The sequence below is a fragment of the Sphingobacterium sp. HSC-15S19 genome (assembly GCF_050433745.1).
Lineage (GTDB): Bacteria > Bacteroidota > Bacteroidia > Sphingobacteriales > Sphingobacteriaceae > Sphingobacterium > Sphingobacterium siyangense.
Map to the genome: position 1 here is coordinate 1 of NZ_JBNPWQ010000032.1, position 57,032 is coordinate 57,032.

Below are 57,032 nucleotides of genomic sequence, written 5' to 3' on the forward strand. Positions count from 1 at the left end.
ATGCCAGCCTTACGGCTGACCAAACTCGAAGAGGAAAATCGCAAAACCCAATGCGCAAGGGGACTGTATTATAGTTAATTTATAGAGGAAAGGTACCCATTTTGGTAAGGGCAATCTTAATGCCATTCAGATAGGGTGCTACACCAGTTCCAGCTTCATGTTTGATGATTAATTTTTCATCTTCCATACCAAAGATTGTTTCTACACCTAATACATAACCCGGCAGTCTTATCGCATGCACTTGAATACCATTGATATCACCACCACGAGTCTCTTTGTTTCCGAGGGTATCCTTTATGGGTACTTCAACCTTCGGCGTTTTAATTTTGGAAAGACTATAGGCTAATTCTGCGACTGTGCCGCTTGGTGAGTCCACCTTTCTTTGGGATGCATAATCTATAATTTCAAATTGATCAATATATTGAGCAGCAGTCTCCGCAAATTTTTTCAACAAAACAGTGGTGATCGAAAAATTACCGGCGGCGAGTACGGATACCGCGCTTTCTTTCGCATGCTCTTCAATTTCCTCATAATCCTGATTTGAGAGCCCTGAAGTCCCAATAAGGACATGCCTACTTTTATCTATCGCATTCAGGATGTTCTTCTTGGCAATAAGTGGACTGGTAAAGTCAATTAAAATATCAAAATCAATATCCCCCATTGCATTTTCTATTGTATCAAATAGGGGAATCGGAGACGTTTTTATCTTTAGAATCTCAGCGAGATTTTCTCCTGCATAAGAGCGTGAAAGCCCGCCAACCAATTTATAGTTTGTATCGTCGATTATATTTTTACTCAATTCTTTACCGACCCAGCCTGTTGCTCCTGCAATAAACACCTTTTTCATCATTGTTTTTTTAACTATTAATAACTGTAAATAAGCTGTTTTTGTTTCGATAATCACCTAAATGAGGTAATACTTACTTTTATTTTACACAAACAAGAAGGATCTTTAATTTGTTGTTATGAGTAAAGTGTGTTCAATTTTTTAACTATTTGTCCATGATTATGACCGAAAAACAACTTCTACAAATGCTTATCCGAGTTCAGGATGAGTTATGCATTACCATTTCCATCAATACCCATCGCACACATCCTGATAACTTAAGCGACCGAATAAAGATTAAAAATTTTATCGGAGAAGCGATTGATAGACTAACGGATAAGTATGATAAGAGGGTCGTTGCTGGCCTTATCAAACAATTGGAACAGATAGCGCATGAACTCGATATTAATTATAATCTCGAAAGTCTGCATATCTTCGTTTCAGATACGGTCGCAGAAGTTTTCAAGTCATCATGGGAGACCAACCAAGAAGGTGTCCATATTAGCAATACATTTGCTGTACGCCCTTTGGTTAAGGAGATTGGCCGTCAGACCAGTTATCTTGTGATGTTGCTTTCGCAAAGCGGTGTTCATCTTTTTCGTGCTTTGAACGGTCGTATTGTTGAGGATATCAGTAGTGAAGAGTTTCCAATTGCCGAAAATCAATTTTACAATACATTTCCCGATAAAAGTAGCGATGCTAAACATCTTGATGACCTCTTAAGGGAATATCTTAATCGGGTAGACAAAGCGCTTCTGCGTTATATTGGGGACACAAAGAGTGTAACACTCGTGTTTTGCACGGAGAATAATTATAGTAAGCTCTTACAGGTTGCGGATAGACCTTCTATCTATTATGGATACTTACCAATAGATTACAATAACATTGAAACACATCAGTTAGAGAGCCGTGCCTGGAATTTTATGAAACAGGAACTGGTACGAAAAAATGAAGACTACTTCAAAGAGCTGGAAGAAGCTGTGGGCAAAGGTTTAGTGATCACTGATCTGCAAGAAATTTATCGTGCATGTCAAGATGGCCGTGGGGATATCCTGGTCGTTCAAGAGAGCTTCCATCAAGCCGTAAAGATTCTTTCAGATCAGGATATAGCTATCGTAGACAATCCTATCGGATTGGATACGGTCGACGATATTAGCAGCCTATTGGCCCTATTGATCGATGAAAGGGGCGGACAAACCATATACGTTCCCCAGATACCGAATGAGGAATTGCAACCTATTGCCCTTAAGATTAGGTACTAGCCTAGATTAAGTGTACAATGGTAATTAAGATGGTTATTATTCATTGCTGGGTTAATTGTCAATCGAACTACGTCGCTCGTTCATTTTCATCGTACTGAATCGCGATTTCGACGAAAAAGAAGACAAGACAATCATTCCCGCTCGGAGACTAATAAACTAGTATTTATATTTGAAGAGTAAATCGGTAATGAAACTTACAATACATGGTAGCAGAGACGATCGAATGAGGCGCTCGAAGAACATGTGAACCTTGATTAATTTTTATGGAAAATTAATTTTAAATGCATCGTTTAGATAAGTGGTCCGATAGTACATTCTTTATCCCGAAAAAAAATATACCTATTTTATAAAGTAATCGATCAATTTGATTGTGCAAAAGCCTCTCGATTTTCCAAAAATCAGAGGCTTTGTTTTTAGTCTCAGGTCAACGGTAATCTTTAAAATAATAAGGCCAATTCTGTGGAAAAGGCCTTGTTATTTAAATTGTTCAATCTAGGTGAGTTTTAATCATTTCCATGATCCTCTGTCGCAAATGAAAATTTAACTGATTTTTGCGGATAAGCCTCCATACTCTTACGGCTTGTATTTTTGATAATGGTTTTGATACTAACGCGATCGCCCAATTTATAGTAAGTTTCTACGGTCTGATAATCCAGTAGGTAGGGACCACAAAAGTAGTTCCCATTATCATCTTTTTCGATGATTCCCTGATAAAGCCCTGTTCTTGTCTCTTTTGGCATGTTAATTTAATTTGAAGAACAAAGGTAGCAAGAGTATTTGGAGAAAATGATATTAAAGATGAAATTAGGGACATTTTATTAAAATCTGAAAAGACAGCTCCCTTAGGCCGTTCTATATATAGCGGATTGAATGCTAAGATGATTTGATTGTTGAGACGACCAGAAGTTAGGATGGAATAATTTGATAAGGTTCCGATGATATAAAGAAAACGATGGAGCAAGAGGAGGTCAATTGATCCCGTCTTGTTCCATCGTTTTCTTTATATGATTAAAAACGATCGTTTATTTGCTTTTTACACAACGTATACCGACTTGATTATTTTGATGTATGTCTACGATTGAAACACCAGTCGCTGTTAATATTAATGCTGGCTTAGCGTTACCTTGAACTGTTGAACTTGCCCAATAAACACCTAAAGCACCTGTAGGAATGTTGTTATTTCCCGAAGAAGAACGAACAAAATCGTTGTCTGGTAGGAACATATAATTGTCTTTATTTGTGGTTGGTACAGTAGATGTCCCGAGGAACCAACCTGTTTGACCATTATAACTACCTCTAGCGATACCCATATTGATCAATGACTGATATTCCGTTTGTGTAGCTGTTCGCCACCCAGTGCCTAAAGCGCCTTCACAGTATGTTGCAGATCCATTTCCTCCATAAACACTTCCCTTTATATATTGAGCGGATGCAATTGTGATGGGTGCGGTGCCCATCAAGTTAGCCGAACTCCAATAGTAATTTGAGTTTGGTACGTCGATTGCCCCCTTGGGCACCAAGCGAAGCTTTAAACTATATTTTACACCTTTTTGTAAGCTTAAATTCGATAAATCTATTGTTCCTGAGCGGACGCCATTTTGTGTGGAGTTTAGGGATACTGTTCCAAAATTTACTTTACCAACCGTCGTTCCTTCTGTAATAATCAGCGCTGCATTGCTCGTCCATGCGAGACCTGTACCACTAAAAGTGACATTACGTGCCGTCGATGAACCACCTTGGGTGAAAAGCCCGTCAGCCAATTTAACCGAAGCCGTTCCATAATTAGGGGAGATTGTACTACTAGTCATGGCGGTGATATTGCCAACTACATTGGCGGAAGTACTTTCTAGCGTAGCCTGTACCTGTGTAAATAGGTGACTTAAGATAAGATCTACGGCCAGTGTTTGGTTAGCGATTACAGTAACCGGTAACTTTTTCCATAAGATGTCGGTATCTGCGCCAGTTACGTTAAATGTAATGTTCGCCAACGCTTGATTAAAATTGATCGAAGGAAAAGTTTGACCATTTGCAACGGCGATAGCAACGAACGTGTAAGACCCTGCAGGAAGCGATAGATTCCAATTTGTACCGCTAGTCGAATAAGTTAATACCCCTGTATCTTTAACATAATTTCCCGTTGCATTGTAAACTGCAATAGCATATTTTGCTCCGCTACCTAGTGAGACGGGGGCTGTTGCCATTTTAAGCCCTGTTGATGCACGCAATACGTTGGATGAAGTAGCGGGCTCCGGTGTCAAAGTGGCCAGTACCGAAAGTTCACTATTAAGTGGAACAATGACCTCCTGGGTGTTCGAGAGTGTGTTATTTAAACTTTTGTTGTTCGATAATTTTAATTGGGGCTCCGTATCTTCATCAGCAAAGGAGGTTCCACTCATTTTTACGCTCACATTCCCTTCTGTCTCGACAGCCGTGTTGCTTTCATTTTTGCTACATGACGTGGAAAATATAATGAGGAGGATGAGCAATTGAATAAATTGATTTTTCATTTTTCTTTTTTTTGGTTAATTGATCGTCAATGGGGAGACTACCACCATCCGTCACTTTTGCTTTGAGTCTGTGATTCCTCGTTGTCCCAGGTCTGCTTTACATCTCCGGAAGTGTGCGCATTTGAACCTGCCGCAATACCATTTTCTAATAAAACGACAGTCATTTGAATCTGAGGTACCTGGTAGGGCAGTTTGCCAGTTGCAGATTTAAAAAGTTTCTTGTTCATAACAATGTATTTTATAAGTTGAAATATTTTATAGTTCTTTCGCTAGCCTAATGGCTTATTTCGTGGGCTAGTGAATTAGTCTAAGATGATATGGCATGCTTAAATTCTGTTGTAAAAGACGCGCTTTATTGCCTTACTTGGTAACTTCTAAGCGGTATATAGCATGTTTATGCTATATTTCAAGTTGGATATAACAGGAATATGCGAGGTTTGTAGCTGAATACCTACACACTTGTAAAACAGATTATTATGATTGTTTTAAATAATTATATTTGTCTTACTAGGTTAATTAAACCAGCCATATTTATGAAGACCACTAGCCATGCTGTTATCTTAGATGACCAGAAAATAGTTGCTTTTTCCTTCGCACTCTTGTTGAAGCGTGAATGTGGAATTGAATTGGTCCAATCTTTTAGCCAAGGATCTGAATTCCTTCAGTTTTTACGTGCTTTTGGAAAGCAGGAACTGTTTATTTTTTTGGATTACTATCTTCCAAATGAAAATGGACTTTCGTTGTTGACCGAGATCAGGCGTATAAATGGAGACGCAAAGGTTATTTTTTTGACGGGAGCAACAGCTCCTGCCGTGATATCGAGTATTCTTCAATACCGTCCAGAAGCTGTGTTAAGTAAATCTTGTGAATTAAGTGAAGTATTTGCCTGCTTTGAGGCCATAAAGAAAAAAGAACTATATATATGTAGTGAATTTGAGCGTATTTTATCTACATATGATAAAAAAATTAAAACATTTACACCGAGAGAGATCGAAGTATTACAATACTTTTCGGAGGGCTATAGCGTCGCTGAAACCGCTTCAAGAACCTTTTTGAGTCCACATACAGTTGTTACACATCGTAGGAAAATGATGGCAAAAGCTGAGTGTCAAACCATAGGACAAATGCTTAAATATGCCCGTGAGCATAATCTAATTTAAAACTATAGTGATGGGGAAACAGCATAATGCATCCTTAGCGATTGCTATTGATAAAAGCGCACTAATATCGTGCGCTTGTTGGAATGGATGATACGAAGAGGGGAGGATTTTGCAATTAAAACCGGTAACCTATGGATAATGCGGTGCGGATACCGGCAAATGGTCTGCTAGTGCTGAGTGTTACACCATCAGCATTTAATTCTTTTTTGATCTTCATGAGATTACTGTCAAATTCCTCTAGTTGTCTCTTTACTTCGCGTTGCTCGTCCGTATTTAATGGGTTTTCCCCTCGAACGTACCATTGTTGAAGCCATAACTGGGACCGACAATGCGCCAGTCTAAATAGATATTTTGTCCAAGCTTCCATTGGTTAGCAACAGCCACACCTCCGTTAAAAGCATTTAAGACGCCCGATATGGGTACTTCGCTGTGATAATTTGATTCGTCGACGGTAATCTTTGTGGGTACACTGTAATTGACGTATTTGAAAAAGGGTGTGACATAGAGACCAAAGATTTAATTCGATAAGATTTGATTTTTCTTGCGCTTTTAATCCAGCGATCGTACATATCCCAAGTTTAAGCACCGCAAGGTAGCGCAATTTCATTGCAGTTTTTCCAAAATTCAGGTAGCAAAGACATTGGATTATATGATTTAAGAGAAATCTAAGACATCGATATTTTGACCTAAATCCGTAAAACTGGTAGATATTTCAGTAATATATATATTGGTGTTATCATCCCGTATAACGAAATTTGTGAAGGGCTTTGATTGGAAAAAATGATCAGGCCCAAAACTTTTAAACTTAATCACATGAAATCATTATTGTCTTTGCCCTTAACGCTAATCATACTTTTCTTATGCGGGGATATTGTTCGTGGACAAGATAAGGAGTCTATGGTACGTATTGCTGAAATTGAGGTTTATGTTGAATACCTCGAAGAATACAAGACCATTTTAAAAGAAGAGGCTGCTGCATCTGTCGCGCTCGAAGAAGGTGTTGTTGCGATTTTTCCAATGTTCAAAAAAGATAATCCGACACAGATACGTATCTTGGAAATCTATCGGGACAAGCAAGCTTACCTTGCCCATTTGAAAACAGCACACTTTTTAAAGTATAAGTCTACTACGCTCCATATGGTGAAATTATTGAAGCTCATTGATATGGACGTATTAGATCCAAATACAGCAAAACTTATGTTTACAAAAATGAAAGAATAGGTGCGGAGCTAAATGGGGATTTGACGATCAGTAACATGTAGGATTTAGCGCATATCGGGTTTTAAATTATGTACTGAGGGAGCGCACTCCCTCAGTACAATTAATAAATTAAAGTTTGTTGCCTTCTAAAGTGCTTATACTTTTAGCAGGTATTGTTAAAGAATAGACCCCTGAGCTATTCGGATTTACGGTGCCAACGTTCTCCCAATGGCCCGAACTGCTTGCGGTTGTTTGGTAATTATTCAATGCGCCGCTTGCAAAACCTGTAAGGTTGATATCCAATGGAACTGCTGCGGTTCCCGTGTTGGTGACAACTAAGACAAACTTACCTGTTTGTGGATCTTTGTAAGCCGAAATCAATAAGCCATTTCCATTTTGAACCCCTACATTGATTCGCATATAACCTGCTTTGATGAATCTGGAATAATGTCCCATCACATCGTACGTTTTTGGAAATTCCAATGAACCATCACTCTTTGTACAAATAAGCGCCTCATTATTTTGAAATGCCAGCATACCTAGCCAAAACACATAAGCATTGGCGTTACAATCCGCAAGAAGCTTGTGCATATTAACCGCCAGTTTCAAGCCTCCTTCAATACCATTGTCATAATTGCCGCCATCATCGGAAGCTTCTGTCACCCACATTGGTTTACCTCCAATACTAAAATTCCACATGGAAGGACTCTGGTTAAACCCACGTTGACCAGTGATGATGCCACTTATCTCTACATAGCCATGCCCGGCGAGGATGTCGACTTTGCTTCTGTCCATGCCCGAAAGGAAATTATCGGCAGTTCCCCAGGCCGCATTCTCAGAAGATATGATCTTGGTGGATTGAAGACCCGCACTGTTTAATTCGGGACGGAGGTTGTTGGTAATAAACTGCCCCAGATGTGAAGAGTCCCAATAAGAAGCATCCCAGTCTGAAAAGACATTTTCAGGCTCATTTGAAGGAGAAATAGCATTGATTGTAATCCCCTCGTTCTGAAACGATTTTACAAATCCCGTCAGATAGCGAGCAAAAGCTGTTGAAGAAGTATTAAAATTAAGTCCATTAAACCATTTCGCGGAAATACTGCTCGTATTGGTCTTCATGTATAATGGCGGAGTCCAAGTACTTGCCATAACGAAGGGAACTTCATAGCGTTCTTTCGCTTTCTTGATGATCCAGACCTGCCCAAGTTGTTCTTTTTCGTCTGCTGTCAAATTCTGATATGTTGCGCTATTGGGATCCACGTCAATCGAAACTCCTGCCGGTTTAATGGTGACGACCTTGGTCTGTTGGTTAAAAGGGTAGGTATGAAGTACCTTACCACGAAGGATATTCAATTTCAACCCACTGCCTCCCCATAAATAATCCAGGATACTATCTCTTTTTGCGGATTCAAAGAATGGAACAATCCGACCTCCGAATGCTCCAAATCCATCAATCTTTTGATAGGTTTGATCCCAATTCAATGTTGCAATTGTAGCTCCTGCTTGCGCGGATACTGCAGCTTTTTTGTTAAGTTGTGCCTCTTGACTCTCAAGAGTCAATGAATTTTTTTGGCAACTAAAAATAGAAAATGTGGAAACTACGGCCAAAACAGTATAAAGTCTGCTCCAGCGACTGGTTAATTTTAACATAACTTAGTTTTTAAGATTTGTGAATGAATCATTAATTTAATTGTGCCTGGTTTTCTAGGCGGTTCTCATCGTCGTTGTTTTGTTTGCCTCCTTTCTTTGGTTAAAAAAATAAACATTCACCGATTTCCACATTGGTTAGTTTCCGAAAATTAATAATATTTTGGGAGAATTTATTATTACTTCTATTATTTTAATTTTATTTTTTATTCATTTAAAAATTAATACATATTTTTTTAATGATGACTTAATTTTACCCCTTCTTTTCAGCCGAAGATGAAGATCAAGCTTGTCATTGATTATGCATTAAAAACTGATGTCTGATGGTATTTTCAAGTTTACCCACCATGTGTTGATCAACTGTATCGTTGACAATAATGATGATGCCATAATCGTCTGTAGGATACAGCACACATAAGGTATTGTAGCCTATTTTAGTATTCCCATCGTGATAGAAATAGCGGGCACCACGTTCATCACGATTGATCATCCAACCTAGCCCCATACCAAATCCATCGTCTTTTCCATAAGTCAGTTGATGTGTTAGAAGAAGGGCTTTATCGTTTAATTTGAGATTGGCTTCGATGTAGGTCAACATATCATTGATCGTTGAATTCATTGTAGGACCAAAGTAAAATCCCCTCAAATTGGCAAATGGAACAGGCTGTCCTTTATTATCATGGCCCTGCACAATGTCGTTTTTTTGCAACTCATTCAAGTAGGGGACTGTATGGTACATACCAAGATGTCCCTTCAGATATGCGCTGATAAGATGTTCATAGGAATTCTTATAGCTATTTTCCAACAGCGCAATAAGTACCATTACAGCCATGCTATTGTAACTGAATTTTGTACCTGGAATACTGTCCAACTTGACTTTCCTCAGGTCGTCAAATAGGTTGTCACGACTATAATTTCCAAGGTAGTCTACCTGTTCTGGAATAGCGAGCCCCTTTAAACTATCGACAACTTTTTTAGAAAGTAATCTGAAAGTCTTTGGAAGTGCTGAAGTATGATTTGCAAGATGCTTAACAAGGATTCCATGGCCGTTGTATTGCAAATTGGGAAAGTTTCCGGGCAAGTATTTACGGATATCATCATCGAGGTTGATTTTCTTCTCAATGACCGCTTGTGCAAGTAAAGCGGCTACAAACGTTTTCGCTACCGATCCAATGTTGTAATAGTTATTGGCGTTTGGTAACTTTTCTTTACTGTAGTAGTAGGTTGTTTTGGACCCTTTATTGTAGATTCAAATAGACACGCTAAACGTGTTGTTGTTGGAAAGATAATCGACAACACAACGGTTTACAATCGTATCAAGTTGAGTTTTTAGTTTATGGTCCTTTTTGATGGGTTCAAGATACTGTCCTTTTGATGGAAGGCTATTGATGAGCAACAAGGTGCTCAAAAGGATTGATAAGGGGTTGGATAGTAAATTCATAAACAGGTTTATCATTCTTGAAGTTTGAATTTATTGTCGTTAGTTGGAAAGGCCTTCAGGTTACCTACAAACCCGAGGCGGGGGGATCAGCTATTTATAATGGATCAGCAATTATAATAAAGTATTACTGAAAGCTACGAATTGTTAATTTAAATACGACAAAGTTGAGTTTAAAAGGGACGACACTTCTTAATGAGGTATTGTCCCTTTTATTGGATGTAAATTCAGAATAATTTATTGTAAATATGCTTGTTATGGTAGCGTTGTTAAATTTATTGAAGGCGCTGTGCCAGAACCTGGTTGTGTGAACTTCGTTCCGGGATTTACGACGGTATTGAAAAAACCGCCATTTTTCAGGAAGAAGCTATTTCCGGCTATTCCGCCAATTGCGTCTATACGCTGGTTGTTTGAATAGGTCGCATCGACTGTAAAGGTACTTTCCACAACTTTCAGCCAAGTTCCAGTAGCTGTACGAACCCATTGATTACTATATTCTGCAGAACGGCCAAGGAAGCCATTGTCGGCATTGAAATTTTCGAGGAAGCTATGAAAGCCCGTTAAATAGGTATTTGTTTTGGGACGTTTCCAGCTTGCAATGAGTATCCAATTATTGGTCGAAGGATCATTAAACCATGCCGTAAAATCAGTACTTCCATTGTTATCAGGTTCTCCCTTTAATAAAAATTTATAGGTAGTGGCGGCAGTCCAGTTATACTTGAGGTAGCTTTGTCCACCAGAACCTTCACCACCAAACTCACCTGTTGTCGTATTTGTCCCTTTTCTATTTAATGTGATGCGATCCTCTGCTGGTATTTGGGACGGGTTATCGGTGCTATATGGACTCCAAACAGAAAATAGTATTCTGCGCTCTGTCGCTGAATTGACCTGCATACCGAAATATCCTTGGCCGAACCCATTTGCCATAAAGTAAGAACCTATTTTATCTTCTCCGGCAGGCACTTTCACCTCGCTATAATAATAGGATACTTGCTGATTTGTTGGAATGGTATAACTCAAATGGCAGGATGGGCCCCGTCGCGACCAATAGTAAGTATTATCAACATTATTGTCACTATAAATCACAGTGCCATTTGTTGCCGAACTATCTAAAATCAAGTGTGATACATCTGCAAAATAACCACCTGACTTGGTCACACCTTGAAGATCCATTTTTATGTATCCCGCTGTATTTAGCGAATAGGTACCAACCGTGTAATCCTGTAATGTTCCACCCTTAAGTTTGATTTGTTTGCTTACACCGTTGATTGTTAACTTCACCGTACTACTATCGCCTGAAGGTAGCACTTTAGCCCTTATTTTAACACGTAAAGCGCCCGCTTGGGGGACCTTAGCATAGGTACTGATCACGCTATTGGCATTGGTCCAGTTTGCCAATCCATTGCTATTGATGACTTCTACTGCACCGGAAGGTGCCGAAGTAACAAAAGCATTGCCACCTAAGGGAACTTCGTATCCGCTTACACCAGGGGATGCGGCCCGTAGCGATAATTTCTCTTCTAAATTTGTTTGTACCTCGCTTTTTTGGCAAGAAAGAAAGCTTGCCAATACTGTACAGAGCAGTAGCGTAATTTTGGAATATCTCATAATTTAAATTTAATTGTTCACCCTAATTTTATAAATACAATTAAATTAAACGAAAACTATACAATGCAATCGTTTGTGTGAATTGCTTTTGTAACAAAAGAGATACTTTAAGTAATGGTCATTATCCATTTAATGAATTGTCGTTAGGTAAACATTGCAATGCGCAATAGTTTAAATCGTCCCCAATGGTTGGTTTCAAAGAAATGGGCCGTAAAAGGAATTCGTGAAAACGGATAATTAGGTCGTTGAGTTGAAGTAAAGTAGCATAAGCCAAACTATGCTTGATTTATAAATTATATTTTTATAAATTCATTATGGAAGATTAACCATTTATTTTTCGCTTAAGCGAGAGCAATCATTATTGTTATGAACTTGCCGTAATAACATATTGAAATTTATAAAAATTAAGCCAATGTCCGAAAATAATTTTGCTGAACTTTATAAAACTTGGCCCACAGATCAGTTGCTGTCTGTGGTAGATAATCCCGATCACTATGAGCCTTCGGCCCTTGAAGCTGCCGAGATTGAATTAAAAAGTCGACAGTTGACCACCGAGGAGTTGACAGCAGCAAGATATGTGCTTAACCAGCGAGAAGCGGAAAAAGAGACTAATATTGATACGATAAAAGCCAAAGACCAATGGACTATTACCGGTAGATTTGATACGCCCAGGGTACAAGTGGTCAAAAGAAGTATCGTGCGGATCTCATTTTTTACAGGTATCCTCATTGTGTTTAAAGGCTATAATCTTTTTCCTGCACTGTTATATCCGATCAAATATTTCAAAGAGCTACCGGATAACTACACATTATTGTCCTTTTTCAATGTAATGGTTTTAATAGTAGGTTTCCTTTTGTTTTGGTTGTTGAAAAGAACTGGATGGATACTGCTCACACTCTTTTTTGCAAGTTCCTCATCCATGGTTGTTTCTACCTTGATGTACATGCTCTTTCAAAGCAGAAGGGAGGCCAAAATTTTAGTGGAGTTCAATCCAATTCTACAGCCATATCCTTTGGAGATGTATATCTTACCAATTTTGCTCTATGGTTTTTTGACCTGGATTTTGTGCACAAAAAAAATACGTGAATGCTATTTCATTAGTAAAACAGCGATGTTTTGGACACTTGCAGTTGGTATATTGTTGATTCCATGCCTTTCTTTTTGGCTAATGCTTTAATGCCGATTAATTTTTACTTTTGAAGGCAAACCTGCTTTTATCGTTTTTTTGTAAGTTCGCGACTTCCAATTTTGTAGTCGTTATTTAACAAAGAACAGTTGCTGTAGGGACAATAGACTAATAAATAGTGTATGAAGATTATTGAAAGCATAAAAAAGACGAACTGGTTGCGTATCGCATTATTTTACGGATTGTTGATGTTGGGAACTTTTGCTATACGAAAGCTTCCTAATATTTTCCAGATGGCTATGAAAGATGTTTTTAGTTTTCCATTACCCTGGAATATGAATCACGGATTGATTATTCTGATTATCTCGGCATTTTTTTATGCTTTGTCAAAAGTCGTTTCCACCGTTACACTTTTTGGCCCTAATAAAACAAAGTCACTGTTGTTTCCATTCCTTTTATTCGCAGGATATGGTATTTATGGATTTAATAATAATTACGGTGTCGATGAGCACGTTTGGGCACTGTTGTTCTGCCTGTTTACATTGCTGTATGATATCATGGAGGAATTTACTTGGCGGGGCTATTTGAATGATAGTCTAGGTGAAATAAAATGGCCCATTAAAAGTGTGATAACGGGAATATTTTGGGCGATTTGGCATCTTTTAATTTTTGATAATTTTAGCCAATTTGGTGGTTTTGCCGGATTTGTGCTTTTGTGTATTGTCTTTTCATTTGTATTGACTTTCTCCACCGTAAGAACCAATTCAATTATAGCTCCAGCTACTTTACACGCACTTTTGGGGAAGACAAATTTAGTCACCCTGTTATTATTTATACTGTTTATTATTTTATTACTCTTTTGGAATAAGAAATTCAAGGGATCAACCAGCGATGCCGAACTCAAATCGTAGGAAATCGCTGGAGGACCATTGCTGCACTCAGCCGATCAATTTTGAGTATCTGACCATAAGGAACAGCGGGCACAAACCATAGCGATCTATAAACAAACTGCTGCTCCCTAGGTCATTTAGACTATTCGGCCAGTGTATCGGCATGTCGATGCATAAGCTTCCAGGTACCTTGCTCTTTTCTGAAGATTTCGGTGATTCTGAGATTGAAAATCACCACGGTATCTTGTCCTTTTATGTTGACGGACGAACGTTGTATACCCGTCCAATAGGCTAGCGTATCACTTGCATCTTGATGGATCACTTCAAATTTGTTTTGTGCACCCGGAAGGAAATTGGAAGCTCCTTTTTGGTTAAAATCATTGACCTGTAATACCCCAGAAATATATATTCCATTGGGCGGAAAAATTGTGGCAGGCTCATTTGAGACAGAAATATCTTTTAGGGAATCAAAATGACCCTCCACAAAATCTGTTGAGGCTTTTAAACGGATAGCCATAAATTTTTCGAAATCCAAGAGTGCATTATTGGATGTTTTCATATCTTTTATCTTTGTTTAATTGATACAAAGTTCCCAAAATGAAATTATTCTAGCCTGTGACAATCGTCACATAATGTCAGGTGTTTAATCTTCTCCGACGAATCCGGCTTAAGGTTTCTCGAGCTACTCCCAAAAAAGAAGCCAATTGAGAAAGTGGTACACGTTGTGAAATTTCTGGATATTTTTTTTCTAGATAACACAGACGTTCGGCAGCCGAATAGAGTTTAAATAGATTGGCAAACTCTTCCTGGCGTGAAGCAAACTGCCTGATACAAAACCGTCCCAACCGTTCTATTTCTATAACCTGTGCAGCAAGTTCAAATAGTGTCGACTTATCAAAAATAATGGTCCTTAAGTCCTCACAGGCAACGATGTTAAATTCGGATTTTTGCCCGCTGCCAAAACTTTGAATATTGGTAGCGATATCGTTTTCAAAGAAAAATCCTGTGTTTTTGACAGTTCCATCAATAACATAATAACTTCTACAATAGCCTTTGTCGATAAAAAAGAGCGAATTGCAAACTTTACCCTGTTCCAGCAGTAAATCATTTTTTTTGAAGTTACGCAATGTCAATGCTGGCTGCAGCAAGTGCCAGCTATCCGTCGAAAAGTCAACCAATGCGTGAATGTAATTGCGAAGATTGTCCATGGTTAAATGGTTTCATCGTCGTAGTGACGCATAATGTAATAAAAATAGTCTATCATCTTCAGGTAGTTTTCAATGCTGATGTATTCATTGGTACTATGCATACTCTGCTGTTCAGCGTGATTAATTTTAATGGGCATAAAGCGATAAATATGATCACTGAGATTTTGGTATTTGATAGCGTCGGTTCCGCCAACAGTCAGGTAAGGCGTAACAATAAGATCAGGGTATAGCCTGCGGATAGAAGCTTCCATCATCGTATAGGCTTTAACGTCTGTTGGTGAAACTTTGGATGCTTCTCGGGCATTGTCGACCTGTTCGATTTCAACATCAAACCCGCGTGTAGCCTGCTCGACATGATCCCGAACTTCCCGCAGGGTGTTTTCAGGCAGTAGCCTAAAATTGACAACAAATTCAACTTCAGGTGAAAGTACATTGGGGGCATCGCTGCCCTTCATCATCGTCAGTGCTGTAGTTGTTCGCACGAGGGCATTAGTCGAGTGGTTTTTCGTTAGTTGAGCCAGAAGTAAAGGTTCCATAAGCCAGCGATTAGCGATCGCAAAACGGGAGACAAAAGGCATGCTACCACCAACCTGTTGAAAGAAGTTTTGGATCATAGGGCTGATCTGTGCTTTCATCTGGTGATTTTCTAAGCGCTGCATAATGACTGCCGCTTTACCAATTGCACTCGTCGTTGGTGGCATCGAAGAGTGCCCACCAAGACCTTTGACCTTAATTTTCAGGGATAAAAATCCCTTCTCCGCGCAACCGATCAATGCTACATCGGAGCTGATTCCCTTGACCGAGCCCTTTTCCAGAATGAGTCCACCCTCGTCATAAACGGCTTCGAATTTAAGACCTTTTTCTTTGAAGTAGTCTGCTATTTTAGCTGCGCCGCGTACGCCACCAACTTCTTCATCAAAACCAAAAGCGAGGTAGATATCCCGCTTGGGCTGTACCTGTTCTCGAACCAACTGTTCCGTAGCTTCAAGTAAGGAGAAGAGCATGCCTTTCATATCTAAGCTTCCGCGGCCATAAATGCGGCCGTTGGCTACTGCCCCCGTAAAAGGTGCATAGTCCCATTCTTCGGCTATTTCACTAACCGGCGGTATTGCCTGGTCTCTAGGCTGAAATAGCGTTGAATCGTTATTTTTTATAGCAGCTGAACCGGGAGGAACCACATCCATATGAGAAAGAAAGGGTAGCGGAAGCAAGCTATTGTCGCTTCCCTTGAGTCGAATGACCAGCGCGTGGCCATTGACCGTATAGGTTTCCAGGGAGCGATAGATCAGTGGGAAATTGTGCCTGATGTAACTATTAAGTTCTTCAAAAGGAACATGATTAAATAATGTCGAGTCGCCAAAAGAGATTGTGGCTATTTTGATGCCGCCGGCAAATCGGGCAACAATGCTATCATTGACCGCTGGCTGCACAGGCGCTGCAGCAGATTTTTTGACACGCGTAAACGGGTAAGTCAGCGTTCTAATTAAAAGCCCAATGATAAATAGGATAAGTAAGACAAAAAGGATTAAGAGAATTTTCTTCATAACAGACCTCATATTAACATAAGAACTTACCTTATATACGCTGGGAAAAACCTGTCCAGCGTATATCCTGTTGTTTCTAGTAGAACACGAAAGCCCTTCGTTTGTTTCTTATTTCCCGTTAAATGTGCAATAGCTCAAATTCCTGTTGGACTGTTTCTTGCCCATTGACAATAATTGAAATTTTATGTTTCCCGGCATAGAATTTCCGGGTAGTAATCAATTTGAAAGATTGCTTTCGCTCGATACGGTTTATTTCAGTTCCCTGATAGATTCGTTCACTAATTTTAAATACCTTTCGAGATAGCTGACCATTTGACTTTTGATAATATAACCCATACTCCAAACGTAGTGATCGGGGGGCGCTGCTTCCATTCTTAATTTCAAAGGAAAAAATAAGGTGTTCACCTATTTTAACTGCCGGTGTATGGATACTGAGATTCCTAATATGAAAATCGCTACTATCCAGTCCATAAAAGCTTAGAATTGCTGGATGTCCTTGTTTGAGTAAGGTACGGCAGCCATGTTTGATGATGGCATCTGTATTTTTACTGATTCCATTCCACTGCTGGGCAATGGTCAGAACGAGATGGGGATGATCTTTGGCAATATCGTTGAGATTGTTGGCCACACTTCTTCTTACGCTCTCGGATGGGTCATTATGGAGGTTTTGGAGGATAGGCAGGATAGGGGAAGGGTCGTTTTTCAACGCTGGAATTGCCATCGCCCAGGGGAGTCGGGGCCTAGATCCTTCACTTGCAAGGCGTCGAACTTGAGGATGTGGGCTTTTGGACCATCTTTCCATTTCCGCGATCATACGAGATCCATAGTTGATAATAAATGGACGGACGGCAAATTCGCAGGTTATGAATCTCGTGACGATTTCAAATGACTGCACAGCTGTTTCAAAATCTCCGATACCGTAAGTTTCGATATAGTCCGGAAAAATAACATATTCAAGGCCTCCCCGATGCTTCGTTTCTAAGAGATGTTCCACCACTTGTGTTAGTAAGGCCGCTGCTTCGGGAAAGGATGCCGGCATAAATTCATGTAAGGCCACTGTGCTGTGTTTTGTACGCTGTTTCCATTCCATTTCATGAAAACTGCCTGAAAAAACGCGTTTGATAAACTGTTCTCTGTTAAAACTGTTGTCAACGCGGTGGAACTGATCGGCAATAAACTGATAAAATTCCGGTGTATATATATCTTTAATTAGGGCCATGAGTTGAAGAAATAGCTGTTAAATATCGATTAAGGAAGACAAGATACTAATTTTTGGACTTTAGTATCTTGTCATGTGAGCGGATTAGTTCGTGGCTTCTACGCCAAATTTTTTGATCGCCTCAGGGCTCAGCGGAGTGAAAAAGTTAAGCATGTTACCATCGGGATCACAAAAAAGCAATGAGCGATTACCCCAAGGCATTGTTGTCGGTTCCTGAATGATTTTTGAAGCACTATTTTTGATCCGAATATATTCATGATCTACATTTCCCACTAAAAATTCAATAATAATAGGGGCCATGTTACCAAAGATAATGGGGCTGTCGCTAAACATTTGCATCGTGCGAGTACCTCCTATAGCTAGGGTAATCGAACTGGTGGAAAGCTCGGCAAAATCTGGTGTAAACCATTGTGCGGTGAGCCCCAGGATTTCTTCATAGAATCTGACGGACTGCTGAATGTCATTTGCAATCAGTCGAATGGATGTTAGTTTCATGCTGATATAAATTTATTGATGACAAAGTTAAAAGGGCCATTGACAATAGTCTGTCAATAGCCCGATTGAAACTGTCCATAAATTTACTTATCCTTGCTAGATTAGTACGTCGTCAATAATTCCAAATTCTTTTGCTTCTGCAGCAACCATCCAGTGATCCCGGTCGCTGACATCATGTACGCGTTGATAGCTCTGTCCACTGTGTTTGGCAATAATATCGTACAGCTCTTTCTTAATTTTCAGCACTTGATTGGCTGTAATTTCGATGTCCGAAGCCTGTCCTTGAACACCGCCAAGTGGCTGATGGAGCATCACCCGTGCGTGTTCCAGTGCGCTACGTTTGCCGGAAGCACCGCCGCAGAGTAATATCGCACCAAAGGAGAGCGCCATACCTGTGCAGATCGTTGCAACATCCGGACTGATCAATTGCATTGTATCATAAATACCTAATCCGGCATACACTTCACCTCCGGGAGAGTTGATATACAGTTGTATATCTTTTTTGGGGTCAACAGATTGAAGGAATAGCAGCTGGGCTTGTACAATATTGGCGATGTTGGATTCTACAGGAGCACCCATAAAAATAATACGGTCAATCATCAATCTGGAAAATACGTCCATTTGTGATACACGCAATTCGCGTTCTTCGGTGATATATGGCGTCATGGCCAACGGAATGCGTGACTGCTCGATGCCTGAAATATAATGATCCACTAGATCTTTTTGGACATAACAATGCCCTACCGCAAATTTGCGGAACTCATTTTTGTCAATCGTCATGATGTTAGGAATTTAGGATTTGCTAAATAGCTTTATTATTTTTTTTCTAAAAGAGACATGTTCAGGATGTGTAAATAATGCCTGCGTCATGGCTTCAATTTCCATTTTCACTTGTTTGCGCCCGAATTGCCGAATAGCTGCATAAGCTTTTTGTTGCGCAATAACCTTGTGTGCCAACTCTTCGTCCAACACCAATTTCGCTTCAAAAAGCAGTGCATCTTCCGGCTTCGCTATTCCAAAGATATACGCTTCTATCTGTTGGATTTCATTCCATGAAGTCATCATAAACCAGGGATTTTTGTTTAACGGATTCTCTAACTTTCTCCAGGCATTTAAATTTCTGTACAGTGGCGCTCCTTGCTCCCGAATAGCCATATTCATCTGCAATTTCCTGCAGTGACATTTGATCATAATAGAAGCTTTTCAAGAGTTCTAAACATTTACGCCCAGCAGTCTCCAAAAAACGAAACAGCCTTGTGCTAGAAGGAGACTCTTCGGTTATCAAAGCAATATCCACTTGATCTAGGGGAAGGTTTGGACTGGATTGACCATACCGTTTTAACCATAGATTTTTGGCTGTTCCAACCAAATAGCCAATATCGTTGTTTAGTGGTGCTGCTGTTAAAAGAATCTTTTCATAATACACCAGCAAAGCGTCCTGAAATACATCTTTGGCTTCATCCAAATTACCACCCATGCGACTGATATACTTAGCCACGATGGGAAATGTACTTTTATACAAGTTCATAAAGAGCACCTGTCGGTCTATTGTTCGATTTGAATTGATCAATTGTTGCATAGCAATATCATTTATAGACATGTACCAATTTAGTGAAAAGTATCACCTTTTATTTGAAAAATTAGTTAAACAAAAATGCTTCCCTTTTTTGGGGAAGCATTCATTCGCTTATCAGAGTTAGCTTATTCCAGTTTATGTTTCTACTGCTCAAGGTTATTTTTTTAAATCCAGTTCCATCTGGATATTACATCGTTGATAAGGACTTGGATAGCCGCTAATCTTTTGGAACCCCAACTTGTAATAGAGATTGATTGCAGGTTTCAAAATGGTGTTGCTCTCGAGAAACAGTTTTGATGCCCCTAAGGTTTTTGCTTCTTCAATAATTGCTCTTCCCAAAAGATAGCCTATACTTTTGCCCTGCACTGTTGGGGATACCGCCATTTTTGCCAATTCATAGTCAAAATCGGGATGATTCATTTTAATAAGTGAGCATACACCTACAGGTTCATCGTTATAAAGAGCAACCATAATTTTACCCCCTTTTACCAAAATATATTCCTCGGGATTGTCAAGTGCTTTATGGTCAGTTTCTTCCATTTCAAAATAGGTGGAAATCCATTCCTCATTTAAAGACTTAAATGCCAGGCGGTATGTTGGATCATATGGAACAATGTTGACATCCTTACTTTCACGCATTTTCTTTTGTTCCTGGACGCGTTTCAGCAAGGATTTTTGTTCAAGTAGAAATTCCCATTCAGCTAAAGCTTCCCATAGATTGTGCGTGGCTTCCTGGATAACCCCATCTATGGCCCGATCGATATCGATGCATTGAATTTTCATTCTTTCCCAAAGCATTTTTCCTTTATCGGTCAATCCAACCATATTTCGCCGTTTATCCACAGAGCGAAGGTTATTCTCTACAAGACCCGCATTGATCATTTCTTTAACGATTTTAGTGACTGATGGCTGGGAGTGGCCAATCTCTGTTGCTATATCGGTAATTGTTTTTGAATCACCCTCAGACAAGATAAAGAAAACGGGAAACCACTTGGGCGCAAAATCAATCTGATAAAGCTCATGTAATCGGGCGGCCTCTTCTGTGATGTTGGAAGCCATATAGCGCAATCTGCTGCCTAATGCTATTTTTCCTGTTTTTTCAAATAGTTCCATCGTATTATAAGTAATTATATAATCAGTTATGTAAATGTAGGAAAATAATTTAAATGTTGTAAAATTTAAATTTTAAAATTCTGCTGAAACAAAAATATATCGTTGTTTTTTTCGTTATATTTCAATAAATTCAAAGCGTAAAAAACCAGAACCCCTTAAGATAGACCGAAGGACATGAACGAGTTAGAAACTTATTTCCGAAATAATGATGCGAAGCTAATCAATAAATGGATGCATTATTTCGATGTATACGACAGACATTTTAGTCGTTTCAAAGGCAAAGAGATCGTGGTGTTGGAAGTTGGGGTTTTTCAGGGCGGAAGTCTTCAGATGTGGAAGAACTATTTTGGTGATCGTGCGAAAATTTACGGTATCGACATCAATCCGCACTGTAAGGAACTCGAAGAAGAGAATGTAGAGATATTTATTGGTTCACAGTCGGACCGGAAGTTCCTGCGGCAGGTAAAGCAATCCATTCCGCCGATCGATATATTGATCGATGATGGTGGTCATACGATGATACAACAGATTGTGACATTTGAGGAGCTTTTTGATCATGTGAAAGATAATGGCGTATACCTTTGTGAAGATTTACATACATCTTATCAGGTATTTTATGGTGGTGGCCATAAAAGGAACGGTACTTTTATTGAATACAGTAAAAATTTTATTGATTACATCAATGCTTACCATTCCGAGCAACGTGGATTGAAGGTCAATGGATTTACGCGTTCGGTAAGTTCCCTGCATTACTATGACAGCATCTTGGTCGTGGAGAAGCATCGAAGGGATGAAGCACCGATACATATGAAGACAGGGGCAGCGACAGTGAAAGATTTCAATGCGGCTCCCACAGGATTCGATGGATTAAAATGGAAGATTAAGAAACCTGCTTTGACCATGATCAACAAGTTTCTCCGTTTCTTCCGTATTGGTGGGTTTATGTGGCGTTAATAGTCTGTGGAGATAGCATCTTTTCATTCATGTGTATTATGTTGTTATCTGAAAAAGACGCTTAAAACGTATTTCTTTCCTAAAAAATTATAAAATAGTTGAATTTGTATACTGAAGGAATGATTATGGTAACATTTCGTAAGCTTCAATAGATTACATTTGTAATGTAACACAAATTACATCTACTAAAAATATACTTACCTCGCTCCGGTTTCCAAGAATCCGTCAAGTTCCACCGGAGTGGGTAAGTTTCTTTACGCTATAATATATGTTCATTTATTCCTTGAGCACTGCAATATTTAATTTGATTTGTAGCTTCTTGTTCAAGCATCCAAACCGATGGTCCGAAAACCAGAAATACCGAGCTGAATTGTTGTTCATGTGGTTTCCCAAGCTAAAGCTCGTTTATGACCTTGGAATTGCCGTAGGTGACATATTCAATAAATGCCAGGACAAAAAGATAGCATTGACCAAACTAGGACTGGCACAATCAGGTTGAAAATGCGGGCATCGCTTCATTTGAGAGCGTAGCAAGATCCATTGCAGCGCATCATCAATATATTCTACACTACTTCGACAATAGAAGCACCAATGCTTCAGCAGAATCTTTCAATGCAAAGCTCAAAGCGTTCAGGAGTCTCTTTCGCGGCGTAAGGGACACCACATTTTTCCTATATAGAGTAATGAAATTGTATGCTTAAAAACTTCCCTTCCCCCCAAACTTTCGGTATGATCCATAGATCTTAACAAGGACTTACAAGAAAACAAAAAAGGCAGATCATTTGATCTGCCTTTTGGGTAAGTAATCGGGCTCGAACCGACGACCCCTAGAACCACAATCTAGTGCTCTAACCAACTGAGCTATACCTACCGTGATTTTGATGTCACAAAAGTAGTATTATAGCTTATATGTTCCAAATGTTTTTTAAACTTTTTGACTAAACAATTGTCTATCAAAAGGTATAATTTTCAAGCATGCCCGTTTAGCGACCTTGGAGAATAATATCTAGGTAATATTTTCAGGTTAAATGCCTAAAAAAGCAGCTTGGTCTTTAATTTGTATACTATAGTTTATGGGAAAATTTTTAAAATTTTTAATTATCGTAGCCATTTTGGCAGTGGGCGCTTGGTTCGTGTATAAAAAATATAACAGCGGACCGGCAGTGGAAAGCAAACATCAGTTGTTGGTGGATCGCATTGAAGCAATGGGAAAACTGGAATTAGTCAAATACCGCTATAGCGATGTTGTGGAGCATAAAAACGTGAATACGTTTTTGCCGGATGCAAGCGTATTGTTAATCGTCAAAGCAGATGCTGTAGGCTGTGTGAACCTTACAAAACTTAATCCGGAAGATATCAAGGTTGTAGGGGATTCGGTTTCCATCAAATTGCCGGCTCCAGAAATCTGCTACATTAAGATCGATCATGAAGCATCCAAAGTCTATGATACCAAAATGGCGTTCTTGCGCGAAGCAGAGCTTGTGGATGAAGCTTACAAAGCGGCGGAAAAAGCTGTTGCTGATGATGTTAAGAAGTCAGATATTCTGCAGCAAACCAAGGCCAACGCAACAACCGTGTTTAAACCGCTCTTACAGGGATTGGGGTTTTCGAAAATCAATCTGACTTTCGAATAAATTCAAAAAAAAGCTAGGCAATGTTAACATTGTCTAGCTCTCTACAATAAATCTAATCTCCAGCCATCTCACGACGGGAGGATTTCATAATTATGCTATTACCACGCAAGAACAATAGCCAGTTTATATTTGTTTTACTTTTTTGTCGATGTATCGGGCTGTGGTGTTGGCGGGATTTCTCCACGGGATTCTGCAGATGTGGTATCGCGATATTGTATCGTCGTGGTATCGTTGGGAACGGAGTCCCGCATCAGTTCCTTTGATTTTTGATCATCAGTTTTAACGCCATTACATCCATAGGCTGCTAAGCATATTAGACCGAAGGAAATTAATTTTGTTGGGTTTTTCATATTATTTATTGTTTAATGATGGCATGCCGCTGCATACACTCAGCGGAAGAACAAAGGTCAAATCAAAATAGTTTCGGATTTTTAAATTAGCTATTATGATATAAAAAGAAAACATATCTTATATTCTTAGTTTTTAGGTAAATTACATTGTAAAAACTTTTTGCAATTGAGTACTGTTCCTATGATCGAGAAAACCAATACAAAAAACACCGCTGGCCTTGTCCGATTTGGTTTTCACCATATGCTTATACATTGATTAAACAACAAAAAATAGATGAATATGGCTACAAAAAATGAAAACCGCGTTGTCGGGACCGAAATGGAAAAAAAGAAAAAGGTCAAGCTAGGAGTGAACGGGGAGTCACTTCGGGATGTAAACGATAAGGATCAAGGAGATGCCGAGGCTGGTGTAGACCCGCAGGTGGATCAGCTCAATGACATGCCCAATGACCCTGCTGATAGGCCCAAGGAAAGGAAGAAATAAAAAAGACCCGCATTTGCTGCGGGTCTTTTTTATAGTGGCCGAACCTATACGTTAAAAACGTTTCTATTTTTTGCCCTGTTTGTCAATGGCTTTAATAAGTTCATCTTTTGTCATATCATGACGACCCGTGATATCCATTTTCTTTGCCATTTCCAAGAGCTCAGCTTTGGTTTTTTCTGAACTTCCCTTTTGTGAACTCTTAGACGCAGAAGCGCTTTTAGCAGTTGCTGGAGCTGATTTTTTTTCTTTGTTGCTGCTGTTGCCCTGCGATTGTCCTTTAACAGTCGTATGGCTTGAACTTTTTGTCGTATTCATAATGTTCTGTTTTATTTGTTACTTATATGCTGAACATGTTACAGACACAAAAGGTTGGTCGTTTTAATACGTTATTAGACGGTACTATTACGCTTTGTTCTTTTTTTCCATAGCAAATGCTTTGATAATGGCTTTATTAAAAGCGGGTAAATCGTCGGGCGTGCGGCTCGTAATAAGTTTATCGTCAACGACGACTTTACTGTCTTCCCATAATGCGCCTGCATTAATCAGGTCCATTTGAATGGCCTCGACAGACGTTATTTTTCTATCACGTACCAAATCCGCATTAATAAGTAATTGTGGGCCGTGACAAATTGCCGCGATCGGTTTATCACGTTCCCAAAAAGCATTAATCAAAGCAATAGCCGTTTTATTGGTTCTCAATTTATCGGGGCTTATGACTCCGCCGGGCAGCAGCAATCCATCGTACTTATCCTCTTCTGCCTCCTGAAGAGCAACATCGACAGGATAATCATTTGACCACTCATCACCATTTTTTGCGCGAACTTTTCCTTTAGCCGGTGATATAATGTCTGTTTTGGCGCCTGCATTTTCCAGCGCTTCTTTGGGACTGGTCAATTCGATTTCTTCAAATCCATCTGCTACCAATATGGCAATCCGCTTATTTTTTAAATTTTCCATAGCTAAAGTTTGTTTGTATTATATGTTTTTTGTTCTTAAAGAGAACGGATCTAAACCTACGAAGGTTTGATATAAATTACTTTCGAGCTGGGTTTTGACAATTACCATAATGAGAAGTTAAAGTTGATTTTGAATTTAGATATCGATAAGTGCAAAGCATGTATCGTCGCCATGATGAGCTTTCAGTACAGGTACTGCCACATTATAAATCGGTATTCCGGCGGGGGATAGGGCTTTGAATTTCCCCGCATGCGCATGCCCATGAAAGGCAGCAGTAACTTTACGCCGCTGGAGCGGCTCCATTAAATGTGTTGAGCCTAAGAATGGATAAATCTGTTCGGGTTCACCCAATACTGTTTCCGCTATAGGTGCATAATGGAGTAAAGCGACTTTTTTTATAGCTGCATGCTCTTGCTCTAACCTTGCCAAGGCACGGTCCAGTAGCAATGATTCGTTTACAGCTTCCTGCACAAAACTTTTCATGGCATCTTCGCCGAACATCGACAACATATAACGGTCAAACCCACCACCAAATCCTTTTACGCCGGCAAAACCAATATTTTCGATTACGATTGCTTCGCCGTCCAAAACCGTAATTTTACTGTCGGTCAAAATTTGTCGAATCTGTTTCTGCCGGCCTTTTTCATAATCGTGATTTCCTAATACGGCGAGGACCGGAACTTTGATGGATTGAAGTTCGGCAACGAGTAATTCAGCTTCTTCTTCATCCCCCGTGTCGGTTAAATCACCACATAATAGCAGGACTTTTGCTTTTTCTGAAATTTCTTCAAATTTTGTTTTCCATTTTCCATGCTGGTTTGCATTCATATGTATATCGCCCAAAGCGGCTATTGTTGTCTTTTTATTCATCTCAAACAGTTTTTATGGTATATGATTTATAATCCCATTCTTTAATATCGATCTCATATTGTGTCTGGTCGATGAGCGGTCCAAGGCAAACTTTCTCTAAGCAAGGAGGCAGTTCATACTGGTCTGCTGCGCGCTTAATAAGCTGATCAAATAATTCCTTTGGTAGAATATCGCGATAGTCATGCGGATAGGTAAACTGAAAGATGAGCATTTGGGCCAACAAGAGGTGCCAATGTTGATCCATCCGGGATAATAAACGATCCCAGTCCAGTTTCTTCCCATATTTTAGCCAAATATGGTTTATATCGGCGCTATCGTGCCGCTCTCGGTTTTGCACATACAGTTTACACCAAACGAGTTCTTCTGCGGGTATATAACGTACGGTTTTATCAAACAACACTCCCTCAGGCCCCCTGTCAAACCAATCTTGTTCCACAGTACAATTGTGATTGACACTATCAAAAATAATGTCAATAAAATAGGGGGGCTTATAAATCTTGGCCAGCCATCTTACATCCGTCAATTCCGTTTTATAACCACTGGCGGCAAAATGCTTGAGAATTTTTGGGTATTCGCTGCTTTTGCAAAAAATATCCATGTCTTTCGTAGGCCGTATGATCCCTGTGTAGTGAAACATAGCCAAACCGCCACCTACCATAAATTGACATCCGTTCTCTTGTAGCAGTCTCAATGTATCTTGAAAGAAAGCCAAGCAATCCTCAGGTGGATTATCTAAATGAATCATATTGTCTACTTTTTCTTAAAGACAGTCAAATAAATGCAGTAGTTTGTTGATAGTCAATGAAAACGTATTATCCACCAGATTAATAGTAAAAGTACTCTATTTAAAAATTTTTGGAACTCGGAGGGCTCTTATCGATGTTCTGAAATAAAATGGTCTGAAATAAAATAGAGGGCTCATTGCCTGATGAAGTATGGATGGACATATCACAACGATCTAAACAGCATAGATATGGACAGTTTTTTTGGCTCTGGTGAGGATCTCACGATGTTACAGATGGGATCGCGCGCGTTTATTATGTTTATTATAGCGCTTTTTCTGGTTCGACTAGGAGGAATTCGAATTCTCGGCCGAAAGTCGGGTGTGGATTTCGTAATCATTATTATGCTAGGTGCAGTGTTGGCTAGAGGGATAGTTGGCGCCTCGCCGTTCCTGTCAACGGTGTTCGCTGGCTTTGTCATGATTATTTTCAATAAAATCCTGGCCCAGGTATCGGCCCGGCTTCCCTATTTGGGTAATATGGTAAAAGGTAAGCCGGCTGTTTTATACAAGAACGGTAAAATCCAATGGGATCAGATGGATCGACTGGGTGTAAGTCGCACAGATCTACTGACGAGCTTGCGGCTAGAAACAAACAGTAAGCACCTTGATGAAGTAGATATGGCTTTGATGGAGCCGAATGGCCGAATAAGCTTTACACTCAAGGAAAGAAAATAAATATTTAACAGATAACTCTTCCTGTGTAAAAACATATTGTGACGTCGAAAGGGATCACTTGAATCAAAGCCTATTGACACTTCACATAGCTAACCTGGGAAGGGGTAAAAAACATAAATAAAAGATAAGATTATGATAAAATATTTTTATTTGGTCATCGCATTTGCGGCAATAGCAATGTCTTGCGATAATAGGGCTAATAATAGCGAGGAAACTTTGATAGACACCGCAGTCAACCAAAATGGTCTACCGTTAGACAATATTCACCGAAGCCGCGGAAAAGATACGACAAAAAATGACGGGAGCGCAAAAGAAGGGGTGCCATTGGACAATCTGGATCGCGGTAAAAATACGGATTGACCCAGTTGTATCTTTGCGAACGATGGTGCAAAATTATTTACTTACAGAGCGATAATAGATCCAACCTGGTAACTGCTCCAATGGGTTTGGTATTTTCAGATCTATAAGAGTATTCAACCCTAGTTCTTGGGACAATTTTCCAAATGCATCTATGTCGTGAACGGGATAGAATATCGCGTGTTCATTGGGCATATCGACATTCCCTTGTAACCAGCGGTAGCCCTCGGCATGTAGATTGTCAATAAAGGTATCGGTAATAACCTCTAGGTAACGCATCATTTTGTTGATCCACATAAGTTCATCCTTCGCTCGCGTCGGATAGTGTTCATGTGTGAAATCGAGGATCAGTTGTTCGCCCTCCATGTCCCAGCCATCGCGAATCATTGCAAGCCCCATAGCCCTCACTTCTTCCTGATAAAAATCCTGCCCATAGCTCATTTTAATTTCGCCCGCAATAGGGCTGTCTTCTATTTTAGCACGTAGCGCCATTTGTCTATTAAGAAGTTCATGTATGTAGTCGAATGTCTGTTCCATGGTATGATAAGAATTAACGAAGGACATCGCCTTTATGGCTTTGTCCTTCGGAGTGAATAAATGAAATAAATATGCTTATTATTTTAATGTCGGTTTGAGCACTTTGTTCTTAACAGCTGGCGATGGCGCATTTGGTGTAATGTGCATATCACTTATCGAAGGATCTTAAGGCTGCATATTTTTAATTTGATCAAGATGTTTTTCAAATGCGGGAATTTTATCAGTAGCGAATTTCTTAAGGTCAGCATCTGTAATTGCTGTGCCTGTGCTCGCATCTTTGAAAAGTGAAATGGCATCCTGATGGCTCTTAACCATCAGATCGGTATAGATGCGGTCAAAACTTGCTGTGTCCGCATGATTGAGTTGGTCGATCATGGATTTATAATTTTGATCGTCACTCGTACTCAGCTGCCAATTTTTATTCTTTACAATGGTCGACAGTTCATTTCCTGCAGCAGTATGGTCGTCTGTAATCATCTGTGCATATTGTTTTATATTAGGGTTTTGTGATTTTGAGAGAGCAATGCTTGCTGTCTGCAGTTCGAAATTGTTGCTGGCCGTGGCTTTGCTGGCAAAGTCCAAGTCTCCAGGCTGTGGCTGAGCGGGTTTGCTGTCTTGCGCCTGAACAGTTAAAATGCAAGCAAAAATCACTAGCAGCGTTCCCAAAGTTTTTAAAAAGGTTTTCATAATGCTATTGTTTAATTGTTAACGATGTATGCTATTTCGGTTGTCATTTCCTTGTTTGTCCATAACTAATGATAGTAGAAGATGCTAAAATGGATAAGACGATACCGATGATATAAACATAGACTCCTTTATGTGTGTGTTTTAAATAGTGAACAGTGGTCGAGAAGCTAGGGTTTGGAACTGTTATATTTTACGTATTTAAATCGAAAACGGTGTTGTTTACGTAAATGCATCGTACAAATTCGTATTATACCATGATTAAAGCTTTTATGTCAATTTCGGAACATCAAAAATAAATTACTCAGCTAAACTAAAAACAGGCAGCTATGAAACAGTTGTTTTTTGGCTGGGTATCTCCGGTTCTTCCTCGGCAATGCCTAGGTCTATTTCTTCATCCGTTTTAGAATCTTCCTGATCAATTTCCGGTTGTTGATACGGTGTGTTTTCCGGTAGATCTTCTTCATGCTCGTCCGGAATATCGTTCGGAAGATTTTCGGGACCTGATTGTGATACGATCGTTGAACCGAGAATGGCCATACCTCGATGGGCATCCTGAGTTGTGCAATTTTTATTCATACTACATTTAATTTATAATCATTTGTTGGTGAACCACCGCTGTTGCTTGATCGTTAACTGTGTTAGTAAGCAATTTAGCATGATTTGTACGTTAATTGTAGCGTGGTTCTTCTTTTGGGGCCTTGTGTCGGAAAAACGTGTTTTTACTGGAGATATGTGGTAAATGCTTGATTTGGAAGTATCAGCGTGATTTGCTGAACGAAAAAAGTTTGAGATCTGTTTATTTGACGAACAGCTCTTCGGAGCATAAAACTTATTATTATGGCAACAACATCAGCAGACAAAAGCAAAACAAGCACAAAATCAGGTAGCACATCAACTTCAGCATCTGCTTCGGAAGGAAGAAAGCTACGTGCCGAGGCAGGTGCAGCAAAAGATTTAGCGGAATTATTTGAAGATGGTCTAAAAGATATTTACTGGGCTGAGAAAGCGCTGACAAAGGCACTTCCTAAGATGGAAAAAAATGCAAGTTCAAAACAATTGAAATCTGCTATTTCTAAACATTTGGCGGAAACAGAAACGCATGTGGGGCGCCTCGAACAATGTTTTGAGTTTATAGGAGTGAAAGCAAAAGCTGAAAAATGCGAAGCGATGGCGGGCTTGGTTGAAGAAGCAGAAAGCCTTATGAAAGAAACAGAAGTCGGGTCTGTTCGGGATGCCGCTATTATTGCTGCGGCTCAAAAGGTGGAACATTATGAAATTGCTACTTATGGCACACTGGCGGCTTTTGCAAAAGTGCTGGAACATAAGGATGCTTTGAAATTGCTACTTGAAACACTGGATGAGGAAAAGAAATGTGACGAAGATCTAAGTGCGCTGGCCGATACAAATCTTAATTCGAAAGCTAAATAGGTAGCTGTCTATAACACGATTGTGAAAACCGAAGAAAATGATCAGTAAGTGTGTTGCTAAAAGCACCTATGTAAAGAAAGTATAAAAGGCTCAATCCAATTTTGCTGGGACTTTTCCAAAAAATGAGCTATGAAATACTCTAATATGGGAAGCACGGCTTTACAATTTATAATAATCCCCATTACGGGGATTTATTTTTTTATCATTAATAATTTGAAATGCTAATCCGTCTTGTCTGTTCTGTTACCGTCTGTGGCGGCGTGTCTTTCTTTTCGAGCCTTCATTTTAAAAGCGTGATTTTCCTTTGCGGCATCAATTGAATGTGTGCAGGTAAGGTCACCTTCCTGAAGCGCCAATTTAGCGACGTGGGCATAAAATTTTGCAAGCTGATCAAGTTCTTCTTCACTGAGATCTTCCAAATTAACCATTCTATTGCTAGTGCCCTCGTGAGAGGCAATCAATTCATTGAGCTTGAGGTGGATTGCCTTTGAATCCTTATTCTGCGATTTTTGAATAAGAAATACCATTAGAAAAGTAACAATGGTCGTACCTGTATTGATGACCAGTTGCCAGGTTTCAGCGTAGTTAAATATGGGACCACTCACTGCCCGATAACTGTAGATGTTGCAATAATAAATGCCGCTGAACTACCAGTTGCGTGTGTCGCCCAGTTTGAGAACCGTTCAAATAAGTTTTTTCTCTTTTTCATTGCTAAACTTTAAGTTTCTATAGAGACCCCACTGAAACTGAATTTGTTTGCATTTATTAGCTTTATCTTAAAAGATCCGTTCTTCAAAGGTTTTTCTGCTCCATAGCTAAGAATAGCCTACCTGCTTTGTTGCTACTGCCGTATTTGAGCTTTGTACTGACTAGGTGTGACTCCTTTAATTGACTTGAAAATTTTATTAAAGTTTGAAAGGCTATTGAAACCACAGGCATAAGCAATGTGCGTGATTTGATGTTTATTTTCAACGATCAATCTACAGGATTCACTAATGCGCACCTCATTGACAAACTGGACGAAGGTTTTCTGCGTACGGGATTTGAAGTAACGGCAAAAGGAATGTTTCGACATATTAGATAGCTGCGCAACTTGATCCAATTGAATTTCTCTAGTATAGTTGTTAAATACGAATTTAAAGATGCTGTCAATTTTACTATTGTCAATAGGACTATAGTTGTGGGTGTATCCCGCGCTGGAGAGGTAATCAAATTCATCTGTGGATAACATCAATTCGATAATCTCCAATAACAAAATGGTTTTCTCAAAGCCATAATCCAGCTGTACGATCTTTTTTAGCTTTACCTTCAGTTGTTCCTTTGTTGCGCCACGGAATAGGAGACCACGTTTTGAGGCCGAAAAGAATGCTTCGATTTTATGTGTCTGAAAGAAATGCCCTAAAACTTTAATCATTAATTTAGGTTCTATATACAAGGCCAAAGAGCGGGATGTCTTTGTCTCCGCAATAGCAGAGCCCGGGCAATTTATATAGTTATTGTGCCAAACATGTGGCAGATCGGGCCCTACAAAAGTGAGTTCATCAGAAACAAAGTTACTCACATTATCTCCAATGATCCGTTTTCCCTCACTTTCCACAATATAGGTCATCTGACAGGCGCTATGAAAGTGAAATTCGGTGGAGAAGAATGGTCGCTGCACATCTTTGGTCGCAAAAGCCGTAATAGCTGCACCTTCCAGAATTTTTGCAAAAACAGGTTTCATGCGTTTGGTTATTTTAATTAAGAGCAAGTAATATAGCTTATTTTGCCCTAAAAAGAGGTAAGCAGAGGTAAAAATGTTAATATAGTGGGAGAATTAAGCAATCTAGCAGTAGTCACAGAACTGTTAAGCGCGTAATTTCGTATAAAATAACGCGTAGAGCTTATGAATCCTAAATTATATCCTTATAGCATGATGATCGTCTTTGTCGTACTCTGTGCGACAGCCTTTCGGTCTACAGAAAGAAGCCGCCCTATGGCTCGCTATGCATCTATAACAGGATTAAAAGCAGAGAAAGTAGCTTATTATAAGAAGCTTCATGCTAAGGTTTGGCCCACGGTACTTCGAAAGATCAAGGCATGTCATATCCGCAATTATTCTATTTTTTTGAAGGAAATAGACGGTAAATTTTTTCTTTTTAGCTATTTCGAATATGTAGGACAAAATTTCAAGCTTGATATGCAGAAGATGGCGTCCGATCCAGAGACACAGCGTTGGTGGAAAGAAACAGATCCTTGTCAGCAACCCCTGTCCGATGCACAGGAGAAAGGGGAGATATGGTCTGGTATGGCGGAAGTATTCCATACGGAATAAAGAAAGAAAAAGAATGAATGCTGTAATAACCAACATTATATAACCATGAGAAAGAAATTATTATTTAGTTTGACACTTGCTGTATTGGGAACAAATCTCTGTGCGCAGACAAAGACTATTGTACCTGTTCCATCGATACACCCCAATGCTTATCAGCGGGAGCAAATTGACCGAAAATATGGTATGTTCGTTCATTTTGGCATGAATACATTTCATGACCAGGAGTGGACAGACGGATCTAAACCTGCTAGCTCGTATGCGCCATCGGCTATTGAGGTTAAACAGTGGGTTTCAACGGCAAAGGAAGCTGGGATGAAGTACATGATTTTGGTTACGAAACATCATGAAGGTTTTTGTTTATGGGATAGTAAGTATACGGACTACGATGTGGCGAGTTCTTCAAACGCGACAAATGTTGTGCAGGAGCTGGCTAAAGAATGCGCCAAACAGGGGATGCGCCTTGGTTTGTATTATTCTTTATGGGACCGAAAGCAGAACCCCAATGTAAAAGACATGTCTGCAGATGCAGCATATAATCAATATATGTTGAACCAGCTTAGTGAGTTGGTTGATATGACCAAAAAGTATACAGATATCGTTGAGCTTTGGCTGGACGGTGGCTGGGAAAAAGAGAGCTATCGATGGCCCACGCAGGCGATTTACAATTTGATCAAGAAAAAGATGCCCGGATGTCAAATTGGTATAAACTGGAGTATAGGATCACCTGAGAACACAGACAAACACATTGTTTTGCCGAAAGATCAGCAGAATTATTATCCTATACGTTACTTTCCAAGTGACTTTAGGCTAGGCGATCCCTATCTTCCGATCAATCCTGATCCTAAGCTTTTTATGGCCAACGGGAATACTTACTACATGCCTTTTGAGACAACAGTGGTACTTGGAGAACGCTGGTTTTATAATACTACAGACAAGAAGTATAAGTCTTTGGAAGAGCTTGCGGGGATTTATCAGACCGCAACCGCACAAGACAATATCCTGATCTTAAACGTTGGTCCCAATCGGATGGGACGCATAAAGGATTCGGATGTTGACATTTTGCGCAAATTAAAGGATAAGTTAAAGTTGTAATTCAAAATAGATTAACCTAAACACTAAAAACAAGTACGTTAAGATTTTATGATAAAGACGTTTGATATTCAGGATCGGAGATTTCCTTTGGCTACAGGTGCGGGCAGTGATGCGATTCACAAGGATCCGATCTATTCTTATGCTGTGACTCGATTGGCAGATGATAAGGGGCGCGTAGGCACAGGTCTGGCTTTTACACTGGGAGCAGGAAATGAGCTGGTCTGTCGTGCTGCAGCTTTCTATGCCGAACGATTGAAAGGGATTCCAATTGAAGATCTTATGGCAAATTTTGGTCAATTGTTTAATAAGTTGAGCAACGAACAGCAATTTCGTTGGTTGGGTCCCCATAAAGGTATCGTTCATCTGGCCCTAGGTTCGGTAACAAATGCCTGTTTTGACCTCTGGGCTAAAACGAGAGGAGTTCCACTTTGGAAGCTGTTAACCGACCTCAGTGCTGAAGAGATTGTCAATACGTTGGATCTTTCCTATTTGGAAGATGAGTTTACAAAGGGTGAAGCCATCAGCCTGTTGGAGTCGACTATCTCAACTGGTCATAAAAGAATGGACATTATTGAAAAGGGCTATGCGGGCTACGATACATCAGTAGGCTGGTTTAACTATTCTGATGAAAAAGTACGGGAGAATTGTAAACGTGCTTTAGATAACGGTTTCTCCGCAATGAAACTCAAAGTAGGTAGTGAAGATACATTACGGGATATTCGTCGTGCGCATATTGTACGGGAGGTTGCGGGTGATGAAGCTAAAGTAATGCTCGATGCGAATCAGCAATGGACGCTACCTCAGGCGCTATCCATCTGTCAAGAGCTTAAGGAGATGAATCCTTTTTGGGTAGAGGAGCCGACACATCCTGACGACATTGTTGGACATAAACGCTTAGCCGAGCACATTGCGCCGATAAAAGTTGCCATGGGTGAGCATGTGCCGAACCGTATCTTGTTTAAAAATTACCTTCAAATGGGTGCGGCGGGATTTGTACAGGTGGATGCTGTTCGGGTCGGCGGCGTGAGCGAGTTTATTTCAGTGAGTCTACTTTGTCGAAAATACAATATTCCTGTTGTACCGCATGTCGGTGATATGGGGCAGCTTCATCAGCATCTTGTTTTGTTTAACCATATAAGCCTTGGGCATGAGGCTTTGTTTTTGGAGCATATTCCACACCTAAAGTCTCATTTTGTACATCCTGTGTCTATAGCGAATGGCGTGTACCGTACCCCAATGGATGTGGGAAGCAGTTGTGATTTGTTATAAGTTGACGTTATGTTAGGAAATTTAGATTTAGGTATCGCCATCTTTTATATTGTGTTGATTTTGGTTGTCGGCATATTGGCTGGATCAGGGCGATTTAAGAAAGTGAAGGAAATAAGCGCTGAAGGATATTTTTTGGCTGGAAAGACACTTCGGTGGCCAGCCATTGGGTTGGCGCTTTTTGCAACTAATATTTCAACGGTACATCTGGTTAGTTTGGCACAGAGCGGATTTGATACAGGCTTGCTTAACGGCAACTTTGAATGGATGGCTGCCTTTACTTTAATCTTACTGGCGCTTTTTTTTGTGCCATTTTACCTCAAATCGGGTGTTACAACTTTGCCTGACTTTCTGGAACGGCGTTATGATCGTTCCAGCAGAGATTGGCTCACGTTTATATCCATACTATCGGCCATTGTTATTCATATCGCTTTTTCGATGTTGGCCGGAGGGATTGTGCTACGAACACTTTTTGGATTTAATATGTATTTGAGTATTACGGTAATCTGTGTGATAACTGGAATATATACGATATTGGGTGGGCTGCGCGCTGTTGTGGTGACGGAATCTATCCAGACAATTGTGTTGCTTGCAGGAGCTTTTATTATCAGTTTTGCAGCTTTTGACAAGATGGGCGGTTGGATGCCGATGAAAGCTGTTCTGGCGCAGGATAATGCCCTTGATCGTCTTTCTATGCTCCGTGGTAGCAACGATGGAAGTGGAATGCCTTGGTATGCCGTATTGTTTGGCTATCCGATTTTAGGCATCTGGTACTGGTGTGCCGATCAGACCATTGTTCAGCGCCTTTTAGGAGCCAAGGACGAAAACCATGGACGTGTGGGTGCCCTTTTTTGTGGTTTTCTGAAAATTTTGCCTGTATTTATTTTTGTGCTTCCGGGGCTATTTGCGTATACGCTGTTTAAAACAGGTCAATTGGATTTAAGCAGTCTTGGCGTAGACCATCAAGGGCAGGTCAATTCAAAAGGTATCTATACACTCATGATTACGCAACTTTTGCCTTCGGGATTGATTGGTGTGTTGGTAGCGGCGCTCTTATCGGGTTTAATGAGTCAGATATCGGGTGCACTAAATTCGATATCGACCATGGTGAGTTACGATATCTTTAAACAGCGACGTCCTGCTGCTTCCGATGGACAGCTTATTCGTATCGGGAAAATTGCCGCAGTTATTGCCATGGGATTTTCCCTGGCTCTTTTACCACTATTGGATCGCTATGAGAGTATTTTTTATGGCATAAATGATGTGATTGCTCATATTGCACCACCAATAACCTGCGTGTTTCTTTTAGGTGTTTTTTGGAAAGGAGCATCAGCAACAGCTGCAAAACTTACCCTGTGGATAGGTTCTGTTTTGGGGGTTGCCGTATTTTTGCTGAATAAGCTGCTACCTGACTCGTGGGTAGGGCAGACACCATTTATGATGATGGCTTTCTATCTGTTTTTGATCTGTATGTTACTTCAGGTTTTGTTATCGTATAAGTATCCCGTGCAGCATACTGCACAAAGTCGGGATTTGTACTGGAAGAACCCCGTGGATCCACTTCGGGGAAAAGCCTGGTCGGGTATCGGGAATTACCGTATTTTGTCTGCATTGCTGTTCGCTATTGTCGTGATTTTATATGTAATTTTCAACTAATTTTTAATTTGTTCCGATTCTTTGGAACTTGATGCTAAATACAAGAATAATAAAAACGTGAAAACCTTAGAAGATAAAATAATATTGATTACAGGAGGAACTGCTGGAATCGGTTTGGAATGTGTAAAAGCCTATGTCAGAGCAGGGGCAAAGGTTGCTTTTATTGGTCTCGATCAAGGATCGGTAGATGCTACAGCTGAACTGATCGGTGCGCCACATATCGGTATCTGTGCGGATGTTACGCAAGCCCGCGAAGTTGACCTGGCCATCCAAAAGACTGTTGCTGTTTTTGGGCGGCTGGATGCAATCCATAACAATGCTGGTCTGGCAAGCCCAGCAAAGCCTTTGCATGAAACTACGGATGATGAATGGACAAGGTTGCTGGAAACCAACATGAAAAGTGTTCTTCTGACTACACGGTATGGCTACCCTCGTTTAAAGGAATCTGCTGGTTGTATTCTAAATACGAGCAGTTTAGTGGGGGATATTGGCCAGGAGAACCACGCGGCATATGCCGCCACAAAGGGTGCTATCAACGCCTTGACAAAATCTATGGCCATAGACTATGCGTCTGTCGGTATTCGTGTCAATTCGGTTATGCCTGCAGCTGTTATGACACCCATGCTCAACAAATGGACACTGGAGCAAGCGCATCCAACACAGGTTTTTGACTTTTTGAAGGATATTCATTTGCTGGGATACTGTCCTGAGGGCGATGTCATTGCTGATGCCTGTGTGTTTCTGCTGTCAAACCAAGCACGCTTTATCACAGGGGTAAATCTACCTGTAAGTGGTGGTGCTGAATTGGGGTATCGCAGAAATGTATGACAGATTTTTTTATATTAGCTACAATTAGCTTGCATTTGAAATGCAATTTTTCTAAGTTTGGCGCGCAGTCATAGACTGTTTATAAATAATATATCAATCATGAGCCAGAAATTTATATATAATACACGTTATCCTTCTGTTGAAGATCTAAAGATTAAAGCGAAGAAAAGGATTCCCCGATTTGCATTTGATTATCTGACCGGAGGTGCAAATGAAGAATTGAACCTTGCCAGAAATGAGAATGATTTTGATAATATTCTGTTGAAGCCGCAATATCTGCTTGCGAGCGAAGAAATAGACCTATCTGTAGAATTATTCGGTCGTCGTTACAGTGCACCTTTTGGTGTTTCACCTATCGGACTTCAGGGATTGATGTGGCCGAATGCGCCGGAAATTCTTGCGAAAGCGGCAGCAAAAAATGATATTCCCTATATTTTGAGTACAGTATCAACAAGTAGTATTGAACGTATTGCCGAGGTATCTGATGGGAAAGCCTGGTTTCAGCTCTATCATCCTACGGAAAACAGGTTGCGCGATGATATTATTAAACGTCTGGAGGCTGTTGAATGTCCGGTATTGGTAGTTCTGGTGGATGTGCCTGCTTTTGGACTTCGTTATCGTGAAATAAAAAGCGGATTGTCTATGCCGCCTAAAATGAGTATCGCCAATATTTTACAAACCTTTGCCTGTCCAACTTGGGGGATAGAAACATTAAGGCATGGAATTCCTTCTTTTGCAACATTGAAGCCTTACATGGAAAAGGGACTTGATTTAGCGCAGCTGGGACAGTTTATGAACAGAACCTTTACGGGTAAAGTTGATGTTGAGAAAATTAAAGCTATTCGGGATCTTTGGAAAGGGCCCCTGGTGCTTAAAGGGATTGCCACCGATGAAGATATGCAGGCTGCTATCGCATTGGGCGTTGATGGAGTCATTGTGTCAAATCATGGTGGACGACAGCTCGATGCAAGTGAATCTTCGATCAATTCATTGATCCACTTAGCGAGCAACCCAGACTATAAAAAGAAGATAAAAATCATGTTAGATGGTGGTATTCGATCAGGGGTTGACCTCGCGCGGGCACATGCAGTTGGATCGGATTTCAATTTTATGGGAAGACCATTTATGTATGGGGTTGGCGCATTGGGCAATGAAGGTGGGGAACATACAATCAATATGTTTAAGACGCATTTGTTTCAGGTTATGAAGCAATTGAGTCTTTCAAAGATTGAAGATTTTCCAAAACGTCTGCAGGCTGTCCTGTAACTGCAGCAGTAGGTCGAGTTTCCGATCCAGCCTTGGGCTGGCAATAAGACCTACGATAAAAAGAAGAAGATGTCTCTTATGTTTGTATTAAGCAAATGTAGGAGACATTTTTTTTACGTTATAGTTCGCATGAAAGGTCGTCGGCTTTTACCTTTTCTCCTTTAGTTCTTAGATGCAACAGATGGTAATCAAATTCCACTTTTAAACAGTACTTGTTCAGTGCTCGTTCAGTGCTTGTTCAGTGCTTGCTCAGTGAAGACTGAATAAACAGTGACTAATTACTGTCTAAGTATTGATTGAAAACTGTTTTTAGCTATAATTTGGTATGCGTATTTTTCCGTATTAATGTTTATCTTTATTATCTATAACATAATCAAGTAATTATGGCAATAATCAAAAATGGTGTAAATGGAACTGTTTCCGGGAAAGCAGGTTCTGTTGTGTTTGTGTCGACTAAAACAGGAAATTATGTACGATCTCTCCCTAGCGTTAAAAAACGGGAGCCCACTCCTAAGCAACTGCTGAGTAGAAAACGCTTCAAAATTGTGAGGTCACATATTAGCCAATTAAAACCGATCATCAATATGGGGTATAAGGTGTACAGCTATCCTAAACGGGCATACGATATAGCGATGTCTTATAATCTGAATAAAGCACTTATCCAGGAAGAAGACGGTTTTGTCGTTGATTGGTCGAAATTTATGATTGCCAAAGGAAGCCCCAATCCCATTACTTCCTACACAATGGATTTCGATCAAGAAAACCAAGTGCTTCAGGTCACCTGGGAATATGATGCTTATCTGGAGGAAAAGTTTGACACGGGATCTTACGATTCGTTCTTAATCCTGTATAATGCAGCGGATCATGGGGGCGGGTATCCACTTGTGATGAACGATTTGAAAAGCAGCTTAATGTCTGGCAAACAAAATGTTGAAATTCCAAAAAATAGAAAGGAAGTGACCTATGAGGTGTATATCTTTTTTATCGAAAGTTATGGTGGAGGTAATACAGACAGTCTGCACTTGGGTACGCTAAAGGTTTGACAATAAAAAATATGGATGACACGATCGTCTATTATAAAATTGCATAAAAAGGGGCAATTCATTTTTGACTGCCCCTTCCTTTTGTTTACTGTTGAAAATAGTTTACCAGTCGATATTTCTATTATCTGTTGATCCTACTTCCCATTGTTCGTTTACTTTACCGCTGTTGGCATCTTCTGGTCTGGCATATGCCGAACCAGCTGCAATACCTTGTTCAAGTTCGATTGTCGTTGTATTAATTTTGGGGGCGATGTACGCTAATTTCTTTTCCATAATAGCTATTTTTTACGTGCTGTTTTTCTTTGTTATACGCAGCAAGATTTAGTCTTTCCGATTATTGATCTATTTATTGATTATTGGCAAGGGATTTTCTTCTTTCCGGCACCTATACCCTTGATAATAGTACGTCCATCAACAAGTTGGGTTACTTTTACGGTGTTGCTTTGTGTTGCACTCCAAGGGAATGTGTTGAAGCTGTTGCCATTCACGAGTTTAAGTTCGTATAAAGGACCGCCGGATGTTTTACTACCAAACATGGTCACCTGGCCAGTTCTGCTAATCACAACCTTAACGAGAGGATTTGTACTGGTACCTTTCATGTTGTACACTTCGTCAATTCTTTTGCCCGTTTCGATATTGTTGCCAGCGTATTTGCTTCCGTCGAAAAATTGGATATTTTGTGTAGAGGCAACCGCATTTGATTGAAATTGAATTTCCTGTTTTGCTAATTTGACACCATTTACTTCCAGATTGAATGCATTGTCTAGTTCGGTAATGTCGAAAACAAAACCATAGTCTGCCGCTGGAGCGGTAAAGCTTCTGTCGATGGCTGTTCCATTGGCATAGAATTTACCGTCTTTCATAATACCCGTTTTACCACCCGATGTTGTTGCTGGATAGCTCCAGTTCAAGCCATTGCTGGTTACATCTTGTGTACAGGTTCTGAAGTTAAGTTTCAGATCGTATTTTTGTCCGGGGTTGATCTTAACATTTGGAATGGTGATGTTTGTTTTGGTTTCACCATCAAGAGTTAGACTGCCGAGCATCAATGTCCCGTTGCTGGTGGTGGGGTGAATCAATAATGATGGGTTACTGATGATAGTACGTAAGCCATTTCCTAAAGCCGGGAATTGCGTGGTCACACCAGCGTTGTTCAAGCCATTGTACGTTAATGTTTCATCTGAGAATTTCAAATTTGCACTACTGTGACTAGGTTTTAGTACTGCAGTCCCGATTTGAGTGATGGCCCCGGTCATACTTGGATCCATGGTCAATGTTGTGGTGATTTGGCTAAATCTGTGTTTTAACACAACATTTAAATTGTTTACACCATTTTTTAACGTTAATGTGCCTGTGTAATACATTAAGTCGCCACTTATATTGTTTAAGCTGGCTGTGGATAGTGTGTTTTGATTGTTAATATCCGGTAATGCTGTGGTGCTATTGATCGAATAGGCAATGAACGTATATGATTTTCCGGCGTCAAGAACGATACCTGCGGCAGTAGCTTCCTCACCATAGCTATAATCTTTTGCCGTTACGTAAGCTCCTTGGTTGTCATAGACAACAACTTTATACTTGACGTTTTTGTCCAATGGCTTCTCTTGTGTTTGGACAGCCGCTAGTTTGGGGTTGGATGAAGCAACGAGGCTTTTTGTAACCGCTGAACTGTTTGTTAGGACAACGTCAACTGAACCACCGTTTTCTAACGGTACAGTCATTTCCTGTACATCAGGTGCATTGCTTGATGAATGCGATGCGTTTGCAGATGCTTGCTTTTGAACAGCATTGTTGTCTGTTTCATTGTAAGCTTCTACGCCCGATAGATTGATTTTAACGACAGTTTCTCCTGTTAACGCGGTGTTTTCTCCGCTTTTGTTACATGAGTAGAGGCTAAGCGCGAAAGCGCTGCAGCCTAGCATGAACAGGTTTGTCAGTCGGCGATGGGGGATTAGATTCATGTTAATTGACATTTTGTTTTGTTATTGATTTTTGATTATTTGATTTCGTTGTTTATTTGTTTTGCAAAAAAAAAATCTTGCAGTTGTATGCCGATTTGTATTTAAAATGTGGTATACCATTGCTTTTTTTATTGCTTTTATTTTTTATCGATGCAATTATATAAATAGCATTTTACTTAATATACTGTATTTGTGTTATCTTGTATTTCTTGTAGAGAAATATCTACAATAGTGTTGTTTTGTATTTAAAATGCTGTTTAAACATGTTTTATGTGTTTTTCTGTTAATTATAATTCGTTTTATTTGAATAATAATTTACTTATAATTAATATATGTATCAGGTGATAGTGCAGTGTAGGGTTGTGCGGTTTTATGAGGCCTAAGGGGTAAAAAAAATGCTCGGTTGAAAGCGCCGGTCTCCTTATTTTATAGGAGGCAATGGAGATGACGCTAACCAATAGATTTCTTGGGTCAAGGGGAGATTTTGATTTATTTTTTTTAAATTTGCGTATTCATGAGGTTAATTGTTTTCATATTGATAGCATATATTATGGGACTTTCTTTTGTTCCCTGCAGTGATTCTAGCAATCGCTGTGAGCAGACTGCTATGGAAATACAATTAAACCAAACGCATAACCATAGTGATGATGCATCTGATGCCTGTTCTATTTTCTGCTATTGCAATTGTTGCAGTGGAAATATAACGGCTTATGCCTATCAATTCCCGCAAATAGATGGTGTCCCGGTATCAATTTATTTTGATAATCGTAATCCTTTACACAATACAGCGATTGTTTCCAGTTATTTTGGAAGCATCTGGCAGCCGCCGAAAGTTAATGCTTAATTTTTCGTAAAAATTCTAAAAACAAATCTGATAGAGCGCGCTATGCTGTTCTTTATTCAGCTTTGTGCTCGGAATCCGTTTGTTGTATTTTATTACGACAAGCGCTGAAGATATTCTAACGAGCTATTATTTAAGCATTAATCACGTATATTGTGTTAGATCATATTATAAAATTTAGCATTAAGAACAAGATCGTTATCGGTTTAATGACCTTGTTGCTTATCATTTGGGGGGCATGGAGTGCGACGAAACTACCCATAGATGCCGTTCCCGATATTACCAATAATCAAGTCCAGATCTTTACCTCTTGTCCAACTCTTGCCGGACAGGAAGTAGAGCAATTGGTGACTTTTCCAATTGAACAAAGTATTGCAACTGTACCCAAAATTGAGGAGATCAGGAGTATTTCACGCTTTGGGCTTTCTGTCATTACCGTTGTTTTTGACGATGATGTAGATATTTATTTTGCCCGTCAGCTGATCGGTGAGCGTTTAAAAGAAGCGGTGGATCAGATACCACAGGGTATTGGTAAACCTGAGTTGGCTCCAGTAAGTACCGGATTGGGAGAAGTATATCAATATATCATCCATCCCAAAAAGGGAAGCGAAAAGAAATACAACGCAAAAGATTTGCGAACCATGCAAGATTGGATTGTTGCCCGTCAGCTTTATGGAACTCCTGGAATTGCCGAGGTCAATAGTTTCGGTGGTGAGCTTAAACAATATGAAGTAGCTGTTGATCCGAATAGACTTAAAGCGATGAATATCACGATCCCGGAGATATTTACTGCTTTAGAGAAAAACAATCAAAATACAGGTGGTGCCTATATTGATAAAAAACCGAATGCATACTTTATCCGGGGGATTGGGCTGGCGACCTCTTTGGAAGATGTCAGAAATATCGCTATCCGAAAATCAGGGTCTATACCGATTTATGTAAAAGATGTTGCAGATGTACGGTTTGGTCATGCTGTGCGCTATGGAGCCTTGACATACAATGGTGAGGTAGATGCTGTGGGTGGTGTCGTCATGATGCTAAAGGGTGAAAACAGCAATGAGGTGGTCAATCGTGTGAAAGAAAAACTACCGACTATTCAAAAATCTTTGCCTGATGATGTGGTCATAGAACCCTATTTGGACCGGACAGACCTCGTTGGACGTGCGATCAGTACTGTTGAAAAAAATCTGATTGAAGGAGCCTTGATCGTAATTTTTGTCCTGGTATTATTTCTTGGGAACTTGCGGGCAGGTCTTATCGTTGCTTCGGCGATTCCACTGGCGCTGCTGTTTGCACTTGGACTGATGAACGTCTTCGGCGTAAGTGCCAATTTAATGAGTTTGGGTGCGATAGACTTCGGTTTGATTGTGGACGGAGCAGTCATTGTGGTGGAAGCTACGCTACACCACTTAGGCTTACGAAAGTCAACCGAGAAATTGACCCAGGCCGAAATGGACCATGAGGTATTTGAATCTGCTTCAAAGATTCGTACCAGTGCAGCCTTTGGTGAGATCATTATTCTTATTGTCTATATTCCAATTTTAACATTGGTGGGTGTTGAAGGAAAAATGTTTCGTCCAATGGCGCAAACAGTTGGGTTTGCCATTTTCGGGGCATTGATTCTCTCGTTAACCTATATCCCCATGATGTGCGCTCTGTTTCTGCCGAAAAAATACAGCGACAAGAAAACGTTGAGTGACCGGATGATTGCGGGACTACAACGTATATATGCGCCTTTATTACAGAAAGCCATTCGGTTTAAATACCTGATCGTGAGTTTAACTGTTGCCATTTTTGCTTTGTCGGCCTTCTTTTTCAAGAACATGGGGGGCGAGTTTATTCCACAATTGCAGGAAGGCGATTATGCATTCCATTGTATACTTCCTCAGGGAAGCTCGCTTTCGCAAAGTATTGAAACTTCTATGCAGGCTTCCCGGATTATCAAAGAGTTCGATGAAGTGAAGATGGTTGTCGGTAAAACAGGAGCTGCGGAGGTGCCGACAGACCCTATGCCGCCGGAAGCGACAGATATTATGGTGGTATTGAAGCCTCAAAAAGAGTGGAAGTCGGGCCGTTCTTATGAAGAACTGGGCAGCGCTATTCTGGAGAAGCTAGAAGTAATCCCGGGTGTTTTCTTTGAGAAAAATCAACCTATTCAAATGCGTTTCAATGAGTTAATGACGGGTATCCGTCAGGATGTTGCTGTAAAGATCTTCGGTGAAAACATCGACTCACTGGCCGCTTACGCCAATGTGGTTGCCGCTCAGATTCAATCTGTTCAAGGGGCAACTTCTCCACAGGTGGAGCGTGTATCTGGTCTCCCGCAAATTAATATCGTTTATGACCGCACCCGTATCGCGAATTATGGATTGACAATTCAGGACGTTAATGATGTGGTGAGTACCGCCTTTGCCGGTCGGAGTACGGGCCAGATCTATGAAAATGAACGTCGCTTTGATCTGGTCGTCAGGTTAGATACAACACACCGAAATAGTATTGATGATGTGCGTAATCTGATGATTCCTACAGATACGGGTACGCAGATCCCTCTTTCTCAGGTTGCTGCCATCGATTATAAATTGGGGCCGGCCCAAATCAGTCGCGAAGCTGGTAAACGAAGAATTGTGATTGGATTTAATGTGGCAGGGCGTGATGTTCAAACCGTAGTAAAGGATATCCAGCAACAATTGGCTGCAAATGTAAAACTTCCCGCGGGTTATTATTTCACCTACGGAGGTCAGTTCGAGAATTTGCAAAAAGCGAGCTCGCGCCTGCTGATTGCTGTGCCAGTTTCCTTATTGCTTATTTTTATGCTGTTGTATTTCACATTCCATTCCTTTAAGCAGGCCACGTTAATTTTTACCGCAATACCAATGAGTGCTATCGGGGGTGTCTTTGCATTGATGTTGCGCGGTATGCCTTTCAGTATTAGTGCCGGTATCGGTTTTATCGCCTTGTTTGGTGTGGCCGTACTCAACGGTATCGTTTTAATTGGGACATTCAATCAGTTGAAAAAAGAGGGCGTCGATGATATTTTTCAACGCGTTAAAGAAGGTACTTTGACCCGTTTACGTCCTGTACTGATGACAGCGACAGTGGCCTCACTGGGCTTTTTACCGATGGCAATAAGTACAAGTGCCGGCGCTGAAGTTCAGAAGCCTTTGGCAACGGTTGTTATTGGCGGACTGATAACGGCAACTTTCCTGACGTTGTTTGTGCTGCCCTTATTGTATATAATTTTTAATTCTAAATTGAATATGAAACGAAGTAGGGATGCTAAGACCTTTGTTACAGTACTTGCTTTCTTATTTATGGCCTTGGGATCTCAGGTGTTTGGCCAAGAGCGCATTTCTGTTACAGAAGCTGTGGAAACTGCACTGAAGAGCAATCGTCAGTTTCAGGTCAACCAGGCTGAAATCGTAGGCGCTGGTTTCAATGTCAAAACGGCGACCGAAATCCCCAAGACCGGGATTTTTGCAGAAAATGAAGATTACCGTCCTACGGATAAGGCCGGCTTATTGAAAATTGGTATAACGCAAAGTATTGCCTGGCCCGGGCTCTATGCGGCGCGCAAGGAGTATTTTAAACAGCAGCTAAAATATGCGAATTTAAATACGGATGTATTGAAAACTGCGATTACCAAAGACGTGAGGACAGCCTATTTTCAACTTTGGTATCTCCAGGATCGCCAAAAGCTGTATATGGAGCTGGATAGCATCTATACAGCCATGTTCAAAGCAACTGAACTTCGCTTCAGAACGGGTGACGTGGCTGCGCTGGACAAGATCGCAGCTGAAGCAAAACTGAAGGAACTGCAAGCACAACTTGTTCAAAACAAAAAGGACATTGTTATCCAGCAACAGCAACTTATGCTCTTGTTGGACCGTAACGAGTGGATGCTCCCATTGGATCAGTCCTTGGAGAAGATTGTCGTGAACGCCAGTCCATCTGAGGAAACAGCACATCCTTTACTTGTTTTACAGCAGCAAAACGTAAATATTGCTTCATCAAATATCAGTGTTCAGAAAAATACAAATAAGCCTGAGTTCTCGGGTCGATTTTTCTCCCAACGTGTTTGGGGAGCCAAAGATCCATTGTCGGGATTTTCGGTCTCCGCATCTTTTCCGGTCTTTAGCCTAGGCGCGTATAAAAGTAAAGTGAAGGCTGCCAACGCTGAAATGGAAGTTCAACAGCGTAAGTTGGAATATGAGACGCAGGCATTCCAGACAAATAAAGGAAACGCACTTGCTGAAATTGACAAGAATAGTGCGTTACTACAATTTTATGAGTCTTCGGGTTTAAAACAAGCTGATGCCATCATTAAAGCGGCTAGTTTGGCTTATAGGACAGGGGAGATCAATTTTGCTGAATTAAGTCAATTTTTAAGTCAGGCCATTGGGATTCGCCAGAATTATTTAGACGTCCTCAATCAGTATAATCAATCAGCAATTCAATATAATTACTTCAATAACAAATAAGTCAGCAATGAAAGTTTTCATAAAGATATTTATCGTATGTATAGCCGTTACTGTTTTTTACGGTTGCGGTTCTAATGAGTCGGAGCCTAAAGGTCAACCGGAGGGAAAGGAAGCGCCTAAATCCGAAGCGGGGCATGAGGAAGGTCCCGTTACCATAGCGGCATTGAGTGCGGCACAAATAAAAGCTGTGGGCATCGTTTTTGGAGGTATTGAAGAGAAGGAACTAACGGCTACAATCAAGGCCAATGGACTTTTAAGTGTACCCAATAACAATAAAGCGAATGCAACGGCGCTTTACGGTGGTGTTGTAAAGTCATTAAACGTGCAGCTGGGTGATCACGTACGCAAGGGGCAGGTGATCGCTACGATCACCAACCCCCAGTTTGTACAGTTGCAGGAGGAATATGTCTCCCTCGCAAGTAAGATTACCTTGGCAGAACAAGAAATGGCAAGGCAACAGGAACTCAATGAAGGTAATGCGGGGGCGCGGAAAAATCTGCAGGCCGCAACAGCAGACTTCAATAGTTTGCGGGCTCGAAAGGCTTCTTTGCAACAACAGATCCAATTGATGGGCATTAATCCCAATAGCGTTAATCTGTCCAATATGCGGACCTCATTAGCCGTAACAAGCCCTATCAATGGAACAGTAAGTAATGTTTTTGCGAAAATTGGGAGTTATGTAGATGTCTCTTCACCCGTGATCGAGATTGTTGACAATAGTCTGTTGCATTTGGATCTGCAGGTGTTTGAAAAGGATCTACCTTTGGTTAAAGTCGGACAGCTCATCAACTTTCAACTGACCAACAACCCGGATAAGACCTATACCGCCAAAGTTTTTACAATTGGATCTTCCTTTGAAAATGATAGCAAGACCATCGCTGTGCACAGTACGGTTGTGGGCAGCAAAGTGGGGTTGATTGATGGGATGAACATCACGGGTATGATCGGTGTCAATAATGTACGGACTCCGGCTGTTCCGAATGATGCAATCGTGGAGGCTGACGGCAAGTATTATATTTTTGTGGAGACAGACAAGAAACCTGAGGAGCATGAAGAAGGGCACGACGATCGCGGGCATGCACACGATGAAGGTGAAGCAAAACATGCGCATAAAAATGAGCAAGAAGCTGGGCAGCATGGCGAAGAACAGGCTAAAAACATCAATTTTGAAAAAATAGAGATTCAAAAAGGCGTGTCTGCTCTGGGATATACGGCGATTACCCCGGTTACCGAAGTTCCTGCTGGAACGAAAATTGTTGTAAAGGGTGCCTTTTTTATCAATGCTAAAATGAGCAATACAGGTGGGCACGAACATTAATTGACAGTATTTGTTAACAGAATCAAAGCAAGTTATGGAACATCAACATCGTTATGATGCACAAGGCAGACAGCTTTGTTGTACACAGACAGAAAAAATATATAGTCAGGCGGGAGCTGAAGACCTTATTGGGAAAGCTCCAGCTTCCAGTCATGGTCATGATCATAGCCATGATGAAGACGGTCACGATCACTCAACGGCAGGGGCTAGTCAGATGCAGTTATTTCTACCCGCGCTAATTTCTTTTATTTTGCTCATTGCAGCAATAGCCATGGATAATTGGATTGCGCAAGCATGGTTTAAGGATTGGGTTCGTTCGGGCTGGTATATCGTATCTTATCTGCCTGTTGGGTTTCCTGTAGTCAGAGATGCCCTAAAGAGTATTGCTAAAGGGGAAATCTTTTCGGAGTTTCTTTTAATGAGTATCGCTACGATAGGAGCTTTTGCGATCAAAGAATACCCAGAAGCTGTGGCGGTGATGTTATTTTATGCTGTAGGCGAGGTATTTCAGACCTTGGCGGTGAGTAGAGCTAAAAGTAATATTAAGGCACTACTGGATCAGCGTCCGGATGAAGTGACTATTTTGGAGAATGGAAAGAGCAAAGTAATCAAAGCCGCAGACGCAGGTATCGGAGCAATTGTTCAGCTGAAACCTGGCGAAAAGCTCGGGCTCGATGGTGAGTTGCTTTCTGAACAAGGCGCATTTAATACTGCAGCGCTAACTGGCGAGAGCAAGCCAGATACAAAAATGAAAGGTGATGTTGTGCTGGCAGGAATGATTAATATGAACACGGTGAGCCTAATTCGGGTAACAACAGCTTATCAAGATAGCAAACTGAGTAAAATCCTAGAGCTTGTACAGAACGCAACAGCTCAAAAAGCGCCTACTGAACTGTTTATCCGCAAATTTGCTAAGATATATACCCCAATTGTCGTGTTTTTGGCTATTGGAATTTGCCTCCTGCCTTACTTGTTTGTCGATCAATATGTATTTAGCGACTGGTTGTATAGAGCACTCGTATTTTTAGTGATCTCCTGTCCCTGTGCACTCGTCATCTCAATCCCTTTGGGGTATTTTGGTGGAATCGGTGCTGCGAGTAGAAATGGTATACTTTTTAAAGGCAGTAATTTTTTGGATGCGATGGCAGATATCCGGCATGTGGTGATGGATAAAACCGGAACAATGACTGCCGGCGTTTTTAAGGTGCAGGAAATTAAGCTACAGGCTGGTTACGACGAGTCAAGAATTTTAAAGCTCGTCAATAAAATAGAGAGCCACAGTAGCCATCCAGTTGCAACAGCGATTAGGGAATATGCAGGTGCGATCGACGAGTCTATTAATCTCCATAATATAGAAGAAATCGCCGGACATGGATTAAAAGGAATTACTGAAGGCAAAGAGTTGCTGGTGGGTAACTTTAAATTGCTGGACAAATTTAATGTAGCCTATGATATCGATCCGAATAGTATCGTATATACGACCATTGCCATTGCTTTGGACGGTAAATTTGTAGGATTCATGACGATCGCTGATAGCATTAAAGCAGATGCCGCGCTTACAATTCAGCTACTGCATAAGCTCGGTGTAAAAGCAACGATGTTGAGCGGGGATAAGTCGACAGTAGTCGCCTATGTTGCCAAGGAACTTGGAATAGATCAGGCCTATGGTGACCTGCTTCCGGAAGATAAAGTGAATAAGGTCAAGGAAATAAAGGGGCTAAACGAATCTGTTGCTTTTGTTGGTGATGGCGTTAATGATGCTCCGGTTGTCGCACTGAGTGATGTTGGAATAGCGATGGGTGGACTGGGCAGTGATGCGACGATCGAGACGGCAGATGTCGTGATACAGGATGACAAACCTTCGAAGATTCCAACGGCCATTCGCATTGGGAAACAAACGAAAAAAGTTGTTTATCAGAATATTGGCCTTGCTTTTATAGTCAAAGGGATCGTGTTGATTCTTGGAGCTGGAGGTTTGGCAACAATGTGGGAGGCTGTATTTGCCGATGTTGGCGTATCGTTAATAGCGATATTGAATGCCATTAGAATTCAGAAAATGAAATTTTAACAATTGGCGCTAACTTACACCCGCCCTTTTCATTGGATGAAATGAAGGGCGGGTGTATTCCTATTTTTATTCGCTATCATTTATAAATACTAAATATATTAGTATATTTGAGCATGCAGATCCACGAAGTGAATCGACTATTTTTTAAATTACCTTTGTAAGGTATTACCTGGTGTTAAAGTGATGACGAAAGAGCAAATTGCGGGATTGCTTGAAGGAATTCCCGCTGCAGTCGGCGTATATTATATTTATGATAAGTATGATGCACTAATTTATGTCGGCAAGAGTATCGATATTAGAAATAGGTTATTGCAGCATTTTAGAAGCACAGATTTTAAGGAACGCAAAATCCAAGGAGCAGCCTGCAGAGTTGGATTTGAACTGACTGGCCATGAATTACTAGCGCTATTGCATGAATCTGACCTGATCAAAAAATATCAACCCTATTATAATCGGGCGCAGCGTCGAACCCACTACGGATTTGGCCTTTATCTAGCGGTGAATCCATTGGGCTATCAAGTTCTTCAAGTTGAAACGCTTGATCCCGAGCGAGAGGAGCTAATGACCTTTTCGAGTTACCAGGAGGGGCGCGAGCAATTATTCACTATTGTTGAAGCTTATCAGCTCTGCCAAAAAATAAACAAATTACAGACGTATACGAAACATTGTTTTCAATATATGTTGAAGACCTGCAAAGGGGCATGTATTGCGCAGGAGCTTCCAGATGACTATAATCGAAGAGTGCAGGAATTTGTAGCCTCTTCGGAGCTTCCGATGGGCGAGATATTTTTGGAGTTCTCAGGGCGTAATCCCAAAGAAAAGGGACTTGTTTACTTGTTGGATGGTCGGTATAAAGGATTTGGCTACTGTAATAAGCGTGTATATAGCGAAAAGAAAAAGCGAGAAGCCATCATCTTCAAAGCCGATAATAGAGATGTTAGACGTATTTTGAGACGTTATTTCAAACTCAACCCTGTTTAGATTTTTAACAACAATAATTTACTGGCTTAGTAGGCCAGTAAATTATTGTTTTACCTTCGGTAAAAACTTTTTGTCGTTCTCATCGGAATCTTTGTAGTAGGCTCGGGCTTCGTCCAGTTTATGATGCATTTCTTCACGTACGTTTTGGTATGCTTGTACATTGTATACATTCTGCATTTCCTGTGGATCTTTCTCTAGATCGTATAATTCCCACTCATCTTTGTCATAATAGAAATGGATCAGTTTGTACCTTTCGGTACGAATCCCATAATGTCGTTTTACCATATGAATGGAAGGGTACTCATAGTAGGTGTAATATACTGCATCGCGCCATTGTTTTTCTTTTCCATTGAGTAGACCACGAAAAGATTTTCCCTGCATATCTTTCGGGATTGCAAGTCCTGCATAATCTAGGATTGTGGGGGCAAAATCAAGATTCTGAACAAGTGCTTTTGAGGATTGGCCAGCTTTAATTTCTGCTGGATAGCGGATCAATAAGGGGGTTCGGAGCGATTCTTCATACATAAAACGTTTGTCAAACCAACCATGTTCACCCAGATAGAACCCTTGGTCTGAGGTATAAATGACAATTGTATTTTCGTCGAGTCCATTGTCTTTCAAAAATTCCAATAGACGTCCAACACCGTCGTCCACTGCAGCAACGGTACCCAGATAATCCTGCATATAACGTTGATATCGCCAGCGCATCAGGTCCTCTTTGGACATGTTGTGATATTTCATCTTAAAATCTGCCATGATTGGGTTGTAGATTGAATCCCATGTTGCGCGCTGCGCTGCAGTCATTCTTCCTAGGTTTCCATTGAAGGTAGCTTTATCCCAGGATAGATATTCTTTTAGTCCCAATTCATCCATTAGCGCAGGAGGTATCTTGTTGTCACCAGCCCAGTTCATGTGTTTAAGGATATTCATTTCAGCGGTTTTAGCAGCAGTTCCTCTTCCTTCGTAGGTGTCGAATAGATTATTCGGTTCTTTGTAGGTTTTTGATGTATATTGTTGAAGATGTCGCAAAGCAGGTAGCCATTCTCGGTGTGGCGCTTTTTGATGATAGAGCACACAGAAAGGTTTGCTGGTATCTCTTTTAGCGATCCAATCTAGGGTCATATCGGTGGTGAGATCCGATACATAGCCTTGTATTTGTTGTTTTACACCATTGATAATAAAGTTTGGATTATAATATTCGCCTTGGTCAATAAGGACCGCTGAGTGGTTAAATCCCTGAGGTAGGCCATCCATATGGATTTTACCGATTAATGCTGTTTGATACCCGTTTTTTTGGAGAATCTTGGCAAAGTTGTCCTGATTCCAATCGAATTTTGCCTCATTATCAATTTTCCCATTCATATAACTGTGCTTCCCAGTTAGGAGTACAGCCCGACTGGGCGCACATAATGAATTTGTCACGGTCGCACGTGTGAAAATGGCACCTTCTTTTGCTAATCTGTCAATATTGGGCGTTTCGTTCAGTCCGTAACCATAAGCGCTTATCGCTTGATAACCATGGTCATCACTCATGATATATACAATATTTGGATGCTTTTTTGCATGGCCTTTTTGTGCCAATGCCCACGAAGGTACAAGTGTGTACAAGGTGAAAGTAAGTATATAATGATGGAGTTTCATGGTTAGGGTTTGAATGTGTTATGCTGAACGATTTTACCTCAGGCTAATATAGGTGTTTTCATTGAGACAAAGACGGTGCTATTAGTTTAATGATAGGTTGTACTATTTAAATGATTTGTTTGTTAAATTATTCTAATAGAAATTTGTGTGATTAATAATTTCACTTATATATGAAGAAGAGTTTATTAGCACTTGCACTGGGGGGATTGGGGATAGGAATTACAGAATTTAGTATGATGGGGATGCTACCGGACGTTGCCCAAAGTCTGCAAGTTTCAATTCCGGAAGCTGGTTATCTCATTACAGCTTATGCCTTAGGTGTAGTTATCGGTGCCCCACTGTTGGTGGTTGTGATGAATCGATTCTCGCCACTTAAGACTTTGATTATCCTCATGGGATTGTTTACCCTATTTAATGGACTGTCTGTGGTTGCTCCAGACTATGGTCTTTTGTTGGTCTCGCGTTTTATTTCTGGATTGCCACATGGTGCTTTCTTCGGAGTAGGGTCTGTCATTGCCAGTCGATTGGCTGATCCTGGTAAAGAAGCGCAGGCTGTAGCGACGATGTTTTCCGGATTGACAGTTGCCAATTTATTTGGGGTTCCCTTGGGTACCTATATTGGACATCATTTTTCATGGCGTTATACTTTCCTATTGATTGTTATCGTCGGTATTTTGACCATGTTAGCCTTAAAGTTGTGGATGCCTAAGATGAAAGCAGCACCTAAAAATAATCCTTGGAAGGACTTTGGCATTTTTCGCAATGTGAATGTCTGGTTTATGGTTTTGTTATTTTCAGTAGCTCCAGGAGCGCTGTTTGCCTGGATAAGTTATATAGCGCCACTGATGACTGAAGTGTCTGGTGTTGCTGATAAATACCTGCCTTATATTATGGTTTTGGCTGGATTAGGTATGTTTGTGGGGAATTTGATCGGAGGGAAGTTGACGGACGCTTTTTCTTCAACAAAGGTGGTTGTAGCCGTATTGGTGGTTCAGATTTTATGTATGTTGGTTATTTATGGGCTGTCCGACAACGTTTGGGTATCTTTGGTGATGACTTTTTTAACCGGAGTCACAACTTTTGCGCTCGTACCTTCGTTAACCTTATTATTGCTTAACTCGGTAAAAAGTGATGCTGAAATGTTGGTTGCTTCTTTAGGACCTGCTTGTTTTAATATTGCGAATGCATTGGGCGCCTTTTTAGGTGGTGTACCCATTAATCAAGGCTATGGTTATACTTCTCCGGCTCTGGTTGGTGCGGTTATGGCAGCTTTAGGAATCGTAATTTCCCTATGTTATATCAAACGAAGCAAAAAGCAACCGGCTGTGGCTGCCAAAGAGGTTCTTGAGGATGCCGTAGGTCAGCTTTCGTAGCGTCCATTATGTTGTCTTGAAATTTGCTATCGGTCTAAAAAAAATAACGTATAGAATTGGTGTTAACCTAGATTTCCACCAATTCTATTGAAGATGGACTGAAATTGAACATCGATATTTTCCCCCAGGTACATGCGCTTGGCCTGGCGTTTTATTGGATATCCTTGGTTCAATAGAAAGGAAACGGCAGCTGTATTCTCTTTTGGTAGCACAACTTTGGAATTTTGCATTAAATACATTTTTAACAATGCCATTCCTGCAGCTTGTTCATTGGCAACAATAAGGCCTTCTCCCAAAGAAGGAAGATAATAACCGCGGAGCGTTTGGTTCTATTTTATTGCTGCTTTATTGTACTTGTTTTTATATTCAAGGGGAGAGAGTCCTGTAAACCGACGGAATATCTCGCGAAAAGCCTTTATGTCCGTATATCCAATAGCGTACATCACTTCATTTACCGTTTTCCTCGAGCTTTCCAATTCTTTTTTTGCCGATTCTACTTTTATCCGTTGAAGATATTCCACGGGCGTATTGCCTGTCGCTTTAATAAATCTACGGTCGAAATTCCGACGTCCGACAGTGAATTTTTCAGATAACTTCTCCATGGAAATTTTTTCTGAAAAGTTATTCTCGAGGTAGTCCTGTGCACGCATGACCATTTCATCTCCATGTGATTTTTGACCATTAAAGATCATAAAATCGGACTGTGTTTGTCTGGCAATATCAATTTGAAATATTTTGGAGCAATAAATAGCCGTCTGTCTGTCGTAGAACTTTTCGACCAGGTAAAGGAGGAGATTAAGGAACGAATAACCGCCACCATTGGTATAGATTCCTTGCTCATCAGTAATAATTTGTTCTGTTTTTAAGTTAACCTTTGGAAAGAGCTTATGAAAATTTGCCGCTGATTTCCAGTGGATAGAGCAGTTTTTGTTATCCAAAAGCCCTGTGGATGCGAGCAGATATGCGCCGGTACACATGCTTGCAACATTTGCTCCCTTGGTATAATGGTCTAATATCCATGCTGAGAGCATGCTATTACCAGCTTCTATCGCACTAAAATTAGAAATGACAGCGGGTACAATAATGAGGTCGGTCTTTTGAATCGTAGCGATATCTTTCTGCGTCATGACCGTTAATAATCCATTGACAAAGTTACTCTGTTTGGAAACTCCTGCCAATTCTATATTAAATATAGGTTCCCTGTTCAGTTGATCGTAATAGCGGTTCGCTTCTGTGAATACATGGTATGTTCCAACAATGCACGATATGGTATTAGGGCCTGTCTGACTGTCTGGAACTAAGATCGTTAGGTGTTTCATGTTGAAAGTTTATAAGATTGAATAAACGATAGTACGCTTATTTGATACTATTCAAATATACCGAAACGACTTGTCTAAATCAACCGCTGAGAATGTCTATTTTACACCCCTTTTTGTGTTTTGAACTCCGCTATATTTGATCTATAAATTTAAATTAATACGACAGGATGATACGAATGATCGCAATATATAAGACCCCTACGAATAGGGAGTTTTTTGACAAACACTATTTTGAGACCCATATTCCCTTGGCAAAAACGCTTCCGGGACTTATTCGTTATGAAGTGGCCAAAGGTGGAATTATGTCCACGACTGGACACGACGATGTGTATTGTATTGGAACTTTATATTTTGAAAGTTTAGCAGCAATTAAAATAGCATTTGCGTCTGAACAAGGAAAGGCTTGTGCAGTTGACCGAAGAATCTTGGCACCTCATGATCATGATGTTCAGATTTACATATTTGATTCGATTGAGGTATAGGAAGATAAGAAGTATGAGTTAATGGTTAAAAATTCGAAGAATGATGAAAAAGGAAGATTTTAAAATAAGCATTACCGTTGAAGCAGGTGCTCAACGTGTATTTGAAGCAATCAATAATGTCCGCGGATGGTGGTCTCAAAATATTGAAGGGCCAACTGCTGCTTTGCATGATGAGTTTATATATCATTATCAGGATGTACATCGTTGTCGAATACGAATAGAAACGATGGAAACAGATCGCAAAGTAGTCTGGCGGGTCCTCGAAAACTATTTTAAATTTACCCAGGATGAACGGGAATGGACTAATAGTTCCATTATCTTCGATATTGTTGAAGATGTAGGTACAACTACATTACATTTCACCCATCGTGGGCTTAATTCCCAGATGGAATGTTATCAGGTATGTCATGATGCCTGGACATATTACATAGCGGACAGCCTAAGACAATTGATTTTAACGGGGATGGGACAGCCTACTCCAAAGGAGGAAATAGCGCTGGGGGCTATGGATGAGAATCGCATACCACATGATCCTGGGACAAAAAGTATCTACCATAGGCTGTTAATTG

At 40.4% G+C, this 57,032-nt stretch carries 60 protein-coding genes and 1 tRNA gene (1 of these 61 running past the window's edge); 27 read left to right on the forward strand and 34 right to left on the reverse strand.

Translation table 11 applies throughout. The annotated features are described in order from the left end of the window. Window positions 1-79: 79 nt before the first annotated feature. Window positions 80-850, reverse strand: a complete 771-nt coding sequence (gene dapB, locus L1283_RS21645) for a 4-hydroxy-tetrahydrodipicolinate reductase (protein ID WP_312353133.1) — start codon at window positions 848-850, stop codon at window positions 80-82. Between the two features lie 152 nt (window positions 851-1,002). Between dapB and L1283_RS21650 the strand changes: the two genes are divergently transcribed. Next, complete coding sequence (locus tag L1283_RS21650; RefSeq protein ID WP_145329078.1) at window positions 1,003-2,088, forward strand: hypothetical protein; 1,086 nt, start codon at window positions 1,003-1,005, stop codon at window positions 2,086-2,088. 503 nt (window positions 2,089-2,591) lie between these two features. Here the strand turns inward: L1283_RS21650 and L1283_RS21655 are convergent. The 3 genes from L1283_RS21655 to L1283_RS21665 all read right to left on the reverse strand — a co-directional run bounded on the left by L1283_RS21655 (window position 2,592) and on the right by L1283_RS21665 (window position 4,822). Beyond that, the gene (locus L1283_RS21655) at window positions 2,592-2,828 is read right to left on the reverse strand and encodes a hypothetical protein (protein ID WP_075992529.1); all 237 of its coding nucleotides are present in this window, start codon (window positions 2,826-2,828) and stop codon (window positions 2,592-2,594) included. Between the two features lie 282 nt (window positions 2,829-3,110). Beyond that, window positions 3,111-4,595, reverse strand: a complete 1,485-nt coding sequence (locus L1283_RS21660; RefSeq protein ID WP_145329076.1) for a hypothetical protein — start codon at window positions 4,593-4,595, stop codon at window positions 3,111-3,113. 38 nt (window positions 4,596-4,633) lie between these two features. Next, the gene (locus tag L1283_RS21665; RefSeq protein WP_075992531.1) at window positions 4,634-4,822 is read right to left on the reverse strand and encodes a hypothetical protein; all 189 of its coding nucleotides are present in this window, start codon (window positions 4,820-4,822) and stop codon (window positions 4,634-4,636) included. Window positions 4,823-5,128: 306 nt separating this feature from the next. On the opposite strand from L1283_RS21665, the gene L1283_RS21670 reads away from it, so the two are divergent. Continuing rightward, window positions 5,129-5,755: a response regulator transcription factor gene (locus L1283_RS21670; RefSeq protein WP_158638910.1), complete on the forward strand. Its 627-nt coding sequence runs from the start codon at window positions 5,129-5,131 to the stop codon at window positions 5,753-5,755. A gap of 115 nt (window positions 5,756-5,870) precedes the next feature. Here the strand turns inward: L1283_RS21670 and L1283_RS21675 are convergent, their stop codons facing one another. Beyond that, a complete protein-coding gene (locus L1283_RS21675) occupies window positions 5,871-6,122 on the reverse strand; it encodes a hypothetical protein (RefSeq protein WP_286849247.1) in 252 nt (83 codons plus the stop codon). A 446-nt stretch (window positions 6,123-6,568) separates the two neighbouring features. On the opposite strand from L1283_RS21675, the gene L1283_RS21680 reads away from it, so the two are divergent. Further along, complete coding sequence (locus L1283_RS21680; protein WP_145329074.1) at window positions 6,569-6,976, forward strand: putative quinol monooxygenase; 408 nt, start codon at window positions 6,569-6,571, stop codon at window positions 6,974-6,976. A 108-nt stretch (window positions 6,977-7,084) separates the two neighbouring features. Here the strand turns inward: L1283_RS21680 and L1283_RS21685 are convergent, their stop codons facing one another. The 4 genes from L1283_RS21685 to L1283_RS21700 all read right to left on the reverse strand — a co-directional run bounded on the left by L1283_RS21685 (window position 7,085) and on the right by L1283_RS21700 (window position 11,648). Next, window positions 7,085-8,605 carry a glycoside hydrolase gene (locus tag L1283_RS21685; RefSeq protein ID WP_145329072.1) on the reverse strand — a complete coding sequence of 507 codons (1,521 nt, stop codon included), beginning with the start codon at window positions 8,603-8,605 and terminating at the stop codon, window positions 7,085-7,087. A 289-nt stretch (window positions 8,606-8,894) separates the two neighbouring features. Next, window positions 8,895-9,851: a serine hydrolase domain-containing protein gene (locus L1283_RS21690; protein ID WP_145329070.1), complete on the reverse strand. Its 957-nt coding sequence runs from the start codon at window positions 9,849-9,851 to the stop codon at window positions 8,895-8,897. Further along, a complete protein-coding gene (locus tag L1283_RS21695; protein WP_145329068.1) occupies window positions 9,852-10,043 on the reverse strand; it encodes a hypothetical protein in 192 nt (63 codons plus the stop codon). Between the two features lie 252 nt (window positions 10,044-10,295). Then, entirely contained in the window at window positions 10,296-11,648 is a 1,353-nt protein-coding gene (locus L1283_RS21700; RefSeq protein WP_088161480.1) for a DUF3472 domain-containing protein, read from the reverse strand. Window positions 11,649-12,060: 412 nt separating this feature from the next. Here L1283_RS21700 and L1283_RS21705 point away from each other — a divergent pair, with 412 nt between their 5' ends. After that, entirely contained in the window at window positions 12,061-12,825 is a 765-nt protein-coding gene (locus tag L1283_RS21705; protein ID WP_088161481.1) for a hypothetical protein, read from the forward strand. 131 nt (window positions 12,826-12,956) lie between these two features. Beyond that, on the forward strand, window positions 12,957-13,685 hold the full coding sequence (locus L1283_RS21710; RefSeq protein WP_208734305.1) for a CPBP family intramembrane glutamic endopeptidase: 729 nt from the start codon (window positions 12,957-12,959) through the stop codon (window positions 13,683-13,685). A 121-nt stretch (window positions 13,686-13,806) separates the two neighbouring features. On the opposite strand, the gene L1283_RS21715 is transcribed toward L1283_RS21710, so the two are convergent. The 9 genes from L1283_RS21715 to L1283_RS21755 form a co-directional block, all read right to left on the reverse strand. Then, on the reverse strand, window positions 13,807-14,223 hold the full coding sequence (locus L1283_RS21715) for a DUF4440 domain-containing protein (protein WP_145329066.1): 417 nt from the start codon (window positions 14,221-14,223) through the stop codon (window positions 13,807-13,809). 76 nt (window positions 14,224-14,299) lie between these two features. Then, the gene (locus L1283_RS21720; RefSeq protein ID WP_075992538.1) at window positions 14,300-14,872 is read right to left on the reverse strand and encodes a Crp/Fnr family transcriptional regulator; all 573 of its coding nucleotides are present in this window, start codon (window positions 14,870-14,872) and stop codon (window positions 14,300-14,302) included. A gap of 2 nt (window positions 14,873-14,874) precedes the next feature. Continuing rightward, complete coding sequence (locus tag L1283_RS21725; protein WP_312352937.1) at window positions 14,875-16,416, reverse strand: M20/M25/M40 family metallo-hydrolase; 1,542 nt, start codon at window positions 16,414-16,416, stop codon at window positions 14,875-14,877. 118 nt (window positions 16,417-16,534) lie between these two features. After that, window positions 16,535-17,635: a DNA alkylation repair protein gene (locus tag L1283_RS21730; protein ID WP_286850043.1), complete on the reverse strand. Its 1,101-nt coding sequence runs from the start codon at window positions 17,633-17,635 to the stop codon at window positions 16,535-16,537. 84 nt (window positions 17,636-17,719) lie between these two features. Next, window positions 17,720-18,130: a VOC family protein gene (locus L1283_RS21735; RefSeq protein WP_075992540.1), complete on the reverse strand. Its 411-nt coding sequence runs from the start codon at window positions 18,128-18,130 to the stop codon at window positions 17,720-17,722. Between the two features lie 96 nt (window positions 18,131-18,226). After that, window positions 18,227-18,910: an ATP-dependent Clp protease proteolytic subunit gene (locus tag L1283_RS21740; RefSeq protein ID WP_075992541.1), complete on the reverse strand. Its 684-nt coding sequence runs from the start codon at window positions 18,908-18,910 to the stop codon at window positions 18,227-18,229. Between the two features lie 12 nt (window positions 18,911-18,922). Beyond that, window positions 18,923-19,195 carry a hypothetical protein gene (locus L1283_RS21745; protein WP_286850047.1) on the reverse strand — a complete coding sequence of 91 codons (273 nt, stop codon included), beginning with the start codon at window positions 19,193-19,195 and terminating at the stop codon, window positions 18,923-18,925. Beyond that, window positions 19,176-19,709, reverse strand: coding sequence for an RNA polymerase sigma factor (locus tag L1283_RS21750; protein WP_145329058.1), 534 nt, complete (start codon window positions 19,707-19,709; stop codon window positions 19,176-19,178). The genes L1283_RS21745 and L1283_RS21750 overlap by 20 nt, the downstream gene beginning before the upstream one ends. 153 nt (window positions 19,710-19,862) lie before the next feature. Continuing rightward, the gene (locus L1283_RS21755; RefSeq protein ID WP_286850050.1) at window positions 19,863-20,819 is read right to left on the reverse strand and encodes a bifunctional helix-turn-helix transcriptional regulator/GNAT family N-acetyltransferase; all 957 of its coding nucleotides are present in this window, start codon (window positions 20,817-20,819) and stop codon (window positions 19,863-19,865) included. 174 nt (window positions 20,820-20,993) lie between these two features. On the opposite strand from L1283_RS21755, the gene L1283_RS21760 reads away from it, so the two are divergent. Both L1283_RS21760 and L1283_RS21765 read left to right on the forward strand, forming a co-directional pair. Next, entirely contained in the window at window positions 20,994-21,773 is a 780-nt protein-coding gene (locus L1283_RS21760; RefSeq protein ID WP_083663620.1) for a class I SAM-dependent methyltransferase, read from the forward strand. A gap of 539 nt (window positions 21,774-22,312) precedes the next feature. After that, the gene (locus tag L1283_RS21765) at window positions 22,313-22,474 is read left to right on the forward strand and encodes a transposase (RefSeq protein WP_312460305.1); all 162 of its coding nucleotides are present in this window, start codon (window positions 22,313-22,315) and stop codon (window positions 22,472-22,474) included. Between the two features lie 96 nt (window positions 22,475-22,570). Here the strand turns inward: L1283_RS21765 and L1283_RS21770 are convergent. Continuing rightward, window positions 22,571-22,644: transfer RNA gene (locus L1283_RS21770), tRNA-His, on the reverse strand. Between the two features lie 202 nt (window positions 22,645-22,846). Here L1283_RS21770 and L1283_RS21775 point away from each other — a divergent pair. Further along, the gene (locus L1283_RS21775; RefSeq protein ID WP_075992545.1) at window positions 22,847-23,407 is read left to right on the forward strand and encodes a DUF4230 domain-containing protein; all 561 of its coding nucleotides are present in this window, start codon (window positions 22,847-22,849) and stop codon (window positions 23,405-23,407) included. A gap of 134 nt (window positions 23,408-23,541) precedes the next feature. Here L1283_RS21775 and L1283_RS21780 read toward each other — a convergent pair whose 3' ends face one another. Continuing rightward, window positions 23,542-23,757: a hypothetical protein gene (locus L1283_RS21780; protein ID WP_145330575.1), complete on the reverse strand. Its 216-nt coding sequence runs from the start codon at window positions 23,755-23,757 to the stop codon at window positions 23,542-23,544. 280 nt (window positions 23,758-24,037) lie between these two features. On the opposite strand from L1283_RS21780, the gene L1283_RS21785 reads away from it, so the two are divergent. Beyond that, window positions 24,038-24,241: a hypothetical protein gene (locus L1283_RS21785; RefSeq protein WP_145330573.1), complete on the forward strand. Its 204-nt coding sequence runs from the start codon at window positions 24,038-24,040 to the stop codon at window positions 24,239-24,241. A 63-nt stretch (window positions 24,242-24,304) separates the two neighbouring features. Here L1283_RS21785 and L1283_RS21790 read toward each other — a convergent pair whose 3' ends face one another. The 4 genes from L1283_RS21790 to L1283_RS21805 all read right to left on the reverse strand — a co-directional run bounded on the left by L1283_RS21790 (window position 24,305) and on the right by L1283_RS21805 (window position 26,813). Continuing rightward, the gene (locus L1283_RS21790) at window positions 24,305-24,556 is read right to left on the reverse strand and encodes a Rho termination factor N-terminal domain-containing protein (protein ID WP_145330571.1); all 252 of its coding nucleotides are present in this window, start codon (window positions 24,554-24,556) and stop codon (window positions 24,305-24,307) included. Between the two features lie 87 nt (window positions 24,557-24,643). Further along, a complete protein-coding gene (locus L1283_RS21795) occupies window positions 24,644-25,198 on the reverse strand; it encodes a type 1 glutamine amidotransferase domain-containing protein (protein ID WP_075992549.1) in 555 nt (184 codons plus the stop codon). A 135-nt stretch (window positions 25,199-25,333) separates the two neighbouring features. Continuing rightward, window positions 25,334-26,068, reverse strand: coding sequence for a metallophosphoesterase family protein (locus tag L1283_RS21800; protein WP_088161493.1), 735 nt, complete (start codon window positions 26,066-26,068; stop codon window positions 25,334-25,336). Window position 26,069: 1 nt separating this feature from the next. Beyond that, entirely contained in the window at window positions 26,070-26,813 is a 744-nt protein-coding gene (locus tag L1283_RS21805; protein WP_286851037.1) for a nucleotidyltransferase, read from the reverse strand. Between the two features lie 228 nt (window positions 26,814-27,041). On the opposite strand from L1283_RS21805, the gene L1283_RS21810 reads away from it, so the two are divergent. Beyond that, window positions 27,042-27,527, forward strand: a complete 486-nt coding sequence (locus tag L1283_RS21810) for a DUF421 domain-containing protein (RefSeq protein WP_286851039.1) — start codon at window positions 27,042-27,044, stop codon at window positions 27,525-27,527. 132 nt (window positions 27,528-27,659) lie between these two features. Next, complete coding sequence (locus L1283_RS21815; protein WP_157698448.1) at window positions 27,660-27,887, forward strand: hypothetical protein; 228 nt, start codon at window positions 27,660-27,662, stop codon at window positions 27,885-27,887. Between the two features lie 33 nt (window positions 27,888-27,920). Here L1283_RS21815 and L1283_RS21820 read toward each other — a convergent pair whose 3' ends face one another. The 3 genes from L1283_RS21820 to L1283_RS21830 form a co-directional block, all read right to left on the reverse strand. Continuing rightward, on the reverse strand, window positions 27,921-28,421 hold the full coding sequence (locus tag L1283_RS21820) for a hypothetical protein (protein WP_075994784.1): 501 nt from the start codon (window positions 28,419-28,421) through the stop codon (window positions 27,921-27,923). Between the two features lie 165 nt (window positions 28,422-28,586). Further along, the gene (locus L1283_RS21825) at window positions 28,587-29,108 is read right to left on the reverse strand and encodes a DUF4142 domain-containing protein (RefSeq protein WP_088161497.1); all 522 of its coding nucleotides are present in this window, start codon (window positions 29,106-29,108) and stop codon (window positions 28,587-28,589) included. Window positions 29,109-29,432: 324 nt separating this feature from the next. Next, complete coding sequence (locus L1283_RS21830; RefSeq protein WP_157626078.1) at window positions 29,433-29,684, reverse strand: hypothetical protein; 252 nt, start codon at window positions 29,682-29,684, stop codon at window positions 29,433-29,435. Between the two features lie 261 nt (window positions 29,685-29,945). Here L1283_RS21830 and L1283_RS21835 point away from each other — a divergent pair, with 261 nt between their 5' ends. After that, complete coding sequence (locus L1283_RS21835) at window positions 29,946-30,536, forward strand: ferritin-like domain-containing protein (protein ID WP_075992554.1); 591 nt, start codon at window positions 29,946-29,948, stop codon at window positions 30,534-30,536. Between the two features lie 221 nt (window positions 30,537-30,757). Here L1283_RS21835 and L1283_RS21840 read toward each other — a convergent pair whose 3' ends face one another. Beyond that, window positions 30,758-31,141 carry a low affinity iron permease family protein gene (locus tag L1283_RS21840; protein ID WP_232475777.1) on the reverse strand — a complete coding sequence of 128 codons (384 nt, stop codon included), beginning with the start codon at window positions 31,139-31,141 and terminating at the stop codon, window positions 30,758-30,760. Window positions 31,142-31,377: 236 nt separating this feature from the next. After that, window positions 31,378-32,259 (reverse strand): AraC family transcriptional regulator, encoded by an 882-nt coding sequence (locus L1283_RS21845; protein WP_088161498.1) that lies wholly within the window; start codon window positions 32,257-32,259, stop codon window positions 31,378-31,380. A 162-nt stretch (window positions 32,260-32,421) separates the two neighbouring features. Between L1283_RS21845 and L1283_RS21850 the strand changes: the two genes are divergently transcribed. The 7 genes from L1283_RS21850 (at window position 32,422) to L1283_RS21880 (ending at window position 40,001) form a co-directional block, all read left to right on the forward strand. Beyond that, a complete protein-coding gene (locus tag L1283_RS21850; RefSeq protein WP_232475778.1) occupies window positions 32,422-32,850 on the forward strand; it encodes an L-rhamnose mutarotase in 429 nt (142 codons plus the stop codon). A gap of 45 nt (window positions 32,851-32,895) precedes the next feature. Beyond that, on the forward strand, window positions 32,896-33,942 hold the full coding sequence (locus tag L1283_RS21855) for an alpha-L-fucosidase (RefSeq protein ID WP_088161499.1): 1,047 nt from the start codon (window positions 32,896-32,898) through the stop codon (window positions 33,940-33,942). A gap of 48 nt (window positions 33,943-33,990) precedes the next feature. Continuing rightward, on the forward strand, window positions 33,991-35,211 hold the full coding sequence (locus L1283_RS21860) for an enolase C-terminal domain-like protein (protein ID WP_088161500.1): 1,221 nt from the start codon (window positions 33,991-33,993) through the stop codon (window positions 35,209-35,211). A gap of 9 nt (window positions 35,212-35,220) precedes the next feature. Then, entirely contained in the window at window positions 35,221-36,864 is a 1,644-nt protein-coding gene (locus L1283_RS21865) for a sodium:solute symporter (protein WP_286851044.1), read from the forward strand. Between the two features lie 57 nt (window positions 36,865-36,921). Next, window positions 36,922-37,692: an SDR family NAD(P)-dependent oxidoreductase gene (locus L1283_RS21870; RefSeq protein ID WP_248933768.1), complete on the forward strand. Its 771-nt coding sequence runs from the start codon at window positions 36,922-36,924 to the stop codon at window positions 37,690-37,692. 99 nt (window positions 37,693-37,791) lie between these two features. Further along, a complete protein-coding gene (locus tag L1283_RS21875) occupies window positions 37,792-38,958 on the forward strand; it encodes an alpha-hydroxy acid oxidase (protein ID WP_075992560.1) in 1,167 nt (388 codons plus the stop codon). Between the two features lie 383 nt (window positions 38,959-39,341). Beyond that, a complete protein-coding gene (locus L1283_RS21880) occupies window positions 39,342-40,001 on the forward strand; it encodes a DUF6266 family protein (protein ID WP_075992561.1) in 660 nt (219 codons plus the stop codon). A 102-nt stretch (window positions 40,002-40,103) separates the two neighbouring features. On the opposite strand, the gene L1283_RS21885 is transcribed toward L1283_RS21880, so the two are convergent. Both L1283_RS21885 and L1283_RS21890 read right to left on the reverse strand, forming a co-directional pair. After that, on the reverse strand, window positions 40,104-40,274 hold the full coding sequence (locus L1283_RS21885; protein WP_167512273.1) for a hypothetical protein: 171 nt from the start codon (window positions 40,272-40,274) through the stop codon (window positions 40,104-40,106). An 80-nt stretch (window positions 40,275-40,354) separates the two neighbouring features. Further along, window positions 40,355-41,962 carry a fimbrillin family protein gene (locus L1283_RS21890; protein WP_248933769.1) on the reverse strand — a complete coding sequence of 536 codons (1,608 nt, stop codon included), beginning with the start codon at window positions 41,960-41,962 and terminating at the stop codon, window positions 40,355-40,357. 514 nt (window positions 41,963-42,476) lie between these two features. Between L1283_RS21890 and L1283_RS21895 the strand changes: the two genes are divergently transcribed. The 5 genes from L1283_RS21895 to L1283_RS21915 all read left to right on the forward strand — a co-directional run bounded on the left by L1283_RS21895 (window position 42,477) and on the right by L1283_RS21915 (window position 51,648). Then, a complete protein-coding gene (locus tag L1283_RS21895; RefSeq protein ID WP_145330541.1) occupies window positions 42,477-42,806 on the forward strand; it encodes a DUF6660 family protein in 330 nt (109 codons plus the stop codon). 152 nt (window positions 42,807-42,958) lie between these two features. Then, entirely contained in the window at window positions 42,959-47,281 is a 4,323-nt protein-coding gene (locus L1283_RS21900; RefSeq protein WP_429626453.1) for a CusA/CzcA family heavy metal efflux RND transporter, read from the forward strand. A gap of 7 nt (window positions 47,282-47,288) precedes the next feature. Continuing rightward, window positions 47,289-48,599, forward strand: coding sequence for an efflux RND transporter periplasmic adaptor subunit (locus L1283_RS21905; RefSeq protein WP_145330538.1), 1,311 nt, complete (start codon window positions 47,289-47,291; stop codon window positions 48,597-48,599). A gap of 34 nt (window positions 48,600-48,633) precedes the next feature. Beyond that, a complete protein-coding gene (locus L1283_RS21910) occupies window positions 48,634-50,667 on the forward strand; it encodes a heavy metal translocating P-type ATPase (protein WP_145330536.1) in 2,034 nt (677 codons plus the stop codon). A 183-nt stretch (window positions 50,668-50,850) separates the two neighbouring features. Next, window positions 50,851-51,648, forward strand: a complete 798-nt coding sequence (locus L1283_RS21915) for a GIY-YIG nuclease family protein (protein WP_286851051.1) — start codon at window positions 50,851-50,853, stop codon at window positions 51,646-51,648. A gap of 42 nt (window positions 51,649-51,690) precedes the next feature. On the opposite strand, the gene L1283_RS21920 is transcribed toward L1283_RS21915, so the two are convergent. Then, window positions 51,691-53,289 (reverse strand): sulfatase family protein, encoded by a 1,599-nt coding sequence (locus tag L1283_RS21920; RefSeq protein ID WP_286851054.1) that lies wholly within the window; start codon window positions 53,287-53,289, stop codon window positions 51,691-51,693. Window positions 53,290-53,459: 170 nt separating this feature from the next. Here L1283_RS21920 and L1283_RS21925 point away from each other — a divergent pair, with 170 nt between their 5' ends. Further along, on the forward strand, window positions 53,460-54,662 hold the full coding sequence (locus L1283_RS21925; protein ID WP_286851056.1) for an MFS transporter: 1,203 nt from the start codon (window positions 53,460-53,462) through the stop codon (window positions 54,660-54,662). 62 nt (window positions 54,663-54,724) lie between these two features. On the opposite strand, the gene L1283_RS21930 is transcribed toward L1283_RS21925, so the two are convergent. Both L1283_RS21930 and L1283_RS21935 read right to left on the reverse strand, forming a co-directional pair. After that, a complete protein-coding gene (locus L1283_RS21930) occupies window positions 54,725-54,892 on the reverse strand; it encodes a hypothetical protein (RefSeq protein WP_157626082.1) in 168 nt (55 codons plus the stop codon). Window positions 54,893-54,991: 99 nt separating this feature from the next. Continuing rightward, a complete protein-coding gene (locus L1283_RS21935; RefSeq protein ID WP_286851059.1) occupies window positions 54,992-55,981 on the reverse strand; it encodes a GlxA family transcriptional regulator in 990 nt (329 codons plus the stop codon). 167 nt (window positions 55,982-56,148) lie between these two features. Between L1283_RS21935 and L1283_RS21940 the strand changes: the two genes are divergently transcribed. Continuing rightward, window positions 56,149-56,463 carry an EthD family reductase gene (locus tag L1283_RS21940; RefSeq protein ID WP_286851061.1) on the forward strand — a complete coding sequence of 105 codons (315 nt, stop codon included), beginning with the start codon at window positions 56,149-56,151 and terminating at the stop codon, window positions 56,461-56,463. Window positions 56,464-56,503: 40 nt separating this feature from the next. After that, window positions 56,504-57,032 carry the 5' portion of an SRPBCC family protein gene (locus L1283_RS21945; RefSeq protein WP_286851062.1) on the forward strand. Its footprint extends 398 nt past the window's final position, so the window shows 529 of its 927 coding nt (coding positions 1-529); its start codon is at window positions 56,504-56,506; its stop codon lies beyond the right edge, outside the window.

Bases quoted from the DNA above. Each gene is read 5' to 3' on its own strand.
- dapB (WP_312353133.1), bottom strand. From the start codon at position 850: ATGATGAAAAAGGTGTTTATTGCAGGAGCAACAGGCTGGGTCGGTAAA.
- L1283_RS21650 (WP_145329078.1), top strand. From the start codon at position 1,003: ATGATTATGACCGAAAAACAACTTCTACAAATGCTTATCCGAGTTCAG.
- L1283_RS21655 (WP_075992529.1), bottom strand. From the start codon at position 2,828: ATGCCAAAAGAGACAAGAACAGGGCTTTATCAGGGAATCATCGAAAAA.
- L1283_RS21660 (WP_145329076.1), bottom strand. From the start codon at position 4,595: ATGAAAAATCAATTTATTCAATTGCTCATCCTCCTCATTATATTTTCC.
- L1283_RS21665 (WP_075992531.1), bottom strand. From the start codon at position 4,822: ATGAACAAGAAACTTTTTAAATCTGCAACTGGCAAACTGCCCTACCAG.
- L1283_RS21670 (WP_158638910.1), top strand. From the start codon at position 5,129: ATGAAGACCACTAGCCATGCTGTTATCTTAGATGACCAGAAAATAGTT.
- L1283_RS21675 (WP_286849247.1), bottom strand. From the start codon at position 6,122: ATGGAAGCTTGGACAAAATATCTATTTAGACTGGCGCATTGTCGGTCC.
- L1283_RS21680 (WP_145329074.1), top strand. From the start codon at position 6,569: ATGAAATCATTATTGTCTTTGCCCTTAACGCTAATCATACTTTTCTTA.
- L1283_RS21685 (WP_145329072.1), bottom strand. From the start codon at position 8,605: ATGTTAAAATTAACCAGTCGCTGGAGCAGACTTTATACTGTTTTGGCC.
- L1283_RS21695 (WP_145329068.1), bottom strand. From the start codon at position 10,043: ATGAATTTACTATCCAACCCCTTATCAATCCTTTTGAGCACCTTGTTG.
- L1283_RS21700 (WP_088161480.1), bottom strand. From the start codon at position 11,648: ATGAGATATTCCAAAATTACGCTACTGCTCTGTACAGTATTGGCAAGC.
- L1283_RS21705 (WP_088161481.1), top strand. From the start codon at position 12,061: ATGTCCGAAAATAATTTTGCTGAACTTTATAAAACTTGGCCCACAGAT.
- L1283_RS21710 (WP_208734305.1), top strand. From the start codon at position 12,957: ATGAAGATTATTGAAAGCATAAAAAAGACGAACTGGTTGCGTATCGCA.
- L1283_RS21715 (WP_145329066.1), bottom strand. From the start codon at position 14,223: ATGAAAACATCCAATAATGCACTCTTGGATTTCGAAAAATTTATGGCT.
- L1283_RS21720 (WP_075992538.1), bottom strand. From the start codon at position 14,872: ATGGACAATCTTCGCAATTACATTCACGCATTGGTTGACTTTTCGACG.
- L1283_RS21725 (WP_312352937.1), bottom strand. From the start codon at position 16,416: ATGAAGAAAATTCTCTTAATCCTTTTTGTCTTACTTATCCTATTTATC.
- L1283_RS21730 (WP_286850043.1), bottom strand. From the start codon at position 17,635: ATGGCCCTAATTAAAGATATATATACACCGGAATTTTATCAGTTTATT.
- L1283_RS21735 (WP_075992540.1), bottom strand. From the start codon at position 18,130: ATGAAACTAACATCCATTCGACTGATTGCAAATGACATTCAGCAGTCC.
- L1283_RS21740 (WP_075992541.1), bottom strand. From the start codon at position 18,910: ATGACGATTGACAAAAATGAGTTCCGCAAATTTGCGGTAGGGCATTGT.
- L1283_RS21745 (WP_286850047.1), bottom strand. From the start codon at position 19,195: ATGATGACTTCATGGAATGAAATCCAACAGATAGAAGCGTATATCTTT.
- L1283_RS21750 (WP_145329058.1), bottom strand. From the start codon at position 19,709: ATGCAACAATTGATCAATTCAAATCGAACAATAGACCGACAGGTGCTC.
- L1283_RS21755 (WP_286850050.1), bottom strand. From the start codon at position 20,819: ATGGAACTATTTGAAAAAACAGGAAAAATAGCATTAGGCAGCAGATTG.
- L1283_RS21760 (WP_083663620.1), top strand. From the start codon at position 20,994: ATGAACGAGTTAGAAACTTATTTCCGAAATAATGATGCGAAGCTAATC.
- L1283_RS21775 (WP_075992545.1), top strand. From the start codon at position 22,847: ATGGGAAAATTTTTAAAATTTTTAATTATCGTAGCCATTTTGGCAGTG.
- L1283_RS21780 (WP_145330575.1), bottom strand. From the start codon at position 23,757: ATGAAAAACCCAACAAAATTAATTTCCTTCGGTCTAATATGCTTAGCA.
- L1283_RS21785 (WP_145330573.1), top strand. From the start codon at position 24,038: ATGGCTACAAAAAATGAAAACCGCGTTGTCGGGACCGAAATGGAAAAA.
- L1283_RS21790 (WP_145330571.1), bottom strand. From the start codon at position 24,556: ATGAATACGACAAAAAGTTCAAGCCATACGACTGTTAAAGGACAATCG.
- L1283_RS21795 (WP_075992549.1), bottom strand. From the start codon at position 25,198: ATGGAAAATTTAAAAAATAAGCGGATTGCCATATTGGTAGCAGATGGA.
- L1283_RS21800 (WP_088161493.1), bottom strand. From the start codon at position 26,068: ATGAATAAAAAGACAACAATAGCCGCTTTGGGCGATATACATATGAAT.
- L1283_RS21805 (WP_286851037.1), bottom strand. From the start codon at position 26,813: ATGATTCATTTAGATAATCCACCTGAGGATTGCTTGGCTTTCTTTCAA.
- L1283_RS21810 (WP_286851039.1), top strand. From the start codon at position 27,042: ATGGACAGTTTTTTTGGCTCTGGTGAGGATCTCACGATGTTACAGATG.
- L1283_RS21815 (WP_157698448.1), top strand. From the start codon at position 27,660: ATGATAAAATATTTTTATTTGGTCATCGCATTTGCGGCAATAGCAATG.
- L1283_RS21820 (WP_075994784.1), bottom strand. From the start codon at position 28,421: ATGGAACAGACATTCGACTACATACATGAACTTCTTAATAGACAAATG.
- L1283_RS21825 (WP_088161497.1), bottom strand. From the start codon at position 29,108: ATGAAAACCTTTTTAAAAACTTTGGGAACGCTGCTAGTGATTTTTGCT.
- L1283_RS21830 (WP_157626078.1), bottom strand. From the start codon at position 29,684: ATGAATAAAAATTGCACAACTCAGGATGCCCATCGAGGTATGGCCATT.
- L1283_RS21835 (WP_075992554.1), top strand. From the start codon at position 29,946: ATGGCAACAACATCAGCAGACAAAAGCAAAACAAGCACAAAATCAGGT.
- L1283_RS21845 (WP_088161498.1), bottom strand. From the start codon at position 32,259: ATGAAACCTGTTTTTGCAAAAATTCTGGAAGGTGCAGCTATTACGGCT.
- L1283_RS21850 (WP_232475778.1), top strand. From the start codon at position 32,422: ATGAATCCTAAATTATATCCTTATAGCATGATGATCGTCTTTGTCGTA.
- L1283_RS21855 (WP_088161499.1), top strand. From the start codon at position 32,896: ATGAGAAAGAAATTATTATTTAGTTTGACACTTGCTGTATTGGGAACA.
- L1283_RS21860 (WP_088161500.1), top strand. From the start codon at position 33,991: ATGATAAAGACGTTTGATATTCAGGATCGGAGATTTCCTTTGGCTACA.
- L1283_RS21865 (WP_286851044.1), top strand. From the start codon at position 35,221: ATGTTAGGAAATTTAGATTTAGGTATCGCCATCTTTTATATTGTGTTG.
- L1283_RS21875 (WP_075992560.1), top strand. From the start codon at position 37,792: ATGAGCCAGAAATTTATATATAATACACGTTATCCTTCTGTTGAAGAT.
- L1283_RS21880 (WP_075992561.1), top strand. From the start codon at position 39,342: ATGGCAATAATCAAAAATGGTGTAAATGGAACTGTTTCCGGGAAAGCA.
- L1283_RS21885 (WP_167512273.1), bottom strand. From the start codon at position 40,274: ATGGAAAAGAAATTAGCGTACATCGCCCCCAAAATTAATACAACGACA.
- L1283_RS21890 (WP_248933769.1), bottom strand. From the start codon at position 41,962: ATGAATCTAATCCCCCATCGCCGACTGACAAACCTGTTCATGCTAGGC.
- L1283_RS21895 (WP_145330541.1), top strand. From the start codon at position 42,477: ATGAGGTTAATTGTTTTCATATTGATAGCATATATTATGGGACTTTCT.
- L1283_RS21905 (WP_145330538.1), top strand. From the start codon at position 47,289: ATGAAAGTTTTCATAAAGATATTTATCGTATGTATAGCCGTTACTGTT.
- L1283_RS21910 (WP_145330536.1), top strand. From the start codon at position 48,634: ATGGAACATCAACATCGTTATGATGCACAAGGCAGACAGCTTTGTTGT.
- L1283_RS21915 (WP_286851051.1), top strand. From the start codon at position 50,851: ATGACGAAAGAGCAAATTGCGGGATTGCTTGAAGGAATTCCCGCTGCA.
- L1283_RS21920 (WP_286851054.1), bottom strand. From the start codon at position 53,289: ATGAAACTCCATCATTATATACTTACTTTCACCTTGTACACACTTGTA.
- L1283_RS21925 (WP_286851056.1), top strand. From the start codon at position 53,460: ATGAAGAAGAGTTTATTAGCACTTGCACTGGGGGGATTGGGGATAGGA.
- L1283_RS21930 (WP_157626082.1), bottom strand. From the start codon at position 54,892: ATGCAAAATTCCAAAGTTGTGCTACCAAAAGAGAATACAGCTGCCGTT.
- L1283_RS21935 (WP_286851059.1), bottom strand. From the start codon at position 55,981: ATGAAACACCTAACGATCTTAGTTCCAGACAGTCAGACAGGCCCTAAT.
- L1283_RS21940 (WP_286851061.1), top strand. From the start codon at position 56,149: ATGATACGAATGATCGCAATATATAAGACCCCTACGAATAGGGAGTTT.